General features: G+C 66.1%; 49 protein-coding genes and 1 pseudogene (2 of these 50 running past the window's edge). 22 read left to right on the forward strand and 28 right to left on the reverse strand.

The genetic code is table 11. The features are described from left to right. From yjjX to ACQKIE_RS04045, 3 genes are all read right to left on the reverse strand, one after another. A protein-coding gene (yjjX, locus tag ACQKIE_RS04035) for an inosine/xanthosine triphosphatase (RefSeq protein WP_427456025.1) crosses the window boundary here: on the reverse strand, positions 1 to 234 show its 5' portion. 327 nt of this gene lie to the left of the window's left edge; 234 of the gene's 561 nt are visible here — the first part of the coding sequence; its start codon is at positions 232 to 234; its stop codon lies off the left edge, out of view. 2 nt (positions 235 to 236) lie between these two features. Then, complete coding sequence (gene pgm, locus ACQKIE_RS04040) at positions 237 to 1,883, reverse strand: phosphoglucomutase (alpha-D-glucose-1,6-bisphosphate-dependent) (RefSeq protein ID WP_427456027.1); 1,647 nt, start codon at positions 1,881 to 1,883, stop codon at positions 237 to 239. 121 nt (positions 1,884 to 2,004) lie between these two features. After that, positions 2,005 to 2,643, reverse strand: coding sequence for a response regulator (locus ACQKIE_RS04045; RefSeq protein ID WP_427456029.1), 639 nt, complete (start codon positions 2,641 to 2,643; stop codon positions 2,005 to 2,007). Positions 2,644 to 2,715: 72 nt separating this feature from the next. Between ACQKIE_RS04045 and ACQKIE_RS04050 the strand changes: the two genes are divergently transcribed. Then, on the forward strand, positions 2,716 to 3,573 hold the full coding sequence (locus tag ACQKIE_RS04050) for a hypothetical protein (protein ID WP_427456031.1): 858 nt from the start codon (positions 2,716 to 2,718) through the stop codon (positions 3,571 to 3,573). Between the two features lie 5 nt (positions 3,574 to 3,578). Next, entirely contained in the window at positions 3,579 to 4,427 is an 849-nt protein-coding gene (locus tag ACQKIE_RS04055; RefSeq protein WP_427456798.1) for an NAD-dependent protein deacetylase, read from the forward strand. Here ACQKIE_RS04055 and tadA read toward each other — a convergent pair. Continuing rightward, the gene (gene tadA / locus ACQKIE_RS04060; RefSeq protein ID WP_427456033.1) at positions 4,424 to 4,930 is read right to left on the reverse strand and encodes a tRNA adenosine(34) deaminase TadA; all 507 of its coding nucleotides are present in this window, start codon (positions 4,928 to 4,930) and stop codon (positions 4,424 to 4,426) included. The two genes, ACQKIE_RS04055 and tadA, sit on opposite strands and share 4 nt — an antisense overlap. Positions 4,931 to 5,026: 96 nt before the next feature. Here tadA and ACQKIE_RS04065 point away from each other — a divergent pair, with 96 nt between their 5' ends. The 3 genes and pseudogenes from ACQKIE_RS04065 to ACQKIE_RS04075 all read left to right on the forward strand — a co-directional run bounded on the left by ACQKIE_RS04065 (position 5,027) and on the right by ACQKIE_RS04075 (position 6,600). After that, the gene (locus tag ACQKIE_RS04065) at positions 5,027 to 5,494 is read left to right on the forward strand and encodes a carboxymuconolactone decarboxylase family protein (protein WP_427456035.1); all 468 of its coding nucleotides are present in this window, start codon (positions 5,027 to 5,029) and stop codon (positions 5,492 to 5,494) included. A gap of 256 nt (positions 5,495 to 5,750) precedes the next feature. Then, positions 5,751 to 5,999: pseudogene (locus ACQKIE_RS04070) on the forward strand (SAM-dependent methyltransferase); the annotation flags it as partial. Beyond that, positions 5,902 to 6,600, forward strand: coding sequence for a class I SAM-dependent methyltransferase (locus tag ACQKIE_RS04075; RefSeq protein ID WP_427456037.1), 699 nt, complete (start codon positions 5,902 to 5,904; stop codon positions 6,598 to 6,600). The pseudogene ACQKIE_RS04070 and the gene ACQKIE_RS04075, both read left to right, overlap by 98 nt. Here ACQKIE_RS04075 and ACQKIE_RS04080 read toward each other — a convergent pair. The 3 genes from ACQKIE_RS04080 to ACQKIE_RS04090 form a co-directional block, all read right to left on the reverse strand. After that, entirely contained in the window at positions 6,575 to 7,132 is a 558-nt protein-coding gene (locus ACQKIE_RS04080) for a DNA-3-methyladenine glycosylase I (RefSeq protein ID WP_427456039.1), read from the reverse strand. The genes ACQKIE_RS04075 and ACQKIE_RS04080 overlap by 26 nt on opposite strands. Positions 7,133 to 7,216: 84 nt before the next feature. Beyond that, positions 7,217 to 7,678 (reverse strand): DUF1348 family protein, encoded by a 462-nt coding sequence (locus ACQKIE_RS04085; RefSeq protein ID WP_427456041.1) that lies wholly within the window; start codon positions 7,676 to 7,678, stop codon positions 7,217 to 7,219. Positions 7,679 to 7,770: 92 nt separating this feature from the next. Beyond that, positions 7,771 to 8,931, reverse strand: coding sequence for an NADH:flavin oxidoreductase/NADH oxidase (locus ACQKIE_RS04090; RefSeq protein ID WP_427456043.1), 1,161 nt, complete (start codon positions 8,929 to 8,931; stop codon positions 7,771 to 7,773). A 190-nt stretch (positions 8,932 to 9,121) separates the two neighbouring features. Here ACQKIE_RS04090 and ACQKIE_RS04095 point away from each other — a divergent pair, with 190 nt between their 5' ends. The 3 genes from ACQKIE_RS04095 (at position 9,122) to ACQKIE_RS04105 (ending at position 10,362) form a co-directional block, all read left to right on the forward strand. Continuing rightward, on the forward strand, positions 9,122 to 9,637 hold the full coding sequence (locus ACQKIE_RS04095) for an isoprenylcysteine carboxylmethyltransferase family protein (protein WP_427456045.1): 516 nt from the start codon (positions 9,122 to 9,124) through the stop codon (positions 9,635 to 9,637). Positions 9,638 to 9,743: 106 nt separating this feature from the next. Further along, on the forward strand, positions 9,744 to 9,965 hold the full coding sequence (locus ACQKIE_RS04100) for a hypothetical protein (protein WP_427456047.1): 222 nt from the start codon (positions 9,744 to 9,746) through the stop codon (positions 9,963 to 9,965). Between the two features lie 145 nt (positions 9,966 to 10,110). Then, positions 10,111 to 10,362, forward strand: coding sequence for a type II toxin-antitoxin system death-on-curing family toxin (locus ACQKIE_RS04105; protein ID WP_427456049.1), 252 nt, complete (start codon positions 10,111 to 10,113; stop codon positions 10,360 to 10,362). Positions 10,363 to 10,401: 39 nt separating this feature from the next. Here ACQKIE_RS04105 and ACQKIE_RS04110 read toward each other — a convergent pair whose 3' ends face one another. The 8 genes from ACQKIE_RS04110 to ACQKIE_RS04145 form a co-directional block, all read right to left on the reverse strand. After that, complete coding sequence (locus tag ACQKIE_RS04110) at positions 10,402 to 11,046, reverse strand: dihydrofolate reductase family protein (protein WP_427456051.1); 645 nt, start codon at positions 11,044 to 11,046, stop codon at positions 10,402 to 10,404. A 61-nt stretch (positions 11,047 to 11,107) separates the two neighbouring features. After that, positions 11,108 to 13,246 (reverse strand): HlyD family efflux transporter periplasmic adaptor subunit, encoded by a 2,139-nt coding sequence (locus tag ACQKIE_RS04115; RefSeq protein WP_427456053.1) that lies wholly within the window; start codon positions 13,244 to 13,246, stop codon positions 11,108 to 11,110. Beyond that, positions 13,234 to 14,613 carry an efflux RND transporter periplasmic adaptor subunit gene (locus tag ACQKIE_RS04120; RefSeq protein ID WP_427456055.1) on the reverse strand — a complete coding sequence of 460 codons (1,380 nt, stop codon included), beginning with the start codon at positions 14,611 to 14,613 and terminating at the stop codon, positions 13,234 to 13,236. Before ACQKIE_RS04120 ends, ACQKIE_RS04115 begins: the two co-directional genes overlap by 13 nt. Positions 14,614 to 14,617: 4 nt before the next feature. After that, positions 14,618 to 15,394, reverse strand: coding sequence for an efflux RND transporter periplasmic adaptor subunit (locus tag ACQKIE_RS04125; protein ID WP_427456057.1), 777 nt, complete (start codon positions 15,392 to 15,394; stop codon positions 14,618 to 14,620). A 5-nt stretch (positions 15,395 to 15,399) separates the two neighbouring features. After that, positions 15,400 to 17,319, reverse strand: coding sequence for a TolC family protein (locus ACQKIE_RS04130; protein ID WP_427456059.1), 1,920 nt, complete (start codon positions 17,317 to 17,319; stop codon positions 15,400 to 15,402). A 15-nt stretch (positions 17,320 to 17,334) separates the two neighbouring features. Continuing rightward, positions 17,335 to 28,665, reverse strand: coding sequence for a VCBS domain-containing protein (locus ACQKIE_RS04135; protein WP_427456061.1), 11,331 nt, complete (start codon positions 28,663 to 28,665; stop codon positions 17,335 to 17,337). Positions 28,666 to 29,026: 361 nt separating this feature from the next. Further along, positions 29,027 to 32,488 (reverse strand): ATP-binding protein, encoded by a 3,462-nt coding sequence (locus ACQKIE_RS04140; RefSeq protein WP_427456063.1) that lies wholly within the window; start codon positions 32,486 to 32,488, stop codon positions 29,027 to 29,029. After that, entirely contained in the window at positions 32,478 to 33,257 is a 780-nt protein-coding gene (locus ACQKIE_RS04145; RefSeq protein ID WP_427456065.1) for a response regulator transcription factor, read from the reverse strand. The genes ACQKIE_RS04140 and ACQKIE_RS04145 overlap by 11 nt, the downstream gene beginning before the upstream one ends. 212 nt (positions 33,258 to 33,469) lie before the next feature. Between ACQKIE_RS04145 and ACQKIE_RS04150 the strand changes: the two genes are divergently transcribed. After that, entirely contained in the window at positions 33,470 to 34,393 is a 924-nt protein-coding gene (locus tag ACQKIE_RS04150; protein ID WP_427456068.1) for a LysR substrate-binding domain-containing protein, read from the forward strand. An 11-nt stretch (positions 34,394 to 34,404) separates the two neighbouring features. On the opposite strand, the gene ACQKIE_RS04155 is transcribed toward ACQKIE_RS04150, so the two are convergent. Beyond that, complete coding sequence (locus ACQKIE_RS04155; protein WP_427456070.1) at positions 34,405 to 35,448, reverse strand: NmrA family NAD(P)-binding protein; 1,044 nt, start codon at positions 35,446 to 35,448, stop codon at positions 34,405 to 34,407. Between ACQKIE_RS04155 and ACQKIE_RS04160 the strand changes: the two genes are divergently transcribed. Next, positions 35,414 to 36,307: a LysR family transcriptional regulator gene (locus tag ACQKIE_RS04160; RefSeq protein WP_427456072.1), complete on the forward strand. Its 894-nt coding sequence runs from the start codon at positions 35,414 to 35,416 to the stop codon at positions 36,305 to 36,307. The genes ACQKIE_RS04155 and ACQKIE_RS04160 overlap by 35 nt on opposite strands. Here ACQKIE_RS04160 and ACQKIE_RS04165 read toward each other — a convergent pair. Continuing rightward, positions 36,294 to 36,932 (reverse strand): glutathione S-transferase family protein, encoded by a 639-nt coding sequence (locus ACQKIE_RS04165; RefSeq protein ID WP_427456074.1) that lies wholly within the window; start codon positions 36,930 to 36,932, stop codon positions 36,294 to 36,296. The two genes, ACQKIE_RS04160 and ACQKIE_RS04165, sit on opposite strands and share 14 nt — an antisense overlap. Before the next feature lie 254 nt (positions 36,933 to 37,186). Between ACQKIE_RS04165 and ACQKIE_RS04170 the strand changes: the two genes are divergently transcribed. The 3 genes from ACQKIE_RS04170 to ACQKIE_RS04180 are packed head-to-tail and all read left to right on the forward strand — an operon-like array spanning position 37,187 to position 38,609. Next, positions 37,187 to 37,525, forward strand: a complete 339-nt coding sequence (locus ACQKIE_RS04170; protein WP_427456076.1) for an ArsR/SmtB family transcription factor — start codon at positions 37,187 to 37,189, stop codon at positions 37,523 to 37,525. Beyond that, entirely contained in the window at positions 37,522 to 37,962 is a 441-nt protein-coding gene (locus tag ACQKIE_RS04175; RefSeq protein ID WP_427456078.1) for an SRPBCC family protein, read from the forward strand. The genes ACQKIE_RS04170 and ACQKIE_RS04175 overlap by 4 nt, the downstream gene beginning before the upstream one ends. Then, positions 37,959 to 38,609: a glutathione S-transferase family protein gene (locus ACQKIE_RS04180; RefSeq protein ID WP_427456080.1), complete on the forward strand. Its 651-nt coding sequence runs from the start codon at positions 37,959 to 37,961 to the stop codon at positions 38,607 to 38,609. The genes ACQKIE_RS04175 and ACQKIE_RS04180 overlap by 4 nt, the downstream gene beginning before the upstream one ends. Positions 38,610 to 38,634: 25 nt before the next feature. Here ACQKIE_RS04180 and ACQKIE_RS04185 read toward each other — a convergent pair whose 3' ends face one another. Beyond that, on the reverse strand, positions 38,635 to 39,507 hold the full coding sequence (locus ACQKIE_RS04185; protein ID WP_427456082.1) for an SDR family oxidoreductase: 873 nt from the start codon (positions 39,505 to 39,507) through the stop codon (positions 38,635 to 38,637). 143 nt (positions 39,508 to 39,650) lie between these two features. On the opposite strand from ACQKIE_RS04185, the gene ACQKIE_RS04190 reads away from it, so the two are divergent. Next, on the forward strand, positions 39,651 to 40,532 hold the full coding sequence (locus ACQKIE_RS04190) for a LysR family transcriptional regulator (RefSeq protein ID WP_427456085.1): 882 nt from the start codon (positions 39,651 to 39,653) through the stop codon (positions 40,530 to 40,532). Here ACQKIE_RS04190 and ACQKIE_RS04195 read toward each other — a convergent pair. Next, positions 40,529 to 41,272 carry a DUF72 domain-containing protein gene (locus ACQKIE_RS04195; protein WP_427456087.1) on the reverse strand — a complete coding sequence of 248 codons (744 nt, stop codon included), beginning with the start codon at positions 41,270 to 41,272 and terminating at the stop codon, positions 40,529 to 40,531. The two genes, ACQKIE_RS04190 and ACQKIE_RS04195, sit on opposite strands and share 4 nt — an antisense overlap. Before the next feature lie 101 nt (positions 41,273 to 41,373). Continuing rightward, positions 41,374 to 42,261, reverse strand: a complete 888-nt coding sequence (locus ACQKIE_RS04200; RefSeq protein WP_427456089.1) for an SDR family oxidoreductase — start codon at positions 42,259 to 42,261, stop codon at positions 41,374 to 41,376. Positions 42,262 to 42,362: 101 nt separating this feature from the next. Between ACQKIE_RS04200 and ACQKIE_RS04205 the strand changes: the two genes are divergently transcribed. From ACQKIE_RS04205 to ACQKIE_RS04220, 4 genes are all read left to right on the forward strand, one after another. Continuing rightward, positions 42,363 to 43,184 carry a helix-turn-helix transcriptional regulator gene (locus tag ACQKIE_RS04205; RefSeq protein WP_427456091.1) on the forward strand — a complete coding sequence of 274 codons (822 nt, stop codon included), beginning with the start codon at positions 42,363 to 42,365 and terminating at the stop codon, positions 43,182 to 43,184. Between the two features lie 100 nt (positions 43,185 to 43,284). Further along, positions 43,285 to 43,587: a type II toxin-antitoxin system Phd/YefM family antitoxin gene (locus ACQKIE_RS04210; protein WP_427456093.1), complete on the forward strand. Its 303-nt coding sequence runs from the start codon at positions 43,285 to 43,287 to the stop codon at positions 43,585 to 43,587. Positions 43,588 to 43,597: 10 nt separating this feature from the next. Beyond that, positions 43,598 to 43,984, forward strand: coding sequence for a type II toxin-antitoxin system RelE/ParE family toxin (locus ACQKIE_RS04215; RefSeq protein WP_427456095.1), 387 nt, complete (start codon positions 43,598 to 43,600; stop codon positions 43,982 to 43,984). Positions 43,985 to 44,165: 181 nt separating this feature from the next. Next, positions 44,166 to 44,795, forward strand: coding sequence for a uracil-DNA glycosylase family protein (locus tag ACQKIE_RS04220; protein WP_427456097.1), 630 nt, complete (start codon positions 44,166 to 44,168; stop codon positions 44,793 to 44,795). Between the two features lie 28 nt (positions 44,796 to 44,823). Here the strand turns inward: ACQKIE_RS04220 and ACQKIE_RS04225 are convergent, their stop codons facing one another. Continuing rightward, the gene (locus ACQKIE_RS04225; protein ID WP_427456099.1) at positions 44,824 to 45,549 is read right to left on the reverse strand and encodes a TetR/AcrR family transcriptional regulator; all 726 of its coding nucleotides are present in this window, start codon (positions 45,547 to 45,549) and stop codon (positions 44,824 to 44,826) included. Here ACQKIE_RS04225 and ACQKIE_RS04230 point away from each other — a divergent pair. Together ACQKIE_RS04230 and ACQKIE_RS04235 are read left to right on the forward strand one after the other, a co-directional pair. Then, positions 45,538 to 47,070 (forward strand): FAD-dependent monooxygenase, encoded by a 1,533-nt coding sequence (locus tag ACQKIE_RS04230; protein ID WP_427456101.1) that lies wholly within the window; start codon positions 45,538 to 45,540, stop codon positions 47,068 to 47,070. The genes ACQKIE_RS04225 and ACQKIE_RS04230 overlap by 12 nt on opposite strands. Further along, positions 47,067 to 48,206, forward strand: a complete 1,140-nt coding sequence (locus ACQKIE_RS04235) for an FAD-dependent oxidoreductase (RefSeq protein WP_427456103.1) — start codon at positions 47,067 to 47,069, stop codon at positions 48,204 to 48,206. The genes ACQKIE_RS04230 and ACQKIE_RS04235 overlap by 4 nt, the downstream gene beginning before the upstream one ends. Here the strand turns inward: ACQKIE_RS04235 and ACQKIE_RS04240 are convergent. From ACQKIE_RS04240 to ACQKIE_RS04250, 3 genes are all read right to left on the reverse strand, one after another. Continuing rightward, positions 48,178 to 48,774 carry a hypothetical protein gene (locus tag ACQKIE_RS04240; protein ID WP_427456104.1) on the reverse strand — a complete coding sequence of 199 codons (597 nt, stop codon included), beginning with the start codon at positions 48,772 to 48,774 and terminating at the stop codon, positions 48,178 to 48,180. The two genes, ACQKIE_RS04235 and ACQKIE_RS04240, sit on opposite strands and share 29 nt — an antisense overlap. Before the next feature lie 202 nt (positions 48,775 to 48,976). After that, positions 48,977 to 49,609, reverse strand: a complete 633-nt coding sequence (locus ACQKIE_RS04245; protein WP_427456106.1) for a class I SAM-dependent methyltransferase — start codon at positions 49,607 to 49,609, stop codon at positions 48,977 to 48,979. A gap of 55 nt (positions 49,610 to 49,664) precedes the next feature. Then, entirely contained in the window at positions 49,665 to 50,399 is a 735-nt protein-coding gene (locus ACQKIE_RS04250; protein ID WP_427456108.1) for an SDR family NAD(P)-dependent oxidoreductase, read from the reverse strand. 107 nt (positions 50,400 to 50,506) lie between these two features. Here ACQKIE_RS04250 and ACQKIE_RS04255 point away from each other — a divergent pair, with 107 nt between their 5' ends. After that, the gene (locus tag ACQKIE_RS04255; protein ID WP_427456110.1) at positions 50,507 to 50,869 is read left to right on the forward strand and encodes a winged helix-turn-helix transcriptional regulator; all 363 of its coding nucleotides are present in this window, start codon (positions 50,507 to 50,509) and stop codon (positions 50,867 to 50,869) included. A gap of 417 nt (positions 50,870 to 51,286) precedes the next feature. On the opposite strand, the gene guaA is transcribed toward ACQKIE_RS04255, so the two are convergent. From guaA to folD, 3 genes are all read right to left on the reverse strand, one after another. Then, positions 51,287 to 52,843 carry a glutamine-hydrolyzing GMP synthase gene (gene guaA / locus ACQKIE_RS04260; protein ID WP_427456112.1) on the reverse strand — a complete coding sequence of 519 codons (1,557 nt, stop codon included), beginning with the start codon at positions 52,841 to 52,843 and terminating at the stop codon, positions 51,287 to 51,289. An 89-nt stretch (positions 52,844 to 52,932) separates the two neighbouring features. After that, entirely contained in the window at positions 52,933 to 54,387 is a 1,455-nt protein-coding gene (gene guaB, locus ACQKIE_RS04265; protein ID WP_427456114.1) for an IMP dehydrogenase, read from the reverse strand. Positions 54,388 to 54,465: 78 nt separating this feature from the next. Beyond that, positions 54,466 to 55,332, reverse strand: coding sequence for a bifunctional methylenetetrahydrofolate dehydrogenase/methenyltetrahydrofolate cyclohydrolase FolD (gene folD, locus ACQKIE_RS04270; RefSeq protein ID WP_427456116.1), 867 nt, complete (start codon positions 55,330 to 55,332; stop codon positions 54,466 to 54,468). Positions 55,333 to 55,413: 81 nt separating this feature from the next. On the opposite strand from folD, the gene ACQKIE_RS04275 reads away from it, so the two are divergent. Continuing rightward, positions 55,414 to 55,992, forward strand: a complete 579-nt coding sequence (locus ACQKIE_RS04275) for a GNAT family N-acetyltransferase (RefSeq protein ID WP_427456118.1) — start codon at positions 55,414 to 55,416, stop codon at positions 55,990 to 55,992. Positions 55,993 to 56,010: 18 nt separating this feature from the next. Here the strand turns inward: ACQKIE_RS04275 and moeB are convergent, their stop codons facing one another. Continuing rightward, a protein-coding gene (moeB, locus tag ACQKIE_RS04280) for a molybdopterin-synthase adenylyltransferase MoeB (protein ID WP_427456120.1) crosses the window boundary here: on the reverse strand, positions 56,011 to 57,023 show its 3' portion. 157 nt of this gene lie beyond the right edge of the window; 1,013 of the gene's 1,170 nt are visible here — the last part of the coding sequence; its start codon lies off the right edge, out of view; its stop codon occupies positions 56,011 to 56,013.

The raw sequence follows: 57,023 nt of genomic DNA on the forward strand, positions 1-57,023 counted from the left end.
GACGTAGAAATCCGCTTCGCCGTGCTGTCGGCAGAAATTCAGGCGGTTGACCGCGCCTTCCCGCGTTTCCGCCGCGGTCATGGGCTGGTCTGGCACGCCGGACGGCGCATGCATGCCTTCGCATTCCACCAGCCGGCCGGGAAACAAGGGCGCGAGCGCATTGCGCACCGCGCCGATCTTCACGGGATTGCGCGAGCCGACAAGGACGCGGATGGGCGACGTCTCATGGGTCATCGTCATCCGTCCGCCAGCGCCTTGTCGACCATCGCCTGCGCTTCTTCGAGAATCGTCCGGAGGTGCTCTTCACCGCGGAAGCTCTCGCCGTACACCTTGTAGATGTCCTCGGTACCCGAAGGCCGCGCCGCGAACCAGCCGTTCGCCGAAATCACCTTGATTCCACCGATACCCTGCCCGCCCGCCTTGTTGGTCACTTCGGTCACGGCATCGCCGGCCAGCGTCGACGACGTGACCTGCTCGGGAGCGAGTTTGGACAGCTTCGCCTTCTGCGCGTGGTTCGCCGGTGCGTCGATGCGCGCATTGGCGGGATTGCCCAGCTGCGCCGTGATATCGGCATAGACCTGACCCGGGTCCTTGCCCAGGCGCGCGGTCATCTCGCCCGCGAGCAGCGCGGCGACGATGCCGTCCTTGTCGGTGGACCACGGCGACGCGTCCTTGGCGAGGAACGACGCGCCGGCGCTCTCCTCGCAACCGAAGCCGAGGCTGCCGTCGTAAAGGCCCGACACGAAGTACTTGAAGCCGACCGGCACCTCGCGCAGCGGCCGGCCAAGATGCGCCGCGACGCGATCCAGCAGCGCCGTGCTCACCGCGGTCTTGCCGACCGCGGCGTCTTCTCGCCAGCCGGGACGGTTCTGGAACAGGTACCAGGCGGCCGTGGCGAGGTAGTGGTTCGCCTGCATCAGACCGGCGCTGGGTGCCACGACGCCATGGCGATCGTGGTCGGTATCGCATGCGAACGCGACGTCGAAGCGATCCTTCAGGCCGATCAGGCGCTGCATCGCGTACGCGGAGGAAGGGTCCATGCGGACGCGGCCGTCCCAGTCCAGCGACATGAAGGAAAACGTGGGATCGACCACTTCACTGACGACGGTGAGGTCGATGCCGTAGCGCTCGCCGATGGCGCTCCAGTAATGCACGCCCGCGCCGCCGAGCGGGTCCACGCCCATGCGGACGCCGCTCGCGCGCACGATTTCCAGGTCCAGCACGTCACCGAGGTCGCCGACGTATCGCTGCAGGAAATCGTACTCACGGGTGGTATCCGCCTTGCGCGCCTGGGCGTACGGCATGCGCTTAACCTCGCGCAGCCCGGCCTCGATCAGCGCGTTGGCGCGCGAGGCGATCCAGCCCGTGGCATCGGTATCCGCCGGTCCGCCATGCGGCGGGTTGTACTTGATGCCGCCGCTCTCGGGCGGGTTATGTGAAGGCGTGATGACGATGCCATCGGCCATGCCGCGCTCACGGCCGCGGTTGTAGGCGAGGATCGCATGCGAAACCGCGGGCGTAGGGGTGAACTCCCCGCCGGTCGATACCTGCGTCTCCACGCCGTTCGCCGCGAGGACCTCCAGGGTGCTTTCGAAGGCCGGCCCGGAGAGCGCATGCGTGTCGATGCCGACGAATACGGGGCCGTCGACGCCCACCTGGGCCCGGTAGTCGCAAATGGCCTGGACCACGGCCAGGACGTGCCATTCGTTGAAGGAGCGGTCGAACGACGAACCACGATGGCCGGAGGTGCCGAAGGCCACCCTCTGCTCGGGCACCGACGGGTCGGGCTTCAGGTCGTGATAAGCGGCCAAGAGCGCCGCCACGTCGACAGGCTTGCTCTCCGTGGCGGGTTTGCCCGCAAGCGGACTGATCTTTGCACTCACCGATGGCTCTCCTACGACAGGCAATGTCGCAAGCATACGATGTGTTTTGAGATTTCTTCCATGTCCGCCGACACAGGACACGGTTATCGTGGCGGCGTCACGCCCGCATCACGCCGGTGTGTCACAAGCGCAGTCGCTCGATGTACTCGAAGATCTCGGCATCCGTGTCCAGCCGAAGCTTCCGCATGGCGTTCGACTTTTGCTGGCTGATGGTGGACAGTCCGCGGCCGGTGGCGCGCGCGATATCGGTGACACTGTTGCCGGCGGCGAACATGCGCAGGATCTTGAGCTCCCGTGGGGATAGATCGGCCAATGTTCCGGATTTATCCAACGGTGCACCGGGCGGCGCACCGATCAACTCGCGTACCGAGGCTCCCAGGTAGACATGGTTCGACAGGATTTCCAGCAGTGCCTCGGGAATCTCCCGTGTGTCAGCCGTCTTGCCAATGAGCCCGAGCACGCCCGTACCGATGATTTCCCGATACAGGGCGGGGTTCGCCAGCGTGGTGATCACCATCACCGGAAGGTCCGGATACGTCTGGCGCACCTCGCGCAACAGTGCGAGACCGTCGCGGCCAGGCGCGGGCATGCTGAAGTCGGTGATGAGCGCGTCGCACGGTGTCGTCGCCAGGTGGCCCAGCAATTCGTCGGGCGATTGCGCTTCCGCCACGACGGTGGCGAATCCGTCCTTGGCCAGTGCCAGGCTGAGGCCCTTCAGCACCACGGGGTGATCGTCCGCCAGGATGACGCGGTAGACCATGAGTGATCCGTCCTATCTTGCTTGTCCAGTCACCGACGGACTGGTCTCGGATACCGCCGGTGGAGCGCAGAGTTGAGCATATTGCGCCTCCTGATGCCACTGCGCCGGCGCGTCGCGGCATGGTGTGCCGCTTGCGTCGACGACGGCACGCATCCTCGCAAGTCCGTCGACGGTGACCTGCATGCCGTGCTTGCGCGCGTGTCCACGCGTTGCGCGGCGCGAGCACGATCGCGCGGCATGCGCTTCGAGCTCGAGGTGGATCCCGCCCTGGTTCGTCACCTTGCCGGGCCACTCGATGCGCTGGAACACGTGCTGTGCCTCTTGCTGGAGCGCGCGGTCGAGCACGGTTCGCCCCGTGTGGCGTTGCAGGTGGACGTCGTTGGCGACGACGTCGCCGGCCAGCTCGTGCACTTCACGGTGGTGGACGATCACCGTCCCGGCGAGACGCATTGCGCGCGCTTGCGCGACGCCGCGACGATCGTGGCGGCCGTCGGTGGCGTGGTGCATACCGAACGAGGCACCGATATCGGCGACCGCATCATCGTGGAACTGGCCTTCGACCTGCCGCATACCCCGCCGAGCATCGACGTGGAAGCGCTGCGGACGACGCTCGGCGGTGAAGCCGCCCTGCGCGAGGTCATGGCCGCGCTCGACCGGGCCCTCTGTAGTGACCTCGCCGATCTTGACGTCCTGCTGGCACGTCCCGGCGTGGAACAGCTCCAGGCGTGGCTTCATCGGGTGTCGGGAGCGCTGGGCATGGCCGAGGCCAGCGAGCTGGCCCGGGTCGGGCTCGCGCTGGAACGCGAGCTGCAAAAAGGCCGCCGGCCCCATCTCGACCGCGCCGTGAGGCGCTTCGCGGAGGATGCCGCCCGTGTGCTCGATGTCCTTCGCGAACAGGTGCCATCGATCGGCTATAGTCCCCGTTCGTGAACACCTTGCCCGCCATCGAGGCCACCGCGTCCGATCCGCTAAACGACTTCATCGAGGCGCATCCGCGCCTGTTCGTCGTGACCGGCGCGGGCATCAGCACGGACTCGGGCATTCCCGATTACCGCGACGGCCAGGGCTCGTGGAAACGAAGTCCGCCAATGACCCTGCAGACCTTCATGAGCGGAGTACCCGCCCGTGCCCGTTACTGGGCACGAGGCATGATCGGCTGGCGTCACTTCGCCTCGGTGCAGCCCAACGTGGCGCATCGCGCGCTTGCCTCGCTGGAACATGACGGCCGCATTGAGTTATTGCTCACCCAGAACGTGGACGGCCTGCATGAAGCCGCCGGCAGCCTGAACGTCGTCGACCTGCACGGCCGGCTCGACCGCGTGCGTTGCATGCAGTGCGGCGACATCACCACGCGGGAAGACATGCAGCGGCGCCTGCAGGAGGCGAATCCCGGCTGGATGGACCTCCAGGCGAGCATCGCGCCCGATGGCGACGCCGATCTCGACGGTGTGGATTTTTCCGCGTTCGAGATTCCGCCCTGCGCGGTGTGCGGCGGCATCCTCAAGCCCGACGTCGTCTTCTTCGGCGAGAACGTGCCGCGCGCCCGTGTGGAGACGGCCTGGTCCCACTTGGCGCGCGCCGATGCGATGCTCGTCGTCGGCTCGTCGTTGATGGTGTATTCCGGCTACCGCTTCGTCCTCGAGGCCTTGCGCCGGGGCCTGCCCATCGCCTCCGTGAACCTGGGCGTGACCCGGGCCGACGCGCTCCTCACGCTCAAGCTCGAGCGATCCTGCGCCGAGGCACTGGCACCTTACGTCCGTCGCCGCACGACACCGGCTGCCTAGCGTCGCGACCGGAAGAACTGGCGGAGCAGATCGCCCGCCTCCTCCGACGCCAATCCCCCGACGACGTCCACCCGATGGTTGTGCCGTGGGGAGACGAGTGTGTCGAAGACGCTGCCCGCCGCACCGGTCTTCGGGTCGGTCGCACCGAATACCACGCGCGCCAGGCGGGCATGGACCATCGCCATGGCACACATGACGCACGGCTCGAGGGTCACGTACAACGTCGCGCCCGGAAAACGGTAGTTGGACAGCGTCTGCCCGGCCGCACGCAGGGCCTGGATTTCCGCGTGGGCAGTCGAATCGTTGAGCGTGATATTCCGGTTCCAGCCCTCGCCGACGATCCTTCCGTCGAGTACGAGCACGGCGCCCACCGGCACCTCGCCCTCCGCGTCGCGCGCATGGACCGCGAGCTCGAGCGCGCGGCCCATCCAGGCGCGGTCGGCGTCGCTGAACGATGAGCCGGCGACAGGCGAGGCGGGATCGGTAGTGGACAGGTGGGTCATGCGGCGGATGGTACATCCAAGCCGCCGATTCTTGGCCCTTTCCGCCAGCCCGACATGGCGCGCAAGCTATGACTTTCCCACACGGAATCCCCGAGCATGAGCAAGCGCATCAACTACATGAAAGTAGCTCCCGACAGCGTCAAGGGGCTCCTGGCCGTCCACGGGTACATCGGCCAGAGCGAGCTGAAGCAGAACCTCGTGAACCTCGTCTACCTTCGCGTCTCGCAGATCAACCACTGCGCGTACTGCATCGACATGCACTCGCAGGACCTCGTCAAGCACGGCGTCCCCTTCGAAAAGCTGATCCTCACGTCGGCCTGGCGCGAAGCGGGCGACGTGTTCACGGCACGCGAACAGGCCGCGCTGGCCTGGGCGGAGTCTGTCGCGAACGTCGCCGAGACGGGCGTACCGGACGAGGACTACGCCGCGGCGACCGCGGCATTCAGCGAAAAGGAGCTGGTGGACCTCTCGGTAGCCATCGCGCTGATGAGCGCCTTCAACCGCCTGGGTGTGGCCTTCCGCAATACACCGACCGCCGCGACCAAGCTCGCCCAAGCCGCGTGAGGCCGCACCGCCGGACGGTTTTCGCACGACCTAGCGCGTGGACCGTCCGGCGGATGGCGAAGGCCGCAGGTTCGTACGAGGCTGCACCGAGGCAGGGGGTTGACCACCTGGCATGGCGTCCTTGCAAGACAACGCCCGGAAGAAGGCTGGCTGGGCGAGAAAGCGCCGCCCGGTTCCTACTGATCGTGGCGCAAAGGCTGCCTCTTCGCGTCATGTCGGCGTAGGCTTCGCACATCGTTTCCGGCATGCAGGCCCCATGGACAAGCCAGACAAACCGCGTGGCCTGCTCGGCGACACGTCGGCGCGCGACTATTCGAGGAAGCTCCAATCCTTCAACGCCTTCGCCGAACCGGAGATACGCCGTGCGATGGCTGGGCTGGACCTCCGCCCCGGCATGCGTGTCCTCGATGCCGGTTGCGGCACCGGCGAGGCGATGGGCTGGCTTTCAAGCGACGTGGGGCCCGACGGTATGGTCGTCGGCATCGACCTGGCGGCGCCCCACGTCGCCTCGGCACGGGGCACGGGGCACGGCTCCGGCGGATGCGCTGGTCATGCAAGCCGACCTGCAGGCGTTGCCATTCGCACCCGGCAGCTTCGACCTCATCTGGTCGGTCAATACCGTCAACCACCTTCGCGATCCAGTGGACGGCCTGCGGTTGGCCGCGTCACTGCTGCGACCCGGCGGCCGGATCGCGCTAGGGCAGAGTTCGTTGCTGCCGGACATGTACTTCGCATGGGATTCCCGCCTTGAGCGGCTGGTCAACGAAGCGGTGCGCCAGTATTACCGCGATCGCTACCACCTCGACGAGCGCGACCTGGCGTCGGTACGGTCCATCGTCGGGTTGCTCCGCGCCGCGGGATTGCACGACGTCACGGTGCTGACGCAGGTGATCGAGCGCGTGGCGCCGGTCCGTGCGGAAGACGAGCGGTACCTTGTCGAGACCATCTTCCGGGACTCATGGGGCGAGCGATTGCAGCCCTACCTCTCGCGCGACGACTACGAGGCGCTGGGACGCCTCTGCGACCCGCGGCATCCGGATTTCGCGCTACGGCGGCCGGACTTCCATTTCCTGCAGACCTTCACCCTCGCCATCGGAAACACGTGATCGCGTGGTCGTCGACGATGCCCACCGCCTGCATCCAGGCATAGGTGATCGTCGGCCCCACGAATTTGAACCCGCGCTTCTTCAGGTCCTTCGAAATGGTGACCGACAACGGCGTCTGTGCCTGTACCGTGCGTCCGTCGCCACGGATCACCTTTCCGTCCGTGAAGGACCAGCAGTAGCTGTCGAAATCCTCGCCGCGCTCGCGCATCGCTTCATACAGGCGCGCACCGTTGATGGTGGCCTCGATCTTCGCCCGCGAGCGGATGATCCCCGGGTCGTCGAGTAGGCGCAGGATGTCCTTTTCGCCGAAGCGAGCCACCGTCGCCGGCTCGAATCCCTTGAACGCTTTCCGAAAGTTCTCGCGCTTGCGCAGGATCGTGATCCACGAAAGGCCGGCCTGGAACCCCTCCAGCATGAGCTGCTCCCAGAGCATGCGGGAATCGTGCAGCGGCGTGCCCCACTCCGTATCGTGGTATTCGACATAGAGCGGGTCGGTGCCCGCCCACGCGCAACGCGTCGGTTCTTTGGTCATGCGAGGGTCCCTGGCGGCCGTTGCCGCGGCGAGGCCCATGATGCCGATCCATCGGCACGTCCGCCATCCGCTGCTTGCACGAACTTACAGTCCCAAGTCGGACAGTCCCGGGTGGTCATCGGGGCGGCGGCCGAGCGGCCAGTGGAACTTGCGCTCGCTTTCCTTGATCGGCAGGTCGTTGATGCAGGCGTATCGATGGTGCATTTCACCCGCCTCGTCGAACTCCCAGTTCTCGTTGCCGTAGGAGCGGAACCAGTTTCCGCTGTCGTCGTGCCACTCATAGGCGAATCGCACGGCGATCCGATCGCCGGTGAAGGCCCACAACTCCTTGATCAGCCGGTAGTCGAGCTCCCGTGCCCACTTCCGGGAAAGGAACTCGACGATCGCGGCGCGGCCACGCGCGAATTCCGCGCGATTACGCCACTGGCTGTCCGGCGAATACGCCAGCGAAACCCGCTCGGGATCGCGGCTGTTCCAGCCATCTTCCGCGAGGCGGACCTTCTGGACGGCGGTATCGAGGGTGAAGGGAGGCAAAGGTGCGGCCATGGGAGCGGTTCCTGATCCAGGTACGGCACTTTACCGAGGAATGCGGCACCCAGCTTGCCGCATCCTGCCGCGAGTCCATATCCAACGCTTCCTTACCGATAATGACCGTCCTCGGCGCGCGACCACCTGGGCGACGGATCTGCCGGACCGTCCAGCTTGAACAGGTGCCGATGGATCGAAGGCTGCGAACGCAGGTACTGCTTCGGTGGGCGGATGGTTGCGCCGAGGGTGGCGGCTGCATGCCACGGCCAGCGCGGGTCGTAGAGGATCGCGCGAGCCAGCGCGACGAGATCCGCGTCACCCGTGGCGACGATCGCTTCCGCGTGCTCCGCATCCGTGATAAGGCCAACGGCGACCACCGGCATCGACACCGCCTGCTTCACGCCGCGTGCGAACGGCACCTGGTACCCGGGGCCGACTGCGATCCGCTGCGCCGGGTGCAGCCCGCCCGTGGAAACGTGGATGGCGTCGCAGCCGCGCGCCTCCAGGGCCTTCGCAAACGCGATCGTCTGCTCGAGGTCCCAGCCTCCCTCCACCCAGTCGGTGGCCGAAACGCGCATGGTCACGGGCCGATCGGCGGGGAACGCCGCGCGTACCGCATCGAAGACTTCGAGTGGAAAACGCATGCGGTTTTCCAGCGAACCGCCGTATTCGTCGGTGCGCTGATTGGAAAGCGGCGACAGGAACTGGTGCAGCAGGTAGCCGTGCGCCCCGTGCAACTGGACGAAATCGAGGCCCAGACGGTCCGCACGCCGCGCGGCGGCAGCGAACGCATCGCGCACGCGCTGCAATCCCTCGCGGTCCAACGCGACTGGCGCATTCTCGTCCGGATGGAACGGGATCGCCGATGGCGCGACCGTCTGCCACCCGTGCTCGTCGCCGGGAGGAAGTTGCGCCCCGCCGGCCCACGGCACCTCGGTGGATGCCTTGCGGCCGGCATGGCCCAACTGGATGCCGATGCTCATGTCCGACCATTGCCGGACGCTGTCGAGCGTCTGGCGCATCGCTTCTTCCGTCGCATCGTCGTACAGCCCGACGTCACCCCAGGTGATGCGGCCCTCGGGCAGCACCGCGGTCGCCTCGATTGTCAACAGCGCGGCGCCCGACATGGCGAGTTGGCCCAGGTGGATGCGGTGCCAGTCGTTCATCTTGCCGTCCACGGCCGAGTACTGGCACATCGGGGCAATGACGATTCGGTTGGGTAGTTCGCGATCGCGGATGCGGATCGGCTGGAAGAGCGCGGAATGCGCCATGGTGCAAACTCCGTGATAAGAGGATTCTCATCATGCACATGGTGCCGTTGAAGGAATTGGCAAGCCCAGTTCGAGGGATGCCAACGACATCCCGCTGAGGCATCGTCCCGGGCCCCACGACCTGTTATTCCCGAACTTCCCGCATGGCGGAGTCCATCGCCGGCGACGTTCCTCCCCGGATGTAAGACCGATGACCTTGTTCTTCCTTGCCTTCACCCTCTTCGCCGTCGCTTGCCGCGTCGCGAGCCTCGCCGTGTCGCTGCGCCACGAAGCCGCCTTGAAGCGTGCCGGCGCGGTCGAGTACGGCAAGCTCAACAGCAACGTGCTTGCGCTATGCCATGTCCTCTTCTATGGCGCCGCCCTCTGGGAAGGATGGGCGCGCGGACCCGTGCTCGACATGACGGCGTATGCGGGCATCGCGCTCTACCTCGTCGCGATGCTCCTCCTGCTCCACGTGGTCCGCCTGCTAGGCCGCCTGTGGACGGTCAAGCTCATCATCGCGCCGGACCACGAGCTGGTGACCCACCCCCTGTTCCGGCTGGTGCGCCATCCGAACTACTTCCTCAACATCATCCCCGAGCTCATCGGCCTGACCCTGGCCCTGCACAGCTACAAGACCCTGGCGATCGGCCTGCCGATCTACCTGGTCCCCCTGATCGTGCGCATCGTGCAGGAAGAGCGCGCCATGCGCGCCCGCTTCGGCTGAGCGAGCGTTAAAATCTAGCGGGCGCGACAGGAGGAGGAGCCTTTTGCGATAATCACCCCGACCGCAGCCAGGCGGATCGAAGGTCCCAGGCGACCCGGAGAGTGCCATGAGCAAGACTTATCTTTCCAAGTACAACATTGCCGTCCGACCACGGTCGAAGGTTTCCCGGGACGCGGTCTCGGGCCGCTTCACCTCGGAAGTGATCGTGCACGGCAAGGATGGACGTGTCATGTCGGTTCGGAGTGCCTCTTCCACCACGGTGAAGGAAGTGGCCTCGAAGGTCATCAAAGAGCATCACGACGTCATCAAACGCCTGGCAAAACGGTGACCTCCGCATTCGTTTCGATTTCGGTGGATCAAGTGCGTGAAATCCACGAACTCATCCTCGAGACGGAGCCGGGCCTTGTGGGTGAACACGCGGGTTACCTCGAAGGTGCGCTCAACCGGGTTGAACCGCGCAGTTCTACGAAGGAGTGGACGACCTCTTCGAGCTCGCAGCTCATTATGCCCGTGCGATCGGACAAGGCCACTGCTTCGCCGACGCCAACAAGCGTACCGGTCTCGTCACCTGCCTGACCTTCCTCGAGTTACACGACGTGTCTGTTGCTCGTAGCCCAGATCTCGAAGAGATGATGGTCGACCTGACGACGAAGGAGCTTCCGCTCTCGGATTTCGCTACGTTGCTGTACTCGCTCGCCAACCAGACGGAATTCCAACAGCCGTAGCAGGGGTTGAGCACCGGTCATGCCGTCATATAACGGCAACTACTCCTTCCTGAGAACGACGTGCATCGCTTGTTCGCCCTGGGTCTGCTCGGTCACGGTGTAGCCGAGCGCGAGCAAGTCGATCCCGGCGAACAAGGATTCCCCGCGACCGAGCACCACGGGCGAGATGGCAAGGTGCATCTCGTCGATGGCGCCTGCCTGCAGGTACTGTCTGATCGTCGCGGCGCCGCCGCCGACGCGGACATCCCTACCGGCCGCGGCTTCCTTCGCCCTGGCAAGCGCTTCGTCGGCACCGCCAGTCACGAAATGGAAGACGGTGCCTCCCTTCATTTCCAGCGGTGCGCGTGGATGATGGGTGAGTACGAAGACCGGACAGCCATAGGGTGGCGTGTCGCCCCACCAACCCTTCCAGCTGTCGTCGGGCCAGGCGCCTCGGACAGGGCCGAACATGTTGCGGCCGAGGATCCAGGCGCCCATGCCCGCCATCGAGCGCGCGGCGAAGGTTTCATCGATCCCGGTCGAACCGCCTTCCTTGCCTAACATGGTGTGGAAGGTCTTTGAGTCCCGGAGCCAGCCATGCAAGGCTTCGGCCCCGACACCGAGCGGCTGCTCGAGGCTCTGCTCGGGACCGGCACCGAAACCGTCCACGGAGATAGAAAAACCGTTCACGCGTACGTTTGTCATTACCCGCCCCTTTCTCGGCCACCGTGGCTGGCGGCAAGGCTACCGCAAGCACCGAAAGACATCAGCCTTCCTTGCCCAGCCCCGTCTGCTGCAGGAGGATCAGGAGCGCGCTGTCGATCCAGCGCCGGCCGATGCTTTCACGACGTCCTTCCATGTGCACCGTCGCCAGGTCTTCGGCCGCCACCGGGCCAGGAAGACCATCGCCCTCGACGCGAACGCGATACCAGACCGATGCCGGCTTGAGATCCTTCGCGGGCGCGGTGGGGTTCAGCGGAATCGGCCCACCGTGGTTCTTTGCGAGCATCAGGCTCGGAAGGTGTTCCATCGCGCCATTGTCGACGGCGACGACGCGGCCGCGCAGGGGATTCCAGCGCCCATGACGGTAGACCGTGGCTTCGGTGCCGGGTACGAGGCGAGCGCGATCGGACTCCGATACCAGCACTTCCGCCCGCCAGCGCGTGCCGCCGACAACGGTCGCCATGCGCGAGCCGGGCGAGACCCAGTTCCCCGCCTGCAAGGTCGTGTCGAGATCGCGCACGGTGCCGTCACCGGCGGCGACGAGGCGCAGCCGGTGGAGTTCGGCGGCGCTGGCCCGCAATTGCACGTCGTACTGGTCGGCCATGCGGTCGGCCACCACCTGTTTCGCCACACCGTCACGATCGAGGGCGACGGCGCCGCGCGCCGCGGATTCATAGGCCTCGCGTAACGCTCCGGCCTTGGCGCTATCGTCTTTCGGTGTCGGCGCGGACAGTTCGAACAACACCTGGCCGGCTTTCACGTGCTCGCCTTCACGAACACCCACGCGCTCGAGGCACGCCGCGTAAGGCGTGAACACCGGCTGCTCGAGTCCCGCTTCCACGATGCCATCGGCGGTGATGCTGGACGACCATGGCACCAGGAAGACGATGGCGAGGATGCCAAGCAACAGGAGCCAGCGATTGAGGACGGACCGGCGGATTTCCGCACGACGGGCCCACCAAGTCCTCAGTTCGTAGAGCATTGGCTTCACGACGAATGTCACGATTTCCACCAGGAAGAGAATGAGGCCAAGGGCCTTGAAGAACGCGTGGTAGACGACCACGGCGATGCCCACGAAGAGGGTCAGCCGGTACAGCCAGGTGAGGAACGCGAAGCCGGTGAGGAAACCGGCGAACCGCGGCGACACTGCATCCGGCCGGGGGTCCTCGATGCCCAGAAGCGTGCGCCTCACCCAGCGCTTCGCCCAGCGGCCCGCTCGCTCGTGCAGGCCGGGGTAGTCGAGCGCATCGGCCAGGATGAAATAGCCGTCGAAACGCATGAAGGGACTCGCGTTGACCGCGATGGTGAGCACCCACGCAGTGGTGCCGAGGAAGAACAGCGCATTCTTGAAGTTGCCTTCCGGCGCGAACGACCAGAGCAGCGTGCACCACGCCGCCAGCACCAGTTCCGCCATGACGCCGGCGGACGCGATGGCGAGGCGACGCCTCGATCCTTCCAGCTTCCAACTCTCGCCCGTGTCGGTATACGCCATCGGCCACATCACGAGCAGTGCCACGCCCATGTGCCCCACGCGCACTCCGAAGCGCGTGGCCATGAACGCATGGCCGAATTCGTGCCAGCACTTCGAGAACACCAAGGCGCCCGCGAAGGCGACGAACCCTTCCCAGCTCATCGCACCGCGGAGGTTTGCCTGCACGACGTCCCACTGGCGCGCCGCAAGCAACAACCCCAGGACGGCGGCGACCAACGTGGCGACGAGGAACCTCGCGCCGAACATCCATTGCACGTAAGGGAGCGCGCGACGCAGGAACCGCTCGGGCCGTATGAGTGGAATGCGGATGAAGAGGTAGTTCTGCAGCAACCAGTGCATCGCCGAGCCCTGCCGCTTCGGCATCGCGGCACGGGTGAGCTGCTGCTGCTGGAGGAAACGGGCGAAGTCGACGACGTCGTCCGCTTCGGGAGCCAGCGTCGTGCTCGCCGCCACGGCTTCGGCGATGCGCACCGGATCGCACAGCGCCCAATGTTGCAGGATCTCGAACTCCAGCCAGCCGATGCGGAAGAACTGGTTGCGCACGGGATCGGAGAGGTGCCACGCGGGCGAACCATCGCGATTCCGTCCTGCGGGATGGATCTTCAATTCATCGCGCAACGCCGGCCACGGCGGCGCGGCCGCGGGCATGTCCCCCAGGGCTGCCGCCGCCGCGTTCATCAGATACCGCACCACGCACGCACGGTCGCGAGCGGCCGGCGCAGCATCAGGTAGCCAAGCACGCTCCAGCGGCCGGACACGCGCGCCGTGCCCTGCAAGCCGATGCGCGCGCCCGGCGGCGTGCCGTCGATCGTGCCGCGCAGCACGTAACTGGCCACGCCGTTAGGTGCTTCCACCGGTTGGTAACCCGCATAGTCGAGCCGCGCATCGAGGGGATCGAGCGGCGCCACCTTGAGGAACACGGTCATCGGCGCGCCCGCCGCGAGGTTCGTGGGCTCGCCGACCGGTGCCCAGGCGCGCACGCCGAGTGCGTGCGGGTCGGCGAGCAGGCCAATGCGCTCGCCCGTCTGCACAGGTCGGCCCGCCCAGTCGTCGGGATCGGAATAGACGAAGACGCCATCGGCCGGTGCGCGGATGGCGAGCTTGTCCACCTCGCGCTGCAAGGAGACGACGTCCACCTGCCGCTCCCGCCATTTACCTTCCGCCATGCCCAGGTCGGCCTTGGCATTCTGGCTTTCGATCGCTTGCTGCGCTGCCTGGTGCATCTCGACGTTGGCCGTCGCCAGCTCCGCCTGGGCCACGGCGAGTCGGTTCCGCAGCGTAGTGTCGTCGAGTTCGGCAAGCACCTGCCCCGCCTTCACCACCGTGTTCGGCAGGACCACCATGCGATGGATCACGCCCTCGCGCGGCGAGGCGATGACCTGGCTGCGGGTGGAGATCACCTCCGCGGGCACCAGCGTGTATTCGCGTATCGGCACCAGGAGAACGAGCAGCAGCACCGCCAGGGCGTAACGTAGCCGGCGACCGCTGCTCGCCTTGCGCCACCAGCGCTGCCAGCGCGTCGGCCGCGCGACGAGCGACCACCAGGCGTAGCCATAGAGGCTCGCCAACTGCAGCAGCGCGAACTCCGCGCCATCGGCGACCAGCGTCGTGGGCCACGGCTCGTCGCGGGCGAGGAAGAGCAAGGCCCCGGCGTTATGATCCGGCCCCACCAGCGGCAGCACCCACACGTGCGCCGGCAGCCACTCGCCCCACTCGGAGGCGAGCTCCTCGCCAAGCATATCGGGCGAGAGCGGCAACACGCGGGCCCCGGCGGGAAGTTCCGCGCAGCGCTCGGCGATGCGCCGGGTGACGGCGACCAGCCACAGCGCATAGGGCGTGTTCGGATCGGGATCGGCGAGGCCCGAATGCGCGGTGAGCCGGGGACCGCGGGTTGCCGACAGCGTCATCAGCGCGGCCTGCCGGTAATCCACCAACAGGCGCGTTTCGTTGCAGGCGACGAACCCGAGTTCGGCCGCGGTGGTCGCGGCTTCCACGCGTGCCGCGAGCGCATAGAAGCGCGACGGCGCGTGCGCGCCCCGGGTATCCGGTGCATTCATCGTTTCAGCCCTTCCCGTTGCTCTTCGCGGGCATGGCGCGGCCGCTCATGCCGGGCAACACACGGCTGGTGTCGCCGAGGAAATCGGCCTCGATCTCGATGGTCTGGCTCACGGCATCCACGCGACCGCTCAAGCGGGTCACGGTCAGCACGTAATGCTCGCCCGTCTCGTCGACGCTCGCGTCGAGCTGCGCGCCGGGTCGCAGCCAGGCGATCCAGTTCGACGGCACGTTGAGGCGGGCCTTGGGCGTGCCGGTGCCGACGAGGTCGATGATGGGCGCGCCGGGTGCGACGCCCTGCCCTTCCTTCACGTGTACGCGGGCAACGCGACCGTTGAACGGCGCGACGAAGCGGCACTGCGCCAACTGGGCATCGAAGATGCGCATCTGGCTGCGCGTGCGATTGACGTCCGCCGCGGTCAGCTCCACCTCGAGCGCGGCCGCCGACTGCAGACCCTGCAATTTGGCCTTGGCCTCGTAACGCAGCTGGGCCGCCTTGTACTCCGCATCGGCCGAGGCCCGTTTGGCATCCAGGTCGCTGCAGTCGAGCGACACCAGCACGTTGCCCTTGGCCACGCTGTCGCCCAGCTGCGCGTACACACGGGCAACGCGTCCGCCAGCCACGGCGGACAGCGGTGCTTCCCGGTCCGCCACGACGAGGAAGCGCACCGGGGCTTGCGCCGCGGCAGGAGACGACTGCCCCTGCGCGGTTCCCGTGAGACCGAGGGCGAGCAGACCGGCAACGCCCGTCGCTTTCTTCATGATCTTCTTGATCTTCGACATACCGTTCATGGCTGCGTGGCGGCTGCCGTCTCCGGAGCCGTGACCAGCCGACGTACTTCACCCATCACCGACAGCGTGGCGGCTTCGGCCAGTGCCGCGACCGCGCGCGTGGTGACGTCATCCGGCAGGTAGCTGCGGTAGCTCTGCGTCATGAGGCGCTTGCCCGTGTTGTCCTGCACGATCACGTCCCACTGCGCGCGCGTCGCCGTCTTGTTCGGGGTCGTGCTGAAGTGCAGCTCCACGCCGAGGGCGTCGGCGCCCTGGCCGAGGGACAGCTGGTTACCGGTCATGACCTTGCCGACAGCGGCACGGACGGCACCGGCATCCACACGCGCCGGCAGGCCGGTCACGCTGAGCTGGATCGGACGATCCATCCCGACCGCATCGGCCGATTCCGTGAAGACCTGCTTCTCGCCGCCGGCGAGGCTGGTCTGGATCGCCTTGGAGAGCGACGGCAGGTCGCTGCCCACGACCTCTTCCGGCATCAGGTCGATGCCGACGGAGTTGAGCACGCGGCCGTAGGCCGACTGCGCGGCGGCATAGGACGAGGCTTCCTGGAAACGCGACACCATCGAGCGGGCCTGCGTGCGCAGGGTCTCCAGGTCGCTGGTGAGCTGGTTGTTGGAACCGGCGCGAGCGACGCTGGCGAGCCGCTGGTCCACATGCGCGGACTCCTGGGCCAGCTGGTGGTCGTACACGGCGAGCTTGTAGCGCTCGACCGAAACGCGGACCTGCGTGAGCACGGCCATGCTCAGCGCCATGCGACGGGCGTCGTCGACCTTCATGCGCGCCTCGTTGGTGCGCTTGATCGCCGGGATCCCCGCGAGGCGGAACAGGTTCATCGACATGCTGACGCCGCCCTGGGCCCAGCTCTCGTTGTACAGGTACTTGTTGGAGTCGTACCCACCGCCGCCGAACAGGTTGAGGTTCGGGAACAGCGCGGCGATCTGCTTCTTCGTCTCGATCGCGTCGATGCGCGCCTTGTAATCCTCTTCGCGGAGTTCCGGACGCTGCTCGAGCGCCATCTGCTCGAGCTGGTCGAGGTTGGACGGCACCTGCGAGAGCGTCGTTTCCTTCGCGTCGGCCAGCGTGAAGTCGGTACCCGGCGCCAGGTTCATCAGCGCGGCGAGCTCACGCTTCGCGAACTCCATTTCCTGGCGCTTCTCGTTCACCAGGGTCATGGCGTCTAGCAGCGCGCGCTGGTACTCGAGGCCTTCCACGGGCGGGAGCACGCCGGCACGCTCGGCCTGGCGGGTCTTCTCGAGCGCGGCCTGGATGTTGTCTGCGAGCGTCTGCGTTTCACCGAGCAGACGCTGCGCACCGAGCGCGCGCCAGTACGCGTCGCGCACATCCTGGACGATGTTCTGCAACACCTTGCGACGGCGCTCGTCGGTGGTGTTGACGTCGTCTGCCTGCTGCTTGGCCCGGTAGTAGCTGAGGCCGAAGTCGAGCACGTCCCACGAAAGCGTGGCATCCGCGAGGTAATGCACGCGCTCTTCGGAGGTGGACGGACGCAGGCTGATGACGCGGTCCTCGATGCCGATGCTGGTGCCGCCGGAGTCGTTGCTCCGCCAGCGGTAGCCGGCATCGACCATGAGCTTCGGCAGCATGTCGAGTTCGGAGACGTCGAGGAGTCCGCGCGACAGTGCGGTCTCCATCAGCTTGAGGCGATAGTCCAGGTTGTACTTGAGCGACCGTGCCATCACGTCGGAGAGCGTCAGCGCGCTGGTGATGGGTTCCTGGCCCTTGTACATGGCCTGCTGGTCGTTGCGCACGCGCGTGGCGACTTCATCGTGCGTGAGCGGCTTCGGCTTCACCGCGCCGCAGCCGGTCAGGAAGACGGCAAGGGCGATGGAGGCAACGAGGGGTACGGGACGCAGCGCGGACTTCGGCATGGCGGTCTTCATGGCAGTGGAATGGAGCATCGAGGTGAGTTCCGGTTAATGACGTGACGGGGTGGCGGCTGGCGCGATGGCCAGCGGTACGGCACCGGCCTTGGCCATCGCCGCGATCTGCGCCGTGAAGGACGGTGCGCCGGCCGGCGTGGACGCCGGCGGTGGCACCAGCGTCACGGCAACCGGCTTGTGGGCCGCTGCGGACGCTTCATGGGGTGCGGCTTCACCGCGATGCAGCGCATGCGTCCGCTCGTGGCGCTCGCCGCCGTGCTCGTGGCCCGCTTGCTCGCGCTCCGCGACGTGCTTCAGCGAGAACGGCGAGAAATCGTCCCATAGCGGGCTCGATGCCAAACCGAAATCGTTGAGGGCGACGCGTGAGCGTGCATGGACTTCGGCCAGCAGCTTGTGGGAGAAGCCGACGCCGTCGTTCAACACGAACTGGCCGTCCGCCGGGCCCTGCGCGATCTCACCGATGTCGGCGAAATCCATGCGGCCCGTCACCCACTGGTTTTGCCAGCGCAGCGTCTCGTCCTGCGACTGGTTGACCTCCGGCAGCACGAACAGTCCCGGCTCGTAACCCTGGCGGATCTCGCGGACGGTGAAGTCGTAAGCCACCGGGAAGAACTGGTCGCCCGAGCGTGCCTGCATCGGCGGCGTCGTGCCGTGGATGGTGATGGTCAGCCTTGCCTCGCTGACGTCGCCGTCCGCGTCCGTGATGGTGTAGACGAAGACTTCGGTCAACGTACGGCTGGCGTCGAGCGCGCTGACCTTCGGGTTGCCCGTGTCCAGCTTGTAGCTGTACGTGCCGTCGGCATTGAGGATCAACGTGCCGAACTCGCCTTGGCTACCGGCACCGATCGTGCCTCCCTGCCCCGTGTTCGCCGAGCCCACGCTCGTGACGGGACCGGCCTTGGCGGCGCCGTCGGCACCGATGCGATCCGAGCCATCGTGCGCGCCATCGGTGCCGGTGAAGACGTTGCCGCCGGCCGAGGTCTGGCCGCCGTCCTGCACGATGGTGGCACTGTCGTCACGAGCGACGGGAACGTCGTTGGCGATGTCGACGACCAGCGCGCCGGTCGAGCTGCCGCCGCCGGCGTCACGCACGGTCAGGCCGATGGTATCGACGCTGTCCTTGCCGGCCGGCTGCGAAACAGCGTGGTCCAGCGTGTACGTGTAGGTCAGCGTACCGGCCGTGGGCACACCGCCAACGGTGGCCGTGGGCTTGAAGCCGGTCAGCACCAGGGTGCCGTCCGGCGTGTGGATGGTGACCGGCGAACCCTTCGCCAAGGCGTCCAACTGCGCCGTGGTGAGCGTCGTACCGCCGACCGTGACACTGACCAGGCCGTCGTCGGCCGTGACGTCGATCGAGCCCTTGGTGACCTGCGTGCCGTCATGGTCCGCCAGGCCGCCCTCGTGAACGGTCGCATGGCCGTCGGCGCCGCCGTTGCCGTCACGCGGCGTCACGGTCGGGCCACCGTCCGTACGGCCATGGAGGGTGATGGTCAGCGTGGTGGTGCTGCTGTCGCCGTCCGCGTCCGTGATCGTATAGGTGTACACCTCGGTCAACGTCTCGCCATTCTTCAGGGCGTTGACCGTGGGATTGGCGTTGTCGACGAGGTAGCTGTAGCTGCCGTCGGCATTGAGCGTGAGCGTGCCGAACTTGCCGGCGACGCCGCTACCGACATGACCGTTCGCAGGGCTACCGGTATCGCCTGCCACCACGCCGGTGACCGGCGTGGCAGTGCCGTCCGCGCCGACACGGTCGGCGATGTCGCCGCCCGTGCCGCCAACGACGACGTTGCCGGTCAGCGCCGTCCCGTCCTCGTTCACATCGCCCGTGTCGGCATGGGCCACCGGTGCGTCGTCCACGATGTCGACGACGAGGGTGCCGTCCACCTTGCCACCACCGGCATCGGTCACCGTGAGGGCGATGTCGTCGTGGCTATGGGTGCCGCCCGGCTGCGAAGCCGCGCGGTCCAACGTGTACGTGTAGGTCAACGTACCCGCCGTGGGCACGCCGCCAATCGACGTCGTCGGCTGGAAACCCGTGAGGACGAGCGTACCGTCAGGCGTATGGATGGTGACCGGCGAGCCGCTCGACAGGCCCGTGAGCTGTGCGAGGTCCAGCGTCGTGCCGCCCACGGTGATGCTCGACAGGCCGTCGTCCGCGGTGACGTCGATGCTTCCGTTCGTCACCTGCGAGCCGTCATGGTCGACCAAGCCGGACTCGTGCACGGTGGCGTGGCCATCGGCCCCGCCGTTACCGTCCACCGGTACGACCGTGGGTGCGCCGTCCGTATGGCCATGGATGGTGATGGTCAGCGTGGTGGTGCTGGTGTCTCCATCGGCATCGGTGATGGTGTAGGTGTAGACGTCGGTAATCGTCTGACCGTCGCGCAGGCCGTTCACGGCGGCGTTCGTGTCGTCCACCACATACGTGTAGCTGCCGTCGGCGGCCATGACCAGCGTGCCGTACTGGCCCGCGATGCCCGTGCCCAGGTGACCGGTCACGGTGCCGCCGATGTCGCCAGCCGCCGCACCGCTCACCGTCGTCGCGGTGTCGGCACCGAGGCGGTCCGCCACGTCGCCGGTACCGAGACCGGTGATGACGTTGCCGCCGACCGGTGCGCCGTTCTCATCGGCGTCCGCGCCATCGGCACGCGCGGTCGGCGCATCGTTGACGATGTCGATGACGAGGTCGCCCGTCGCCGTCGTGTGGCCCGCATCGGTGACCGAGAGCGCGAACGTGTCCGTGCTGTTGCCGAGGCCCGCCTGGTCGCGCGCTCCGCCCAGGGTATAGGTGTAGGAAAGCGTACCGTGCGTCGGAACGCCGCCGATGAACTCGGTCGGCGCGAAGCCGGTGAGCACCAGCGTGCTGCCGTCCGGCCGCGTGATGGTCCGGGTCGCCGAAGGGCTCAGGGCGAGCAGATCCGTGAGCGACAGTGTGGTTCCGTCGATGTCGATGCTGACCAGGCCATCGGGCGTCGTGACGTCGATCGTGTCGGAAACGCTCTTGTCGTGGCCGGCGGGGCCGTCTGTCGTCAGGCCTGCCTCCCAGACGGTGGCGTGACCAGTGGTTTCCGGGCCATTGCCGGCGCCGTTACCGTCGTGCGCCACGATCGCAGGACCGCCGTCGGAGTGGCCGTGGATGGTGATGGTCAGCGTCGTCGTGCTGGTGTCGCCATCGCCGTCGGTGATCGTATAGACGTAGGTGTCCTGCAGCGTCTCGCCATCCTTCAGCGCGTTCACCGCCGGATCGTCGTTGTCCACCGCGTAGCTGTAGCTGCCATCGGCATTCAGGACGAGCGTGCCGTAGGTACCTGTCACGCCCGTGCCGACGTTGCCGCTGACCGAGCCGCTCGTGTCGTTACCGGAGACAACGCCGGTCACGGGCGTGGCGTTCGTGTCGGCGCCGATCCGGTCGGGTACGTCGCCCGCACCGGCACCGGCACCGCCAAGCACATTGCCGCCGACGGCGGGGCCGTCTTCGTTCACGTCGGCCGTGTCCGCGTGAGCGGTCGGCGCGTCGTTGACGATGTCCACGGTCAACGTGCCATTCGTCGCTGCGTCGTCGACATCGGTCACCGTGAGCGCGATGTTCTCGACGGTATCCGGGTTACCCGGCTGTGCTACCGCGTGGTCGAGCGTATACGTGTAGCTCAACGTTCCCGCGGTCGGCACACCGCCGACCGAGGCGGTGGTCGTGAAGCCAGTGAGTTCGAGCGTGCCATCGGGTGTATCGACGATGACGTGCGAACCGCCTGCCAGCGCCTGGAGCTGTGCCACCGTCAGCGTGGTGCCGCCGACCGTGACGCTCTTGAGGCCGTCGCCCGCCGTGACGGCGATCGTGCCGGTGGTGGTCTGCGCACCGCCGGCATCGACGAGGCCCGATTCGTGGACCGTCGCATGACCAGCGGCACCGCCATTGCCGTCCGCCGGCGCCACCGTCGGTGCACCGTCCGTGTGGCCATGGATGGTGATGGTCAGCGTCGTGGTGCTGGTGTCGCCGTCGCTATCCGTGATGGTGTAGGTGTACGTATCGGTCAGCGTTCCGCCGGTCTTCAATGCATTGACGGCGGGATCGCTGTCGTCGACGACGTAGGTGTAGCTGCCATCGGCATGGAGCGTGAGGGTGCCGTGGGCTCCGGTGACGCCCGTACCGAGGTTGCCGATGACCGGCGTGCCCGTGTGGTCACCAGCGACGACGCCCGAAACAGGCGTGACCGTCGCATCGGCGCCGACGCGATCCGCGACGTTGCCCGTGGCCCCGCCGGTGACCACGTTGCCCGTGGCGGGTGCTCCGTCCTCGTTGACGTGCCCGATGTCCGCATTCGCGGTCGGCGCGTCGTCGACGATGTCGACTTGCAGCGTGCCCGTCGCCGTGCCACCGCCCGCATCCGTCACGACGAGCGGGATGTCTTCGACGGAGTCGGTCTTGCCCGGCTGGGACTGCTGGCGGTCCAGCGTATACGTGTAGCTGAGCGTGCCCGAGGTGGGAATGCCGCCGATGGACGTACCGGCCGTGAAGCCCGTGAGGACGAGGGTGCCGGCAGGCGTGTCGATGGTCTTCGGCGACGAACCGAGCGCCTGCAGGTCGGCGAGCGAGATCGCGACGCCATTGACCGTGATGCTGTCCAGCCCGTCGGCCGCCGTGATCGCGATGGTCCCGCTGTTCGTTTCCGAGGTATCGGGGTCGCCGAGGCCCGATTCGTGCACCGTCACGTGTCCCGCGGCGGCACCGTTGCCATCGACCGGTGACACGGTGGGGTCGCCGTCGGTATGGCCATGGATGGTGATCGTCAGCGTGTTCGTGCTGGTGTCGCCATCGGCATCGGTGATCGTATAGGTGTAGACATCGGTGATCGTGTCGCCGTCTTTCAGCGCATTGACCACCGCATCGTTATTGTCGACGACGTAGCTATAGCTGCCGTCGGCACTGAGCGTGAGCGTGCCGTGCTGGCCGGTGACGCCGCTGCCGACGTGACCGACGACCGTGCCGCCGCCGGTGCCTGCCGCGACGCCAGTGACCGGGGTGCCGGTGGCGTCGGCGCCCACGTGGTCGTTCCCCACGACGTTGCCCGTCGCAGGCGCACCATTCTCGTTGACGTTACCGGCATCTGCCTGCGTCGTAGGCACATCGTCGACGATATCGACCGTGATGCTGCCGTTGTCGGTGAAACCGACGCTGTCGGTGGTCGAGATCGCGATGGCTTCGCTGCTGCCCGTCGCGCCCGGCTGGCTCACCGGACCGGTCAGTTCGTAGTGGTAGACCAGCGTGCCATGTGCGTCGTCGCTGCCCTGGATGTAGCCGGTCACGACGAGCGTGCCGTGGTCGGTCTGGATCGTCCGGTCAACCAGCGGAACGTTGGCAATGTCCTTCAACTGGGCGAGCGAGAGCGTGATCGAATGGCCGGCGCCATCGGCCGGATTGCCAATCGTTACGCTGGCCAGGTCGTTGAACAGGGCGATGCTCTCGGTGCCGTTCACACCCTGGCTGCCGCTGCTGTCGGCCAAGCCGGCCTCGTGCACCTGCGTGCCGCTGTTGATCGTCACGTCGAAGACGCGGGTGGTGACGAGGGCGCTCGAGGAACCGTCGGCATACCCGTACTGGTCGCCGATCGTGGTCGCGTCGCTGCCTTCGTTCGCCGCCTGGTCGCCGTCGAGCGTGCCCTGGTCCGGCCTGCTGCCGTGGTTGCCGTTGTCGTTGACCGACACCTGCACCTGGAACGTGCCGTTCCAGAACGCATTGTTGTCGCCGGCTGCGGCAGCCGGGAGCTTCACGCCGACCTTGTTGATCGCCGCTTCGACGTTGTCGATGGAGCCGGTGAAGACGATCGAACGGCCATCGCCGGAAATCGTGTAGCTGGCCCCGCCGAAGCTGCCGGTCGAACCCGGCGCGCCATTCACGCCGTTGACGTCGTTCACGAGGAAGCCGTTCGGCAGCGTCACAGTCGCCGTGATGTTGTCGGTACCCGCGTCGGGGTCGGCGAGCGTGATGTTGCCCAAGGTGTAATGGCCCGCGCCGCTCTCGTTGGCCGAGTTGGGCCCGGTGACGCCGATGGCGGTGGGGTTGTTCACCGACGAGGGGAAGACCACGCGATACGCCGAGGCCACGTCCTTGCCCAGGCCCGCGGGAACGGCGGCATACGGATCGACCGCCGTCGTGGGCACGTTGGAGACACCGCCGCTGGCATTGGCGTTCTGCCCGCCATTCGCTGCCGTACCAATGAGCGCGCCGGTCGCCAGGTCGCGCAGGCGATCGTCGGCGATGACTTCCACGCGATAGGACTGGTCCGCATTCGCGAGGGAGCCGCCGATGGACACCTGCAGACCCGCGAGGTACTGGTTGATCTGGTCGCGCGTGCCGCGGATGACGAGCGCGTCACCGCTGCCGTCGAACGTGCCGTCGACCGTCACGCCGGAGGCGCCGTTACTCGAACCCAGCAGGATGTCCGCGTACGCCGAGTGCGCCAGCGCGAGGCCGTTGGCATCGGTGACGCGCACGGTCACCTGCATGAAGTCCGTCTCGCCGGTGGTGATGGCACCGCCGTCGGTGTAATCGACGTCGCCCACCGAGAAACCGCCGACGGGCGTGCTGCCGTTGAGGTAGACCGTACCGGTGCCCTTGCCGACGGTCGGCGCGTCGTTGACCGCCACGATGTCGATGCCGATCTCGACGGGTGCCGGATTGTTGGCAACGCTGCCGCTGCCGGTGTCGTCGCCGATGCGCGAGCCGCCGTCGTCGAAGCTCATGGTGAGCGTCACGTCGCCGGCCTTGCCGCCGTTCATGTCGTGGTTGACGTTGGCGTCACTGAGGTAAGTGAGGCCATTGGTAGCGTCGTTGAGCAGCGCCTGGATATCGCTGGCGCGGCCGGTGAGCACCAGCGAACCCGTGTTGTCGCCAGCGATGGTCACGCCACCGAAGCTCGTCTGGTTGCCGGTGCCACCAATTCCCAGCGTGCCCGAGGGCACGGTGAGCGTGACAGTGACCGGCGTATCGAACGCCGCCGATTCCGGATCGCTCACGACGAACCCGCCACCGATGTGGGTCGGCTGGTCTTCGTACGCCACGGGAACCGTGCCCGGACCGCTGATGACACCCGGTTCGTTCACGCTGGACGCGCGTACCACGACCGCCGCGGCGGCGAGGTTACCGCTGTCCGCGGGTACCGCGTCGTTGTACCAATCGTAGCTCGTGGCATCGACAGGGCTCGTGGCCGCGCCGCTACCGGTGCCCGCGTTCGGCGACTGGTTGACCGCGCCGCCGTTGGCGCCGCCGGCGAGGTTGCCGCTGCCGTCACGCAGGCGATCGTCCGCGATCACCTGCACCTGGTACTTCGCGTCCTGATCGCCGGCGAAGGTCACCGTGAGGCCGGCGAGCGCGGCATTGATCTGCGCGCGGGTGCCGGTCAGCACGAGGTAGTCGCTCGAGCCGTTCTTGTCCGCATCCACCACGACGCCACTGCCGGCGGCGAAGCCGATGGACACGCCGTCGCCCGTGTAATCGCTGGCGTGGAAGGCGGTGCCATCGGCATTCAGCAGGCGGATCGTGACCTGCATATAGTCGGTTTCGCCGCCACCCACCGTCGTGAGGTCGGGATCGGAGACGCTGAAGCCCGGGACTTCGTTGTGCTGCGGGTTGCTGCTGTCCAGATCGATCGGGCCGCTGGGCGCGGTGACCTTCGGCGCGTCGTTCGTCGGGCTCGTGTACACCCAGAACTCGTTGCCGGCCTGCTCCTTATCGCCGTCGGACACGGTGAAGCCGAACTTGTCGTCCGGCGTGCCGGGATAGGCGACGCCAGTCGCCTCCGTGCCGTCGTTGACGTAATAGATGCGGCCGGCGGCCACATCGGCCTGGGTAAAGGACGAGCCGGTACCCAGGAAGTGGAAGGTCACGCCACCGTCGGTCGACATGGCGATCCTGCCGTGCGCGGGGCCGCTCGTGATCGTGTACTGGACCTGCTGGTCGCTGCTATCGGGATCGTAGGCCTGCAGCATGCCCGACGTGATCTGCCCATAACCGCCTTCGGCCACGGTGAGCGGATTGTTGGCCGGCGCGCCACCGATGTTGTTCGGCGAATCGCTGGGCACGCCCGGATCGAGCTGGGTCGGATCCTTCGCGATCTGCGGGGCATCGTTGACGTTGGTGATCTGGATGGTGACATCGGCGTCCGTGGCCGAACGGGCGCCCCAACGGTCCTGCGCCTCGACCGTGAAGGTGGCGCTGCGTACCTCGGAGCCGTTGCTGACGAAGCGCAGTCCGGTGGTGCCCGCGCTGTCGGTGATGAGGGACGCGTCCAGCATCATCCCCGCTGTCACGTCCTGCCAGTTGCTGCCATCGAAATACTGCAGCTTGCCGCCCTGCGGCAGCGACGTGATGATGAACTTCAGCGCCTCGGCGCCGGTGCCATTGTTGTACGCGTAGTTGGTGCCGCCACCCGGCAAGGAGGCCGACCCCTCGAGGTAACCCTGGCTCGCAGCGTCGTCGGGATCCGAGAGGCCAAGCTGGCCCTTGGTGATGTACGCGGTCTCGCCTTCGTTGATCACCGTGTTCGACGAGCCGACGACCGTCGGGAGGTCGTTGGTCGGGTTGATGTAGATGTCGAACGAAGGCGACCAGTTGTCGACCGTCGGCTGGCCGTTCTGGATCGTGACGATGCCGGCGGTGACGGAGAAGTTGGCCTTGACGTGGAAGTTTTCGCTGTCGCCGTCGTGCTGGAAGCGGATGTTCCCCGCGTCGAGGTCGGCCTGCGTGAAGCTGCCGTACGTTGCGACGTTCACCCAGGTGCCGCCGACGAACTTCTGCAGCGTGCCCGCCGCGGTCGTGATACCGGAATCATTGGTGAAGCCGAGGAAGGTATAGACCACCTGCGACGGATCCACGCCCTGCGCCGTGTAGCTGAGCGACGGCACATGGGCGAAGTCGGTCGGATTGTCGTTCGTGGTCGTACCGTGCAGGACGATGCTGCCGCCCTCGTTCACGGAACCGATGGCGTTGCCGCTCGGGTCGACGCCGGCGTACGTGGAATCCTGGTGGGCAGTGGTGGCATTGTGTACGGGGAAGCCGCCGCCATTGCCGTCCGGCGTCTGCGCGAGATGGATCGTGAAGTTGTAGTTGCGCAGCGTGTCCGTCGGCGTACCGCCGGTATAGTCGCCGCCAATGCGCGTAAAGGTGGAACCGTCGGCCTTCCAGCGCAGGGCTTCGGTGTTGTCCACCACCTGGAAATTGAAGGTGTCCTGGCCGTTGGTGTTATCTCCGGTCACCTGCACGTACTGCACGCGTCCCGCGCGAATGTCCGCCATCGTGAAGGTGGCGCCGTCGCCCAGCTGCTGGCCGTTGAGCAGCAGGTAGCCGTGGGTGAGGCCGGCCTGGCGGGTGATGAAGGTGATGTTCTGATCGGGAGAATCGACGTCGGTCGCGCCGATCATGCCCGCCGTCAGCAGCACGGAGTACGCGCCAGCCGGACCGTTGCCGGGTGAGGTCACGGTCGCATCGCGCGTGCTGGCCGGATCCAGGGCCGGATCGTCGTCCACCGCGTGGACGTCGAGCGTGACCGTGCCGTCGGTGGAAGCCGGGGTACCGGTGCCGCCGCCGAGGTCGGTCACGCGCACGCCGAAGGTGTCCTTGTCGACACCGTCGACGCCGTCGTTGCTGTAGGTGAGCAGGTTGCGCTGGGCGTAGTCGAAGGTTTGGCCCAGCGTGACGACCACGCCGTTGAAGTACAGGGTGCCGTGCGTCGGCAGCGCCGTGATGGTGATCTGCAGCGAGGTATCCTGCGGATCGTCGCCGCTGTTGGCAACGATGTACTGGCCGACGTTGCCGGTATCCACCGCGTTGTGCGGCTGGCCTTCGTAAACCACGCCCGCCCCGCCGATGCTCGGGGCCTGGTTCACGGGCACGACGTTGAGCGTGATATGGACCGTGTCCGACTGGCCAAGCGGCGTCGCGCCATCATTCACGCGCGCGGTGAAGCCGTCCGCTGCGTCCTGCTGCGCACCGGTGGCGGTGTGCACGTAGGCGAGCTTGCCGCCAATGACGTCCTGCTGCGTGAAGACGGAGCCGGCGCCGAGACGCTGACCATTGAGCGTGAGATAGCCGTACTGCGGCAGCGCGGTGAGGCTGTAGACGATCTGGTCCGGCGTCTGCGTGTGCGCCAGGTCCACTTCGGTATCGATGGCATTCAGGGTATCGGCACCGATGATCGTGACGCTCGCGTTGCCCGAGCTGTCCACTTCCTGCACGTTCTTCGTGGCGTCGGCCACGGAGACCGGATCGTTCGACGGCGTGATCGTCACATCGAGCGAATGCGTCGCCGAAAGCCCTTCGGCATCCTTGACGGTGACGTCGATGGACGTCTTCGCGGCGGTGTTGCCGAGCTCCACGTCGGCGGCGACGAAGGTCAGCTGGTTCAGCCAGTTGTTGGCCTGCGCGCGCGTACCGGTGAAGGTATACGTGACGCCGCCGTCGCTCGTGGTGCCGCCGCCGGCCGAGGCCAACGTGCCCCTGCCCTGGTCGTGTACCTTCGCCGTCACGGTAATCGAATCCCCGCCGACCGCGTCGTCGACGATATTCCAGCCGCTGAGCTGGGCGCGGTCAGCGCCGGGCGCGTTGATCGAGCTGGGCTCGGACACGGTGATGCCCTTGCTGCTCGTCGTCACGGTGGGCGCGACGAGCAGGCCGTCGTAGTCCAGCGCGAGGGAACGCGTCTCGATGTGGCCTACGGAACTCTCGAGCACCCAATCGCCGCCAAGGGCGGCCGCGCCCGTGGCGTCAGTAGACGAGGCCACGTCGGCCTGGGTCAGGCGACCCAACTGGGTCACCAGCGCCGTGTCGTTATGCGAGACGTCGCAGCCGTAAAGCAGGATGTCGCCCTTGGCGGAGAGCGAAGCGCCGATCTCGCCGAGCTGGGTCTTGAACGCGTCGATGTTCGCCGCGGTCACGGTGTCGGTGCCGAGCGAGATGGAATCGCTCGCGCCATGGCTGATGATGTGGATGGCACCGATGTCATGCTCGTCGCGCAGCGCGTTCGCAATCTGCGACAAGCCCGAGGACTTGCCATCGAGCACGACGACCTGGCTACCCTGCGGCAGCTGCGAAACCAGCGATTGCCAGTTGGCCACGCTCTGGTCGACGACATACACCTGGGCCGGCGCGGGCACGCTGGGCGCGGGCGCGGTCGCCGCAGGCGCCATGGCGCGATGACCCGGCTGCTCGGCGGCGGGACTCTGGAACTTCCCGGCGTCATGCGCCGCATCCGCGGGATCGACGTGATGGGCCGCCTCGACGAGTGCGGCGCCGTCGTACATCTGTCGCGGTTCCAGCGCATAGCGGTGGGCACGCGGGCGGAAGGGGTTCGATGACTTGGTCCCTGACATGGGTCGCCTTGCAGAGTTGTCTGGCTGATGCGGGCCAACAGACGCCGTCCCGACAGCCGCGAGGCTTCGGGAGACGATGTCGGCGTTCAGGCTGTGATACAGGTCACAGCAGCAGCGGCGATGCTATGTGCCAGCGATGAAACGGAAAAGGCGTTAGCGCATGACCTTGCGTCACGCGCGGCATGACGGATGTACTTTGCGGCAAAGATGTTTTGGCACGCGTCAAAAATCCGCCGCGCGAAAAACGGCGCCACGGCGCGACGCGTGCCCGTTCGTCAGTGCATTGACCTTTGCCAGAGGGGAAGTCGGGCTCCCGACGAGAACGTGAAGACCCTTCGATCGCTGCCGCGCAACCGCCTCGTCAGTCGTCGACGAGCGTAGTGACGAGGCGCATAACGCACGTCATGAGTTCGGCCGCAGTCGCCGGTTTGAGCAGCACGCCGTCGAAGTGGAGCGCGTCATTCGGTGGACGACGCGGAGGCATCGAGGCATAGAGCAGCACCGGCAGGACGGAGTCGATGGATCGTATCGCTTGCAACAGTCGCCAACCGTCGCCGACGGGCAGGCGCTGCTCGGTGATCACGAGGGCCGGTACGTCACGGCGCAAGGCTTCCAGCGCCGATGCGGCGTCGCCCACGGCAATGCTCTGGAAGCCATAGCCGTCGAGCAGGTCGCTAACCACCTCACGCCGCGACGCATTCGGCTCGACGACAAGGATCGTCCTGCCCTCCCCGTCCACATCGCCGATGTCCCCTCCCGTTTCCAACTCGGCCTCGAGCTGGTCCTCGTCGGACAGTTCGAGGTCGAGGCCGAACATGAAGCGGCTGCCGCCCGATGGCTCCGATTCGACGTCCAGCTTGCCGCCCATGTGCTGGAGCAATTGCACCACGATGGAAAGACCGAGGCCGCTGCCCTCGTGCTGCGCGGCATTGCCACCGCGCGTGAAGGGCTGTTGCAACGACTCGAGTGCCGCGGGGTCGATACCGATGCCTGTGTCTTCCACCGAGAACACCAGTCGCACGTGCCCGGCACGATCCGGCACCGCATCGGCGCGGAACACGACCAGGCCATCGTGCGTGAACTTGGCCGCGTTGCCCAGCAGGTTCAGCAGCACCTGGCGCAAGCGGCGGAAGTCGGCCACGACGACGGCCGGCAGCCGGTCGTCGAAGCGACATTCGAAGCGATTGCCGTGCCGCTCGATGAGCAGCACCGCCTGCTCCGCCACCTCGTGGAGGAACCCGTGCAGGTAGCCTGGGACCGGTTCGAGCTGCAACCCCGTCAACTCGCCGCGCGAGAATTCGAGCAGGTCGTCGATCAGGTCCATCTGCTGGCGCACGTGGCGCTCGATGATCAAGGGGTGATCGCGCGACGTGTTGCCGACGCGCCACTGCCGGACCGCGCTCATGATCGCGCCAAGCGGTGCGCGCAGGTCGTGGCCCACGTGGGCCAGAAGCATCCGACGGGCCTGCAGCGACTGGCGCAGTTCCGACGTGCGCTCCTGCACGAGGCCCTCCAGTCGCTGCGCATGCGCGATGAGCAGCCGGGTGCGCCAGCGCCAGGCGACGGCGACGAGAAGGATCAGGAGGACCGCGGCGGCCACGTACGCCCAGGGCGTCAGCCACCACGGTGGCGACACCGTCAGCTCGAGGACGACCGGTTCCGACTCCGCGCGCCGGTTCACGTCGACCGCTTTCAGTTCGAAGCGGTAGTTGCCTGGTGGCAGCGACGCGTAACGGACCTCGCGCTGCGCGGTGTCCACCCATCCATCGTCCACCCCAGAGAGGCGGTAGCGGAAGCGAACGGGATGGCCCGCGCTATTACCCGAGACGCCGAAGCGCAGCACGAGCGCCGCGGCATGACGGAACGCCAGCACCGAACCCGCTGCGACGTCGCGCTTGCCGTAGCTTGCCGCCAGCAGGAGCGGTCGGATCTCGCGCGGTGCGAGCAGTTGTCCCGGATCGAGCACGTGGGTCAGGCCGATCGGGGCGCCGATCCATACGGTGCCATCGGTGTCGGCAAAGAACGCGCCGTGGTTGGTTTCATCCCAGAGCAGGCCGTCGCGCATCGACAGGCGCACCCAACCCTTGCCGTCGAGCACGTCGACGCCGTTGCCGCCACCCGCCCACAACCGCCCGCTGCGATCGGACCGCAGGAAGTAGAAACGGGTGTCGGCCAACAGCGGATCGGCGACCGGTGCCACGGTGACGTCCGCGTCGTCGCCCACGTGCCCCACCAGCAGACCGGGCTGCAGTGAACTGAGCCAAAGCCTGCCGTCCGGCGTGACAGCCACGTTCTCGTAGCCACCCGATGCCTCCTCGGGCAAGACGCTAACGCGCGACCAGCCGGCGGCGTTGTGCCGGTACAGACCGGAACTGCAGGCGACCCAGAGACGGCCTTCCGCATCCTCGGCGACGTCGGAGCACATGGTGGACGGGATCAGCGTCGGCGCCGCGGGCGTCGCCTTTCGCGCGACGGGGTCCACCTCGTAGAGGCCGCCCAGGGTATATGCCCAGAAATGACCGCCGCGATCGAGGTACGCGCCGCGCACGAGGTAAGGCAGCGTCGCGATATCCGTGCTGTGTCCCGTCGTCGGATCGAGGCGCAACACGCGGCCGTCGAAGAGGAAGTACCAGATCGCTCCGTCGGCGCCGGCGATCACCGCGTGCGCCTGGTTAGGCGGGGCGACCGCGATCGGCCATCGATGCGCACGGCCTTCGCCGGGCACGATCACTTCGCCGCCGGACTCGCCCGCCACCCACACGGACCGGCCGTCGCCCCGGGCGATCGACCAGACCAGGCTGCCGCTCAATCCTTGCGCCGCCGTCCAGTTCTCCACTGCGTCGGCATTGCTCCAATAGAAGACGCCCCGTCCGTAGGTGCCCATCCAGATCATGCCGTCCTGGTCGGCGGCCATCGACGAGATACCGACATCGGGCACGCCATTCCCCGTGTCGAACAGTTCCCAATGGCCGCCGTCCCAGCGTGCGACGCCCACGTCGGTGCGGGTAAGGATGCGGCCGGCGCGGTCCTCGACGATATCGATGCTGGATGCCGCCACTTCGGTATGGCCGCCGGGAATTTCATGCTCCTGGAACGTATCGGTGCCGGCAGGCAGGCGGATGACGTGGCGGATGCCGCGCACCCAGAGGCTGCCGTCGCGCGCGAGCAGGATGCCGAGCCACTTGTCCCCGGGGACGCCGCGGCTCGTGCCGTAACGGGTGAAGACGCCGTTGCGCAACCGGCACAGTTCGCTGCCGCACCCGAACCAGGTGGTGCCGCTGCGATGGAGCACCGCGCTCACATCCACCTGTCCGGTCGCGCCGCCGAACACCGGCACGGCGGTCCACTCGCCGGAAGCGGTCTCGCTGAGACGAACGAGCCGATGGCCGCTCACGACCAGCATGCTCCCGCGATCGTCGGCGGCCAGCGTCTGCCCGCGATCGGCGAACATCGCCTTGCCGCCCGGATTCACCCAGGCGAAGTTGCCGTCGGCGCCACGTCGTTGCAGGCCGGCACGCGAACCGACCCACAGATGGCCCTCGGAATCCTCGGCGAGGGCGACCACTTCCGACGTCTGGAACCCGCGCTCCTTGCCCAGCGGGTTGAAGCCCAGCCCGTCGAACCGGTATAGCCCCTTCTCGGTGCCGACCCAGAGGAAGCCGTCGTGGTCAGAGAATGTCCTGACCACCGACAGGCTGGTGAGGCCGCTTTCCTGCGCGTAGACCGTCAGCGGCAACTGCACCGCGGACGCGCGCGCGAGCGCATGCCAGCCCCCGAGGCACAAAAGCAGCAGTGCGGCGGCGAAGAAGCGTTTAACCGGCACGACGACCCATGTCGACGGTTCCCTGCCGCGCCGCCTTCCGGTATTCGCTGGGCGTGACGCCAAGGCGCTCACGGAACGCGGTGGTGAAGTTGCAGGCGCTGCGGAAGCCGATGTTCTCCGCGATCTCCTGCATGCCCAGCGTCGTGTCGGTCAGGAGTTCACGGCTTTTGCGCAGGCGCTCCTCGCGGATCCACGCGAATACCGTCATGCCCAGTTGCTGGCGGAAGATGGAAGACAGGCGCTTGTCGTACGTACCGACGCCCGCGGCGATCTCCTCGAGCGTGAAGGCGTTCGACAACTGCCGGCTGATCAACCGCATGGCCGCCCGCAACATGGCTTCGTCGCGCGTCGGCGCGGCCTCCGCGGCGACTTCGGGTGCTTCGGTCCGACGCGCAAGGCGAAGGTGGATCTGGATCCTCGCGATGATCTCCGCCGGATCGCACGATTTCAGGATGTAGTCGACGGCGCCATGGTTGAGACCTTCCAGGCGTTCCTCCGCGCTCGAGGCAGAGGTAAGGAAGAGGATCGGCGTCGCCCGGGCCCGCGGCAGCTCCTGGAAGAGGCGACAGAGCGCGAAGCCGTCCATGCCCGGCATGCGTACGTCCAACAGGATGAGGTCCGGCACCAGCGATTGCGCGCGGTGGTAACCCTGCTCGGCGGTGGTGGCAAGGGTAATGCGCCAGGGGTGTGTCCGCAGGGCCTGCAGCAGGTCGCGGATGTTCTCCGGCGCATCGTCGATGACCAGGATGTGGGAATCCTGAATGGACATGTGTAGCCCCCTGCCTGCTGCCCGTACCCGTGGTCAGATACGTTTTCGGCCAGAGTATACGTCGATCGGATGAGAATTTTCCCCTCCGGCAAAGGAATTTCACGCGGGCGCAAAGGTGGCGCCTGTAACATTTGCCTAGACTGACATTGGCACGTAGGGGTGCCATCGCAGAGCGGGGTTCAACGTCGCGGCTCGCGCCCGGCGTGCAGGCAATGGAACGAATAAACAATCTTGACGACCTGTTCCTGTTGGTACAGGTGATCGAAGCGGGCGGTTTTTCTGCTGCGGCGGCACGGCTCGGCACAACACGTTCTCTGTTGAGCCGGCGCATCATTGCGCTCGAAGATCGCCTCGGCGCACGCCTGCTCCACCGCAATGCGCGGCAATTCGCGGTGACCGCCACCGGGGAACGCGTATACAGGCATGCGGCCGCCATGTGCGAAGCCGCGACGGCGGCCGAACAGGCCGCGGCCACGCCCGGCATGCCTAACACCCTGGTACGGATCGAGGCGCACGGCTTGCTGTCGCCCCTCGTGGCCGAGCTCGTTCCGGGCTTCGCCGCCATCCATCCGAAGATCCGCCTGGCCCTGAGCACGGGCGTGTATAACGTCGATTCGCTGCTTCGCCAGCAGGCCGATGTGATCTTCAGCCTGCGCGAAACACTTCCCGACAGCGGCGACATCGTCGCCCGATCGCTCGGCAGCGTGCGCCTCGTCACCGTCGGCAGCCCCGACCTCGTTCGCCGCCTCGGTGCCCCGGAACACCCGGCACAACTGGACGAATCGCATTGCCTCAGCTATGCGAGCGAGGCGTCGGGTTACTGGATGTTCCGCGGGCTGGCGCCGCGCCGCCGTAACGGGCGCATGGCCTCGGCCGACCTCGGCGCCCTCCTCTCGGCGGCGCGTGCCGGCGTCGGCTTCGCCCAGTTTCCGCTCTACATGGTGGCCGACGACCTCGGCAACGGCCGGCTGCGCACCGTCCTCGAAACCTTCGAGCCGGCGCCCCTGCCCTTGCACGCGCTCACCATGTCCGGCCGTGTCGTGAGCGACGTGACCTTGAACTTCGTGCGCTTCGTGCAGAAGAGCGTGGCGGCCATGAGCGAGCGCTGGCAGCAGCTGGTGCCTGACGCGACCTGAGCGATGCGAGCCTAAGCGCTGGCCTGAACCACGTCGCGCAGCACGGCCTCGAGGCGGATGTGGCCCTTGTGCACGCTGTCGGCCGGTCCCTCGAACGCGATCCATCCTTCATTGAATCCATCCAGCATCCGCATCCGCGGCTCCGGGTGGGACATCCCCTGGGAGCGGAATAGCCCCTCCCAGGTTCCGCGCGGAACGACCTCGACGTGCACCGGACGCCCCAGCACCCTGTCGAACGCCGCCGCGATGTCCTTCGGTGCCACCCGCTCCGGCCCTTCCAGCTCCACGACCCGCGGGCCCTCCCCGTCCTGCTGGAGTAGCTCGGCGGCGACCCGCCCGACGTCGGCGGTGGCCACCATGGGGATCGCCTTGTCGAGCGGCTGCAGGAAACTCATGACCACGCCCTGATCCCGCGCCGACGGAACGTCCCACATCGCGTTCTCCATGAACCAGCCAGGCCGCAGGAACGTCACCGGCATGGGCAGGTCGCCGAGGGCACGTTCCATGCGCTGGAGCTGCGTCAGCAGGTTTTCCTGCGTCGCCTGCGCGCCGATGGTCGACAGGCAGACCACCTTGCCGGGACGCGCCGCCAGCAAGGCCGAGCGCAGCGCGGCGATGACGGCGTCCGATTCGGGGAACCCGGGCGCCGGGTCGAACACGGGAGGCAGGAGGACGAAAACGCCTTCCATTCCGGCAAAGGCCGCCGCCAGCGTCGCCGCATCCTGCATGTCCGCAAGCGCGATGTCGCAACCGCGCCCCGCCCATCCGCTCACCTTTTCGCGATCCCGCGCGACGGCTCGCACCGATCGGCCTGCTGCCAATAACGTGCGCGCGACGGCGCCCCCGACCTTGCCCGTGATGCCTGTGATGGCGTACATGCGTTGCTCCTTCGTGGATGACGAGGGCACATGGTTGCCAAGGCTCGAGGCAAACAAAATGATATAAATGTCACTACTTTCATGCCGCAGGGTCACCAATCCCATGAGAACCAGCGGAGAGAACCTGTCGAGCGGGATCAGCGTGTTCGCCGCCGTCGTCGACGCCGGCAGTTTCACGGGGGCATCCGACCTCCTGGACATGTCCGCGCCGGGCGTCAGCCGGGCCATCGCCCGCCTCGAACGACGACTCAAGATCCGGCTCTTCAACCGGACGACACGTACCGTCGCGCTCACCGAGGAGGGGCGGCGATTCTACGACCAAGTGATGCCGCACCTGTGGGGCATGGAAGAAGCCGCGGCGACGGCATCGGGGGGCGTGGCCGCCGTGCGGGGGAAACTGCGCATCAACCTCGATCCGGTCGTTTCCGGCTTCCTGCTGGATGCCCCGCTCTCCGGTTTCATGGAGACGCATCCGGAGCTGTCGCTGGAGTTGATCGCCAGGGACCATCTCGGCGACCTGGTGACGGAAGGCTTCGACATGGCGTTGCGCTTCGGCGAACCGAGATCGTCGAGCCTGGTCGCCCGGAAGGTGCTCGACACCGCGGTGGTGACCGTGGCCGCGCCGTCATACCTGGACCGGCACGGACGGCCAAGCCAACCGCAGGAACTCCGAAGCGGCAAACACACGTGCCTCGACTTCCGCGACCCGGAAACGGGCCGGCCGTTCCCCTGGGAATTCCACCGCAAGCGCAAAACACTCGCGGTGGAAACCGACGGAAGGCTCACGGTCAACGACCCGGGAGCGCTGGTCCATGCCTGCGTCTCGGGCATCGGCATCGCGCAGATGCTGTTGCTGGCGGCGGAGCCGCTGATCCGCGCGGGCCGCCTGGTCAACCTCTTCCCCGACTGGATGGACGAGCGGTTCCCGCTTCACGCCTACCTGCCGTCGCGACACCATGTGCCCGCGAAGGCGCGGGCGTTCCTGGATTTCGTGATCGCGCTAGGCAGCACCAGCGATGTGGTCAGGCCGCGTTGACCGCCAGCTGCGCCGCGAACGCGCGCTGGTAGGCAGGTCGTGCCTCGCCGCGAGCGACGTAAGCATCCAACGTGGGGAACTCGGCGAGGATGCCCGACGGCTTCGCCCGGAGTAACACCGAGACCATCAGCAGGTCGCCCGCACTGAACGCCCCGTCTAGCCACTCGCTATCGCCCAGGCGTGCCGAAAGCTGCTGGAAGCGCGCACGGATGCGATCCACCACGATGGGAAGACGGTCCGCGGCCCACGGCTGCTGGCCCTCCTGGAACTTCGCGACGGACAAGTCGAGGATCGGTGGCTCCACCGTGTTGAGTGCCGCGAACATCCACGTGATGGCGCGAGCCCGGGCATTCGCGTCGGTCGGCAGCAACGTACCGTGGCGTTCGGCGAGGTGGAAGATGATCGAACCCGACTCGAACAGGCAGAGGCCGTTGTCCTCGAACGTCGGTATCTGTCCGAACGGATGGCGACACAGATGGTCGGACTGCTTCATCCCCTGGAACGACACATAGCGTACGTCGTACGGTTGGCCCACTTCCTCCAGCGCCCAGCGAACGCGCGTATCGCGCGCCAGTCCCTTGCCACCGTCCGGCGACTTCTCGAAGGCGGTGATGACGATGCTCATGATGAAACTCCCTTGGTAGGCGTGATCACGAAAAAGCAGGTCCGGAGTGTCGGCTCCCGCAAGAGGATGGCCAGCACCGTCAGCGCCCAGCCGCAGAGTTTCATAAGTCCGTCGCTCATGCCCAGTCACCTCGGTGGATTGGCGTCTCGATACAGATACGACGCACGAAGGATTCGAGAATCGACATCCGCCCGGAATTTTTTTTCGTCGGCCGGCTATTGACCCGCACCCTCGTCGCCGCAATACTTCGCCAAATGGTGAAGTATCAATCGTCAACGATCGACCGGACGTTCGCCGCGCTCGCCGACCCCACCCGGCGCGCCATCCTCCTGCGGCTCGAGAAGGAGCCCGGCCTTTCGGTGAGCGAGCTCGCGCGCCCGCTATCCCAGAAGCTTCCAGGAATGATGAAGCACCTGGACGTCCTGGCCGATGCGGGTCTCATCACCCGCACCAAGACCGGCCGCACCGTGTCGGTCGACCTCGCCGTCGAACCGATGCGCGAGGCCATGGAGTGGCTCAGGCGGTACGAACGCTTCTGGACCGTGAGCCTCGATCGACTTGTCGCCTTCGTGGAAAAGGATGAAACGCCGTGACCGAACACCTTCCGAGCGTGACCCTCGTGCGCAAGATCAAGGCGTCCCCCGCCAAGGTCTATGCGGCGCTGACCCAGCCCGAACAGATGATCCAGTGGTGGGGACCTGACGCGGGACCCACGCTGCGTGCCGAAGCCGATGTCCGCACGGGTGGCCGCTTCCGCATCGCGTTCCGGCTCACCAGCGGTGACGAGCATGAAGCCACCGGTGTCTATCGCGAAGTCGTTCCCGACAGGAAGCTCGTCCTGACATGGGAATGGTCGGGATCGACGCAACCGCCCTCGCTGGTGACGTTCCACCTCGAACCGCGCGATGGCGGCACCGAACTGACGCTCGTGCACGAACAGCTGCCCGACGAAGCGACGCGCAACAGCCATGAGGCGGGCTGGACCGGCCTGCTCGACAAACTCTCGCGTTACCTTGGAGACCGTCCATGACCGACCTGACCCTCGTCACCTACGACTGGGTACCCGAGCCGCCGCGTGGCCACGTACGTGACATCCGCGTGCGCTGGGCGCTGGAGGAAGCTGGCCTGCCCTACCGCGTCCAGAGCGTGCCGTTCCACGACAGGGGCGCTGAACATTTCGCGCACCAACCTTTCGGACAGGTGCCCTGGCTTGTCGACGGCGACCTCTCGATATTCGAGAGCGGCGCGATCCTGCTCTACCTGGCCGAGCGCAGCGACGCGTTGATGCCTGCCGATCCGCGGGGCCGCAGCCAGGTCCTCGAATGGACCTTCGCCGCGCTCAATTCGTTCGAGATGGCGAGCGTGCCATGGACGATCCTGCAGTTCTCGGGCGACACCGAGATGACGCCGAGCCGCAAGCAGCTGGAGGACTTCCTGAAGATGCGCGTCCAGCAGATGGAGACGGTGCTCGCCGGTCGCGAATGGCTGGCCGGCCCCTTCTCCGTGGCGGACATCCTCATGTCGGACGTGCTGCGCATCGTCGAGCGCCTCGGCGGCGTGACGGACGAACATCCCGCTGCCCGTGCCTACATCGCACGCGCCACCGATCGGCCCGCTTTCAAGAAAGCCCATGCCGATCAGATGGCGCATTTCGCCGCGGCGGACCGCGCCGCCTGACGATCCCACGGACGGCCGCTGCCGTTTACCGGTCGCGGCCGAGCAGCTCCTGCACGTATGCCCGGTAGCTCCGCAGCGGGCGTCCCAGGATGGCCTGCAGGTCCTCGACGCTCCCGCCGGCGCCATGCATGCCGTGCTCCTGGATGCGCTCCATCATCAAGCGCATGTCGTACGCCAGCCAATCCGGGCCATAGTCGGCCAGTTGCCGCTCGAACCCTTCGAGGTCGTCACCCGCGTAACGGATCTCGCGCTGCAAGGCGTCGCTCCAGACGCGCGCGGCCGATTCGCCGGTCATCGCGTCGGGACCCACCACATCGATCGTGCGGCCCGGCAACGGCTCGGGAGAGCGATGACGCGCGAGCAGTTCCGTGACGGCGATGTCCGCGATATCGCGAATGTCCACCATGCTCACGCCGGCCTTGCCGATCGCCGACGGGTACACGCCATGCGCTTCGATGACGGCTTGCAGCCGCTCGTCGTTCTGCATGAAGTAGGCGGGGCGCAGGATCGTCGTCGGCATGCCGAGGCTCTCGATCATGCGTTCCACCGTGTACTTGCCGGTGAAATGCGGCACGTTGGTATAGAGGTCCGCATGGATCACGGAGAGGTAGACGATGCGCTCGATGCCCGCTTCCCTGGCCAGGTTCAACGCGACGAGTGCCTGCGTTACCTCCTCGGCCGACACGACGTTCAGGAGGAACAGGGTCCGCACCGACGACAGCGCGGCGCGGATGCTGTTTGCCTGGTTCATGTCGCCGACGACCTCCGTCACGCCCGGTGGCAATGTCACCTTGCCTGGTGTGCGAACGAGGGCTTTGACCTCGACGCCGCTCGCGGCGAGGCGCTGCACGATCTGCGAACCGACGGTGCCCGATGCACCGGTAACGAGAATGCTCATGTCCTGGTCCTTTCTCTGGAGTGGTTGAAGGAGAAATCCGGCGATCCGCCCTTGCGTGATCGCCTTGACCGGAAACATAGGTGGTTCCATATTCGAAACGAAGACTCTAAAGTCAGGACATCCTGTACCGAAATCGAGACACCATGGACCTCAACGCGCTCGAGGACTTGCAGCTGGTCGCCACGCACGGCGGCCTCGGTAAGGCCAGCCGTGCCAGCGGCCGATCGAAGGCCACCCTGTCACGCCGTGTGGCGGACCTCGAGGAAGCCCTTGGCATCCGGCTCATCGAGCGAAGCGCGCAGGGCCTTGCCCTGACCGAAGTCGGGCAGCTGCTTATCAGCCGGACCGAAGGACCGATGCGGGAAGTCGCCGATGCGGTGGCAGCCGCGCGCGATGGGCTCGCGGCACCGAGGGGCCGGCTGCGCATCGCCGCGCCGCTTCTTTTCTCGCAGTTGGCGCTGGGCAGGATTGCCGCGGCCTTCGTGTCCGCTTACCCGGACGTGCAGATCGAGGCCGTGGCGGAAGACCGTGCGGTGGACCTCGTCGAGGAGCAGTTCGATGTCGCCATACGGATCAATCCGAGCAAGGACAGCACGCTGGTCGGCCGGTGCTTCGCCCGGGACAGGCTCGTGCTTGCGGCGGCGCCGTCGATTCCCATGCCTGGCATTGACCATGACCGCGAGGCGCCTTTCCCGGTGCCCGCCGTCGTCATGCCGAACTACCGCGACGGCGATACCTGGTCGCTCCGCGATGGCCGTTTTACCGTCCAACCCCGTCCGGTACTGCGCGTGTCGTCGCTCTTGATGGTCCGCGACGCCGTTGCCGCCGGCGCCGGGGTAGCCATGCTGCCGCAGTCCATCATCGGGAGCCTCGTCGAAAAGGGCGAACTGGTCAGCTGGGGCGTGGCCGGCGCCGATGTCGAACTGTGGGTCCTGCATACGTCGCGGCGTCTGCAGAGTCCGAAGGTGCGCGCGTTCGTGGAGTTCATGGGCGCGCAGTATCCGGGTGGGTCTTTCGTCGGCTAAGACAACCGCTCCATCAACGCCATGGCATTCGGCACGGCCGCGCCCCGCGCCGTGTTGTCGAAGATGCACCAGACGTCCTGCTTCTTCGCGTAAGCACGGCGAATGCGGGCGGCCATGCCGTCGAGAAAGGCGTCGTCATACGACGAGTAGTAAACGTCGGGCGTGCCGTGCAGGCGGAGATAAAGAAGCGAGGAGTCGCCTTCGCAATCCGCATCGGCGACAGGCGACGGATCGGCTTTCACACAGGTGACACCCGCGTCTCTCAGGATGGCACCGCCCAAGGGGGTGAACCATGTCGCGTGGCGTGGCTCGCAAGCGACGGGCACCGCCGTGCGCTCGCGCAGTAGCGAGAAGAATGCGCGGGCCTCCTCCTCGTCCAGTGCGAGGCTCGGCGGCAGCTGAACGAGGATGCAGCCCAGGCTGTTCCCAAGCGATGCGATCTCTTCGAGGAAACCTTGTAGGGGCGCCTCGCATTGCCGCAAGCGCAACTCGTGGGTGATCGTGCGCGGCATTTTTACACTGAAGCGAAACGACTCGGGCACGCTCTGGGCCCAGCGCAGGTAGGTCTTTGGCTGGTGCGACCGATAGAAAGAGGTGTTGATCTCAGCGCATGGAAACAGTTGCGCGTAGCGCTGCAGGTGGCTGCCTTGCGTGGCGAAGAGGCCGGCCACCTTGGAGGGGATCGACCAGCCGGCACAGCCTACGTGGATTCGGCGATTATCGGCTTCGGTCGATGCCACTGTTTTCATGGAGGACTCCCGACAGGCAGATAAAAAGTCTACCCACCCTATCGGTGCATCGGAAGCCGAATCCCACGTAACTCGGCCACATATGGAAACAGCTACACGTAGCGCGCCTCGTCCAGATCGGCGATGAGCGTCGGTCCCGTCGGCACCCACCCGAGGCGCGCCTGCGTCAGGGCGCTGGATGCCGGCATGTCGAGCACGGCGAACATCGCCATCCAACCGAAGTGCGCCTGCGCTTCCTCGCTCGTGATCGACACGGCCGGCAGGTTCAGTCCACGCGCCAGCGACTCCGCGATGTCCCTTGCGCTTACCCCTTCTTCGCCCACCGCGTGGTACCTGGCACCGCGCTCGCCCTTCTCTATCGCAAGCCGGTACAACCGCACCACGTCCGACAGGTGTCCGGCGGCCCAGCGTTGCCGTCCCTCATCCACGTACGCGCACACGCCCTTCTCCCGCGCAACCTGGATGAGAGGGCTGATGAGGCCCTGCCTGTATGGGTTGTGTACCTGAGGCAGGCGCATCACCGACACGTTGATGCCCTCGTCGAGCAGTGCGTATGCGGCACGTTCGGAGGCAATGCGAGGATTGGGATGCGAGGTGTTGAAGACATCCTCGCTGGCGGGTTGGCCATCGCCGCGACTACCCATGCCCGTTCCCGACGTGACGAGGAGTGGTCGATCGGATCCCTGGAGCGCCGAGCCGAGCGCCGCGATGGCGCGGGCGTCCTTTTCGCAATTCTCCGCGAAGCGCGAGAAGTCGTGATCGAACGCGACGTGGATCACGGCATCCGCATGGGCGGCCCCGCGGCGCAGGCTATCGGTCTCTTCAAGCGTACCTCGATGTGCTTTCGCGCCTGCCGCCGTTAGTGCCTCTGCGCCCGCATCGGACCGCGTCATTCCGATCACGTCGTGACCGGCCTGTATCAATTCGGGCACCAGCGCCGAGCCGATGAAGCCGGTCGCGCCCGTCAAAAAGATTCGCATCGTGGGGGTCTCCTCAGTCGTCACTAGGGTTACCATCCGACCTTTGATTATCCTGTTGAAGTAGTGACGTTATCCTATTAAACGGACTAACAGGCTTTCCGATGCCATCCAGCGCGATCCAGACACTCGGGGATTTCCTGCGCAGCCGCCGCACGCGGCTCGATCCGGCGAGCTTCGGCTTCGCGGGTCGCCGGCGTACGGCGGGATTGCGTCGCGAGGAAGTGGCGCAGCGCGCCAACATCAGTGCCACCTGGTACACGTGGCTCGAACAAGGCCGGGGCGGCGCGCCGTCGTCCGAGGTGCTGGAACGGTTATCCACCGCCCTCATGCTCACCGACGCCGAACGCGAGCACCTCTTCATCCTCGGTTTGGGCCGACCGCGCGAACGCCGCTACCGCGCCGTCGATGGCGTGAGTCCACGCCTGCAGCGCGTGCTGGATTCGTTCGAAGCCAGCCCGGCGATCGTGAAAACCGCCACCTGGGACGTCGTGGCCTGGAATCGGGCCGCCGCCGTCGTGCTCACCGATTACGGCGCGCTGCCACCCGACCGGCGCAACATCCTCCGCTTCCTGTTCGGCGACCCGGCGATACGCGCAAAACAGCACGATTGGGAAAGCGTCGCGCGCTTCGTCGTGGGAACGTTCCGTGCCGACGTGGCGCGTACCGGCACCGCTTCGGAGGTGAGCGGCCTCGTCGACGACCTCTGTCGCGCCAGTCCCGATTTCGAACGCATGTGGCGCGAGAACGAGATCCTCGGCCATCACGAGGGCGAGAGCGTGAAGCGCCTGCTGCATCCCACGTTCGGCCCGATCGAGATGGAGTATTCGCTGTTCGCCGTGGATGGTCGGCCGGATCTGGGGATGATCGTCTATACGCCGCTGGACGCGGAAGTCATGCGGCGGATTCGGGAAGCGACGGTGTAAGCCGCGACCCTTCCGGCAGTCGCGACGCACGCGCGGGAGCGGCAGGCACCTACATCTGTATAATGTACGAAACTTTGTACAATTACGAGATGGACAACCCGTGGCAATCTCTTCTGGCGATGTAATCCCACTCTCACAGGCAAGGGCAAACCTGTCCGAGCTCGCGGATCAGGTAAAAGCGGGCGCCGAGAAAATCGTCACTAAGAATGGCGAAAGCTATGTGGCCATCATCGACGCCAAGCGGCTGGACTATTACCACCAGCTCGAACGCGAGCGCATACATCTGCTATTGATCGACGAAGCCAGCAAGGGCCTGGCCGACGTTGCCGCGGGCAACGTGGAAGACGCGCGTGCCGTCCTGACCGCCATCAAACGACGCCGCTCACCCCGGCATACGGACTGACCTGCGTCCCGTGGCAGCCCTCCAAAGCGTCAAGCTCTCGGCCCATTTCAAGCACTGCCTGGAATCGATTGAACACTTCCTTCCAGATGCCGATATCCCGCATACATTCGATGCCCTTTTGGACGAGTTGATGGACAAGGTCATCCCGAACCTGGAACGTTTTCCCGACATGGGGCGGGTGCTTCTTGAGCGGCCGATTCGATCGGTGGAAGTGTCCAATGGTGCCATTCGCCTGGAGCAACAACTGGACGGCATTGCCGGCAGGAATGAATTGCGCGAGTACGTACTGGCGAACTACGTGCTGCTCTATGCTCATCACGGAACCAGCGTCTACCTGCTTTCGATCCGACACCACCGACAGTTGTCGTTCGATCTGGCTAGCCATTGGCCCCCGTAACAACGCAGGGAGGCAAGGTCGCCCTACAGTATTCCTTCCTGCGCGGCCTGATATACCGTCCTCACGGCTGGCCGGAAACCAAGACTCCGCGCGAGCGATGCGTCGAAGCCTGGCCCATGATTTGGAAGCGCTACGGCACTAAACGGCATAATGTCGCTTCAAAACGTCCCGACCGTCACGTATGAAAGCAATGGAAAATGCGCACCATGGAGACGCCCTTTCTCTATCAGACCGGGTCAGTGCCTTGTTGCGCGAAATCAGCGCGTGCCGTGTGTGCGAAGCGTTCCTGCCGCTAGGGCCACGGCCGGTCATTCGTATGTCCCCGTTTGCGCGCATCCTGTTGGTGGGGCAAGCGCCAGGCTTGAAGGTTCACGAGAGCGGCGTGCCCTGGAACGACGCCAGCGGCAGGCGTTTGCGTGAATGGCTGGGAGTGGACGAGGCCACGTTCTACGACGTCAGTAAGTTCGCCCTCGTCCCCATGGGGATGTGCTATCCCGGACGCGGTGGCGGCGGTGATCTTCCGCCGAGACCGGAGTGCGCTCCGCTGTGGCATGACAGGATCTTCTCGTTGATGCCACGCATCGAACTGACGATCTTGATCGGGCAATACGCGCAGGCAAACTTCCTGAGCACGCGCCGCGGTCCCACGCTCACCGATACGGTCAGGAACTGGAAGGACTATGCGCCCCAATTCTTTGCCTTGCCCCACCCTTCTCCGCGCAACCAGGGCTGGTTGAAACGCAATCCGTGGTTCGAGCAGGACGTTTTGCCGAGCCTCAAGGAGCATACCGCCAGAGCACTGGGAGCTTGAACACTCCAGGCACCACGCCGCCGGCTCGTCAGTGCCCGCCTCGTGACGCGATGCCGCCCAGAATGAGATCGACTCCCGCGAGGAAATCGGCGCGGTCGTCGTGGTCGCGCATGTGGCTGGCGACACTGCGCGCAAACGGATACTTCTCCGGGTCGAGCTGCGACCAGACCGTTGCGATCGCTCCAAGGAAATCGGCGCGGTCGATGTCGTGCGTGCGGGCGAACCGCGAGTTGGCGGCGTTCTGCCCGGCGACACCGAGAATGTAGTGCAACAATGCCGACGCCGCCGTCCACTGTCCTTCAACCGGCAGGCCGAGCGCGCGGACCTGCTGGCCCAGGCATTCGACGATCCTCAGCATGGGCGCCTGCCCCGCCGCGCGCGTAAGTGTCGAGCCGACCCAGGGATGGGCATCTATCGCGTCGAACAGGCCGAGGGCCAAGGCGCGGATGCTGTCTTCGGGCGAGGCTCCGCCCGCGCACGGTGCCATCGTGCGCGCGACGATCGCATCGCAAGCTGCGGTCAGCAACTCGCCCTTGTTCTCCACGTGCCAGTAAATCGCGCCGGCACCGGTCGCCAGCCGCTCGGATAGCGCGCGGAAAGTCAGCCCGTCCTCTCCGCCACTGTCCAGCAGGGCGATCGAGGCCTCTATGATGCGGTCTCGCGATAGCGATGCTTCTCGTCGTACATGTTTGACCATGAGCCATATATTGACATAACTGGAACACCGTTCCAACATAGTGGAATGACGTTCCATAACGACGAAAGCTACGACGCGATCATTTCCGGCGCCGGTCCGGTGGGTCTGTTCCTCGCCTGCGAATTGGCCTTGGCTAAGTGCTCCGTGCTGGTGCTGGAAAGGACGGAAGATCCCTCCTCGCCATTGAAACGGGTGCCCTTCGGACTACGCGGGCTTTCTAAGCCTACGATCGAGGCCCTTCACCGGCGCGGGCTGCTGCATGAACTGCAGATCCACAAACGCATCCAGAACCCGCATCGAGATGCTGGGCAGGGACCGCGCCGGCAGGTGGGGCATTTTGCCGGCATCCCCTTTCACGACGGCGACATCGACACCGAGCGATGGCCTTGTCGACTGACGGCCTCGACACCCACCCATTTGCTATCTGAAATGGAAGAACTCGAATCCGTGCTGGTTCGACGTGCGGGAGCCCTTGGCGTCCGCATCCTGCGCGGGCATGCCGTGACGGGCTTCGATCAGGCTGGGCACGGGGTTGTCGTCCATTCCCACGCGCGAGCATTCGAAGGTCGATGGCTCATCGGTTGCGATGGGAGCCGCAGCGCGATACGCAAGCTGGGCGGCCTCGCGTTCGACGGCACTGAGCCGGAATTCACCGGCTACACCGCGAAGGTCGACATCGCCGATCCGGAGAAGCTGAGACCTGGCCGGAACGTGACGCCCCTGGGCATGTACGTGCAGTCGCAGCCGAATCACCTGTTGATACAGGATTTCGACGGCGGCGCGTTTCATGCTGCAGGAACGCCGATCACCCGGGAACACGTGCAGGAGGTTCTACGGCGCATTTCGGGCACCGATGTGACTATCGACGCCTTGCACATCGCTACCACGTGGACCGATCGCGCACGACAGGCGACAGCCTATCGCAACGGACGTGTCTTTCTCGCAGGCGATGCCGCGCATATCCATTCACCACTTGGCGGCCAGGGACTGAATCTGGGACTGGGCGACGCCATGAACCTCGGCTGGAAACTGGCCGCGACCATCAAGGAGCACGCACCCGATGGCCTTTTGGACAGCTATCACGCGGAACGGCATCCGGTGGGCGCACGCGTGTTGGACTGGTCACGCGCTCAGGTCGCCATCATGCGGCCCGAGCCGCAAGCCCGCGCGCTGAACGCGATCGTCCGCGATCTCATGAAGACGCGCGATGGTGCGACCTACTTCGCTGAAAAAGTGTGGGGGATCTCCACTAGCTACCCCTTCGGCGATGGCCATCCCTGGCTCGGCCACAGCGCTCCCGAGTTCGAGTTCGACGACGGAAGGACGCTGGGTGAACTAATGCACGACGGTCGCGGTGTCCTCCTCGATGTCGAGGGAAACGCCTCGCTCGACGAGTTCGCCAGTGGATATGGCGGCCGTATCGCCTATATGGCGGGCCGCCCGAAGGAAACCTTCGGACTGACCGCCCTGTTGATACGCCCGGACGGATTCGTCGCATGGGTTTCGGAAGGCGCTCCAGACATGGGCCGCCTGGACCAAGCAGCTGTCCGCTGGTTCGTGCGCGGAGCATCCTCATGAACGCACCTGTCGCCATCGTCGGTGCGGGCCTGGGTGGGCTGACGCTTGCGAGGGTGCTTCACGTCCATGGCATTGCAGCGATCGTCTATGAAGCGGAAGCCTCGGCGGACGCACGGATGCAAGGAGGCTTGCTCGATATCCATGAGGACAACGGCCAGCGCGCGCTAAAGGACGCGCAGCTATTCGACGCGTTCCGGGGGATCATCCAGCCGGGTGCCGACGCCCAGAGGGTGCTCGACAAGCACGGCAACGTGCTGTTCGACGAATTCGATGAGGGCAACGGCAGCCGACCCGAGGTGCACCGCCGCGACCTTCGCCGCATCCTGCTCGACTCGCTTCCACTTGGCACGGTTCAGTGGGGCCACAAGCTCATCGCCGTAAGTCCGGTGGACGGCGGTCGGCATGCGCTCGCCTTCGCCCATGGCGCCACGCAGACCGCCGATCTTCTTGTGGGTGCCGATGGCGCCTGGTCGAAAGTTCATCCTCTTCTCTCCGACGCCGCACCCGCTTATGTCGGCACCTCGTTTGTCGAGACGTACCTGTTCGACAGCGATACTCGCCATAAGGACACCGCGAAAGCGGTGGGTAGTGGTTCGCTGCTGGCGATTGCGCAGGGCAAAGGCATCCTCGCGCACCGGGAGGCCAACGCCACGCTGCATGCTTACATAGCCTTGAACGAGCCGGAGGAATGGTTCGCCAGCATCGACTTCTCCGACCCGCGAGTCGCCCTGGCACGCGTCGCGGATGAATTCGACGGCTGGGCGCCCGAGTTGACCGCGCTCATCCGGCACAGCGAAACCGCTCCCGTGCCACGTCCTGTCCATGCACTGCCCGTCCATCATCGCTGGGAACGGACGCCCGGCGTGACGCTGTTAGGCGATGCGGCGCACTTGATGTCCCCCTTCGCGGGGGAAGGCGCGAACCTCGCCATGTTCGACGGCGCGGAACTGGCAAAGGCCATCGTCGCGCATCCAGGAGACATCGAAGCCGCGCTCGCCGCCTATGAAGAGGAGCTGTTTCCGCGCAGCGCCGCCATGGCAGCGGAGTCCGACCGTAACCTTAGGCTGTTTTTCAACGACCACGCGCCATGGAGCGTAGTGGAGTTTTTCACCGAGGCGAGCCACTCGCGAGCGTGACATCTCGCTTCGGTAGCCGCCACGCTGCAACAAGCGCCCACGCTGCCGCGACCGTGACTGCGATGCTGCGCACCAGGTGCGACGCCTGAAGTTGACGATAGGCCTCCGCGCTGTACCCGTGAGCCTGCATCGTGTCCTGCGCCCCCGCGGCCCAAGGCGTGCTGGCGATAGAGACGATCAGCAGCGTCGCGATGATCCACAGCGCCCGGCGAGACATGCGTACGGGCGTGCTCCATAGCGCGAGGACCCATACCAGACAAGTCGCCGCGTAGGGCAGCACGACGATCGGCAACCGCCGCGTGTAGCCCCTGCTGAAGGCCTGGAAGGCCGCGTCACCGTACGCACTCATGTCCACATGAATGCGGTACACGTTGAAGTACAAGAGCCAACCGACGCCGACGGAGGACCATAGCAAGGCGAGCCCGATGGCCTCCAGGGGACTCGCGGCGATCCTGGGGACGAAACGTGGCGGCGAACGCCGCGTGATGGCCGCCGTCGCGACGGCTCCGAGGAAAAGGAGCACCGACGCGGCCAGCATGGAAAGGAAGACGATGAAATAGAGCGGCATATGCATTCCCCTTGGCGTAAGAACGTAGCCTGCACCGCTGCATTTCTCCCTGCGGTAGCGCGAAGGCGGCCCGGTTACGGAGCGCTGGCTGGCCCTGACACGATCGTAACCGGCTCCCGTACCGCCGGCGATAGCCAATCGGGACTAAGCCGCCAGCGTCTCGATCCTTCCCAGTGCGCGCTACCGCGTGCCGACGCCGACGTCAGGGCTTCACGAACCGATAGGCGAAGCGGTCGGTCTCGCCCTTGATCGACGGATCGAATACCTTGATCGAGTACGGATCGTCCTTGTTCGAGAGCATGGCGCTTTCCGCGTCCAGCACGAAGCCGGCCGCCTCCACCTCCTCGCGAACGGATGCGGGCTCGATCCGATGCAGCGACTGGGCGTCGCTCGTTCCCGCCCCGGCGGCGGCAGCGTGATCGATGATGACGTAGTACCCGCCGGGCTTGAGCTGCTCATAGACCACTCGGTTGAAGTGGGCAGCCATCGCGCCCCGCGCCTGCATCAGCGCCGTGTGGAGGTCGTGGTAGAACAGATGCAGCCAGAGGACATCCGCTTGTTGTGTGACCTCCGGCATCGCTACGAGGTCCGCCGAGACGGCTTCCACGTTCTCTCGACCCGGCTCCGTCGCAAGCGTCCGCATGCGGCCGACCGGATCGTTAGTGAAGTGGGCGACTTCGGCAGGTACGAAGCTGAAGACCCGTCCCGCGGGTCCAACGACGTCGGAGAAGCGACGGGTCCAGTCGCCCTCGCCCGGGTAAACGTCGATGACCGTGGAGCCCGCATCGACGTGTGCGAACCGGATCAACTCGGATAGTTTGGATGGGTCGTACATAGGGATCTCCTTTGCGGTTTTCCGCGTTGACCGCTTCGTCGTGGAGCGTAACGCCTCAGAGTTGCGCCAGTCCGCCGTCAACGGCGACCTCGCTGGCGGTCATGAAACTGCTGTCCGGTGACGCGAGAAAGGCAGCCACCGCCCCGATTTCCGCCGGATCGGCCATGCGCTGGAGCGGAGTCATTGCACCGTAGGCTTTCTGACCTTCCTCACCCAGCGCCTCCTTGGCGAGTTCGGTCGCCGTGGCCCCGGGCGACAGCACATTTACCCGGATGCCGGTGCCCTTCAAGTCCTCTGCCCAGGTCCGCGCGAGGTTGCGCACGGCTGCCTTGCTCGCGCTGTAGGCAGTAAATCCCGGTGCGCCCGTGGTGCCGGCGCTCGATCCGGTCAGGATGATCGAACCACCCGCGCCCATGAGCGGCAGTGCCTTCTGGATCGTGAAGATCGTCCCCTTCACGTTGGTGTCGAAGGTTTCGTCGATGTGTTTGGCGGTGATCTCGCCGAGCGGAAGCGGGCTGCCCGCGCCGGCATTGGCGAAGACGATGTCGAGGGTCCCACGTTCGGTCTTCACCGCCGCATAGAGTCGGTCGAGGTCAGCCTCATCCGAGACCGAACCCTTCACCGCGCGAGCATTCGGGCCGAGGTCGGCAACGGCGGCGTCGAGCGCTGCCTGTCGGCGGCCGAAGATGAAGACGAAGGCACCCTCCTCGATGAAACGCTTCGCCGCGGCGCGGCCGATGCCGGTAGCGCCGCCGGTGATCACGGCGGTCTTTCCCTTCAATCTGGTCATGTCATAGGTCCTCGTTAAGTTGCAAGGAAGCAGGAACTCCCTGCTTGAGGACGAGTATGACGACTGATAACCTAAGGACAAGTATGCACTTTTTGGTAAGTACAAAAATGACGACGCCTCCTGAAATCTGCGATACCGGTTGCGGGCTCAACGCCACGCTTCGCATCATCTCGGGCAAGTGGAAACCATTGGTCCTGTTCTTCCTGCGCGACGGGCCCAAGCGCTACGGCGAGCTCAAGCGCCTTATCGACGGTGTCGCCGATAAGGTGTTGATCCAGCAATTGAAGGATCTGGAGGCGGATCGCGTGTTGGCGAGGACCGACTATAAGGAGGTGCCGCCGCGCGTCGACTACTCGCTGACCCCGCTCGGTCGCAGCCTGGCCGAAGCGATCGTCCCGCTATGCACCTGGGGAACCGAGAACGCGGCGGAAATGGCTAGCATCTTCGCCGAGCGGGATGCTTTGCCCTAGGCCGCTCGTGCTCATCCAGCCGTGCTGGAGTTCGCGCACCATGCGTTCCCGCGCAGCGAGCTGTGCATCGAGCGGCACCGGCTCGGCCGTCATGCCCTGGAAGTTGTGCTCGTAGTCGTACTGGACGTCCCGCAGTGGCGGGAACAGCACTTCGTGGATCGGCCGGTTGCTGCTGGCGAGGGTCAATTTGATATAACGTCTCCCGTCGTAGTCAGGATACGACAACGAGAATATCTTCAAACTCTCACCCTCTCGGCACAGCCGCACGGGAAGGCTCAGGGCTGCCCTCTCCCTGCCCGCCTGAACCCCTGATCCCCGCGCTGAAGAACCCGATTTTTACCGTCAGCTCTGTCCTTACAAATCAACACGTTAAGAGTCCCTTTCGATAACTGGCGACAGTCCCCAAAGGACGTAAACTCATTCCCACTCAATGGTCGCCGGCGGCTTCCCGGAAATGTCATAAACAACACGAGAAATACCGCGCAACTCATTGATAATACGCGTCGAGCACTTGTCCAAGAAGTCGTAAGGCAGGTGCGCCCAATGCGCCGTCATGAAGTCAATCGTCTCCACGGCACGCAGCGCGATCACCCACTCGTAGGCACGGCCATCGCCGACGACACCCACCGAACGCACCGGCAGGAACACGGCGAACGCCTGGCTGACGCGATCGTAGAGACCATGGTTGCGCAGCTCTTCGATGAAGATCGCATCCGCGCGCTGGAGCAGATCGACGTACTCCGGCGTCACCTCGCCCAGCACGCGCACGCCCAGGCCCGGACCCGGGAACGGATGGCGGTAGACCATCTCGCGCGGCAGGCCGAGTTCGACGCCGATACGGCGGACCTCGTCCTTGAACAGCTCGCGCAGCGGCTCGACCAGCTTGAGCTTCATGTGCTCCGGCAGGCCGCCGACGTTGTGGTGGCTCTTGATGACGTGGGCCTTGCCCGTCTTGCTGCCGGCGGACTCGATCACGTCGGGGTAGATCGTGCCTTGGGCCAGCCACTTCACGCCTTCGAGTTTGGCGGATTCCTCGTCGAACACCTCGACGAACAACCGGCCGATGACCTTGCGCTTGGCCTCCGGATCTTCCACGCCAGCGAGCGCGTCGAAGAACCGCTGTTTCGCGTCGACGCGAATGACGTGCACGCCCATGTGCTCGGCCATGGTCGCCATGACCTGGTCGCCTTCCTGGTAACGCAACAGGCCGGTGTCGACGAAGACGCACGTGAGCTGGTCGCCGATCGCCTTCTCGAGCAGCGCGGCTACCACCGACGAATCGACGCCCCCGCTGAGGCCCAGCAACACGCGATCGCTGCCGACCTGCGCGCGTACGCGCTCGACGGCGTCGTCGATGATGTGCGCGGCATCCCACAGCGTGGCGGAGCCGCAGATGTCGACGGCAAAGCGGCGGAGCAACTCCATGCCTCGCTTCGTGTGGGTGACTTCCGGATGGAACTGCAGCCCGTAGAAGCGGCGCTTCTCGTCGGCCATGCCGGCCAGCGGCAGGCTAGGCGTGGAGGCCGTGACGGTGAAGCCCTCGGGGATAGCGGTGACGCGGTCGCCATGCGACATCCAGACGCCGAGCGATTCGCCGTCCTGCACGACCGTTTCGAATAGCGAGCAGCCGGTGAAGGTCACCGTGGCGGGACCGAATTCCCGATGGTGATCGGCCTCGACCTTACCGCCCAGCTGGGCGGCCATGGTCTGCATGCCGTAGCAGATGCCGAGCACCGGCACGCCCAGCTCGAACACGACCTGCGGCGCGCGCGGGGACGCATCCTCGGTGACCGACTCGGGGCCGCCCGACAGGATGACGCCGCGTGGCGAGAAACCGCGGATGTCTTCCGGCGCATGATCCCAGGCCCACACTTCGCAATAGACGCCGATCTCGCGGATGCGGCGGGCGATCAGCTGCGTGTACTGCGAACCGAAGTCGAGGATGAGGATCTTGTCGCTGTGGATGTCGGTCATCGTGGCGGCTTGCCTTTGATCATGCTGAAAAAGCAGAACGCCCACTTGCGGCGGGCGTCCTGGGTACCTGGAGCGAGCGCCCGGGGGCGTCAGTCCAGGCGGTAGTTCGGTGCTTCCTTCGTGATCTGGATATCGTGCGGGTGTGCTTCGCGCACGCCGGCACCGGTCACCTTCACGAACTGGGCCTTCTGGTGGATTTCCTCGATGTTGGCCGCGCCCATGTACCCCATGGAGGCACGCAGGCCGCCCATCATCTGGTGGATGATGTTGCGCAGCGGACCGCGGTACGGGACGCGACCTTCGATACCTTCCGGCACCAGCTTGTCGGCGTCGGCTTCATCCTGGAAGTAGCGGTCCTTCGAACCGAGCTGCATGGCACCGATGGAACCCATGCCGCGGTAGCTCTTGTATGAGCGGCCCTGGAACAGCTCGACTTCGCCCGGTGCTTCTTCGGTACCGGCGAACATCGAACCGAGCATCACCGAGGATGCGCCGGCGGCGAGTGCCTTGGGGATGTCGCCCGAGTAACGGATGCCGCCGTCGGCGATGAGCGGGATCTCGCCCTTCAATGCCGTGGCGACGAGGTCGATCGACGTGATCTGCGGTACGCCGATACCGGTGACGATGCGGGTCGTGCAGATGGAGCCGGGACCGACGCCGACCTTGACCGCATCGGCGCCGGCATCGAGCAGCGCGCGCGCCGCCTCGCCCGTGACGATGTTGCCGGCGATCACCTGGACCTGCGGATAGCGCTTCTTGACCCAGCCGGCGCGGTCGATCACGGCTTGCGAATGGCCATGCGCGGTGTCGACCACGATCACGTCGACGCCGGCATCGACCAGCGCTTCGATACGCTGCTCGGTGTCGCCACCCACGCCGACCGCGGCGCCGACGACCAGGCGCTCGTGCGAGTCCTTGGCGGCGTTCGGGTTGTCGCGGGCCTTCTGGATGTCCTTCACCGTGATGAGGCCACGAAGCTGGAAGCCGTCGTTGACGACGAGCACCTTCTCGATGCGGTTGCGGTGCAGCAGTTCCAGCACTTCGTCGTGCGACGCGCCTTCCTTGACGGTGACCAGACGGTCTTCCCGGGTCATGATGTTGCGAACCGGGTCGTCGTGCTTGCGCTCGAAGCGCAGGTCGCGGCTGGTGACGATGCCGACGAGCTTTTCGCCGTCGACCACGGGCACGCCGGAGATGTTGTGTGCGCGGGTGAGCGCCATGACTTCGCCGATCGACGTGTCCGGGCGGACGGTGATCGGGCTGCGGATCACGCCCGCCTCGAACTTCTTCACCAGGCGCACTTCGGCGGCCTGCAGGGCGGGGGTCAGGTTCTTGTGGATGATGCCGATGCCACCGTTCTGCGCCATGGTGATGGCCAGGCGGGCCTCGGTGACGGTGTCCATGGCGGCGGACACGATGGGGATGTTGAGGCGGAGACCGCGCGTGAAGCGCGTCGAGGTATCCACATCACGCGGCATGACCGTGGAGTGGCCGGGAACCAGAAACACGTCGTCGTAAGTGAGTGCCTCGGCAAGGATGCGCATAGCATTAGTCCCGCGAGTAAATCGCGGCATTATAGCGTGCGTTGCAGCAAAACGACAGAGCGCGACGAGTTAGGCTGCTTACGACTGCAGCGCGCGGTCGATCGCTTCCGCGGCTTCGAAGGTGTTTTCCATCAGGGTCGCGACGGTCATCGGGCCAACGCCGCCGGGCACCGGCGTGATCCACGAGGCACGCTCGGCCGCTTGCGCGAATTCGACGTCACCGACCAGGCGCCCGTCCTCCAGGCGATTGATGCCCACGTCCACGACCACCGCGCCGGGCTTCACCCATTCGCCCTTCACCAGCCCCGGCTTGCCCGCCGCCACGACCAGGATGTCGGCCTGGCCGACAAAACCAGCGAGATCCTGGGTGAACTTGTGGCAACAAGTCACTGTGCTGCCAGCGATAAGTAACTCGAGAGCCAGGGGACGGCCGACGTGGTTGGACACGCCGACGATCACGGCGTGGCGCCCACGGACGGGCCGGTCGGTATGGCCGAGCAAGGTCATCACACCCTTCGGCGTGCACGGACGCAGGCCGAACCGGCGCAGAGCGAGGCGGCCCACGTTGACGGCCTGGAAACCATCCACGTCCTTGCCCGGGTCGATACGGTCGACCAGCGCGTCTTCGTCGATGTGCGCCGGCAGCGGCGACTGCACGAGGATGCCGTGCACCGCGGGGTCGGCGTTGAGTTGGTCGATCAGGGCGAAGAGCTCGTCCTGCGTCGTCGATGCCGGAAGGTCGTAGCCGAACGACTCGAAACCCACCTGCTGACAGGCGCGACGTTTGTTCTTGACGTAAACCGCGGAGGCCGGGTCTTCGCCGACCAGCACGACCGCCAGACCGGGGGCGCGGCGACCTTCGGCCACACGCTTCCTGACGCGGCGCGCGATGTGCTCGAGCAGTTCATGGGCGATGCGCTTGCCGTCGAGGATGCGTGCGGTCATGGGAGGTCGCCCTGCGGAAACGGCGCATTATCGCCGAATCGCCGTGGAAACATACAGCGCAGAGCGTGCCTACAATGACGTATGGCCATCGATACCCTGCCCTATCCCACCCATCTCAGCGACGGCGTCGTCGCGCTACGCGTACATCGGGACGCAGATGCCGAACCGCTCGCCGAGGCGGTACGCGAATCCGTGGCCACCGTGGGTCGCTGGCAGGACTGGTGCCATGCGGGCTACGACGCGTCCGACGCGAAGACCTGGTTGGAAGCCTGCAGGAAGGACTGGTTGCTTGGCGACGGGTACGAGATGTTGATCGTGGACGCGTCGAGCGGCAGGTTGCTCGGCGGCATGGGCGTCAACCAGCGGAACAGAGAGCAGCGGTTTGCCAATCTGGGATATTGGGTGCGCCAGTCGGAACAACGGCGCGGCATCGCGACGCGAGCCGGCAGACTCGCCATCCGGTTCGCCTTCCACGCCGTGCAGGTATCTCGCCTGGAAGTCGTCGTCGCAGAGCGCAATTTCCCCAGCCGACGAACGGCTGAACGACTTGGAGGTACTTTCGAAGGAGTACTTCGTAAGCGCTTGGTTGTTCAGGGTGAATCGCTCGATGCCGCCATGTATTCGGTGGTGTTGGGGGATGCGGCGAGCACGGCCTCGTAGGGTTCCCGCGCAAGCGCCTCAACGTGCCGCGGCGCACATCCGTTCGAGATCCACGTACCCATCGAACCCGGCCTCGTCCCCGCAGCCTGGGCAGCGCGGATCGCGGCGCAGGATCAGCTCGCGGAAGCGCATGCCCAGCGCGTCGTACGTCAGCAGCCGCCCCACCAACGGCTGCCCGATGCCAAGGGCGAGCTTCAACGCTTCGGTGGCCTGCACGAGGCCGAGCAGTCCCGGCAGCACACCAAGCACCCCGGCCTCGCTGCAGTTCGGCGCATCGGCGGCCGACGGCGGCTCTGGATAGAGGCAGCGGTAACAGGGCGATTCGTCACGCCGCGGGTCGAACACGCTGGCTTGCCCGGTGAACCGCTCGATGGCGGCGTAGACCATGGGCATGCCCAGTCGCCGTGTGGCAGCCGCAAGGAGGTATCGCGTGGCGAAGTTGTCCGCGCCGTCGATCACGACATCATGGTCGCGGATCAGGGCCTCCACGTTCTCCGCCCGCAGGCGATCGGGAATGACCTCGACCCGCACACGCGGATTAAGGGCCGTGAGTGTCATCCGGGCGGACTCGGCCTTCCCGAGCCCCACGCGCGCGTCGGCGTGGATCACTTGGCGATGCAGGTTCGAGCGCTCGACGCGATCGTCGTCGATGAGGGTAATGTGCCCGACGCCGGCGGCGGCGAGATAGAGCAGCGCCGGTGCACCGAGCCCGCCCGCACCGATGACGACCATGCGCGCCTGGCCGAGCTTTGCCTGCCCTGCCTCGCCCACCTGCGGCAACAGCACCTGCCGCGCGTAGCGTTCCGCCGCGTCCGCATCGAGCGCGCCCGCGCTCACCGGCAAGCCGGCAGCCTTCCAGGCGCCCATGCCGCCCGCCACCGACGACACCCGTGAATAACCCATCCGCTGCAATGCCTCGGCGGCCAACAGCGAGCGCTGGCCGCTACCGCACAGCACCAGGATCTCGCGCTGCCGGTCGGGCTCGGCTTCTTCGATGCGTAGTTCGAGGAAGCCCCGCGACAAGCCCAGCG

Source organism: Luteibacter sp. NPDC031894, from assembly GCF_050273135.1.
Classification (GTDB): domain Bacteria; phylum Pseudomonadota; class Gammaproteobacteria; order Xanthomonadales; family Rhodanobacteraceae; genus Luteibacter.

What these genes read in the sequence shown, in the direction of transcription:
- ACQKIE_RS04110 (WP_427456051.1), bottom strand. Translation starts at nt 11,046, where the DNA reads ATGACAAACGTACGCGTGAACGGTTTTTCTATCTCCGTGGACGGTTTC.
- ACQKIE_RS04165 (WP_427456074.1), bottom strand. Translation starts at nt 36,932, where the DNA reads ATGAGCATCGTCATCACCGCCTTCGAGAAGTCGCCGGACGGTGGCAAG.
- ACQKIE_RS04235 (WP_427456103.1), top strand. Translation starts at nt 47,067, where the DNA reads ATGAACGCACCTGTCGCCATCGTCGGTGCGGGCCTGGGTGGGCTGACG.
- ACQKIE_RS04130 (WP_427456059.1), bottom strand. Translation starts at nt 17,319, where the DNA reads ATGCTCCATTCCACTGCCATGAAGACCGCCATGCCGAAGTCCGCGCTG.
- ACQKIE_RS04125 (WP_427456057.1), bottom strand. Translation starts at nt 15,394, where the DNA reads ATGTCGAAGATCAAGAAGATCATGAAGAAAGCGACGGGCGTTGCCGGT.
- ACQKIE_RS04275 (WP_427456118.1), top strand. Translation starts at nt 55,414, where the DNA reads ATGGCCATCGATACCCTGCCCTATCCCACCCATCTCAGCGACGGCGTC.
- ACQKIE_RS04145 (WP_427456065.1), bottom strand. Translation starts at nt 33,257, where the DNA reads ATGTCCATTCAGGATTCCCACATCCTGGTCATCGACGATGCGCCGGAG.
- ACQKIE_RS04200 (WP_427456089.1), bottom strand. Translation starts at nt 42,261, where the DNA reads ATGCGAATCTTTTTGACGGGCGCGACCGGCTTCATCGGCTCGGCGCTG.
- ACQKIE_RS04255 (WP_427456110.1), top strand. Translation starts at nt 50,507, where the DNA reads ATGACGACGCCTCCTGAAATCTGCGATACCGGTTGCGGGCTCAACGCC.
- ACQKIE_RS04090 (WP_427456043.1), bottom strand. Translation starts at nt 8,931, where the DNA reads ATGGCGCATTCCGCGCTCTTCCAGCCGATCCGCATCCGCGATCGCGAA.
- ACQKIE_RS04045 (WP_427456029.1), bottom strand. Translation starts at nt 2,643, where the DNA reads ATGGTCTACCGCGTCATCCTGGCGGACGATCACCCCGTGGTGCTGAAG.
- ACQKIE_RS04135 (WP_427456061.1), bottom strand. Translation starts at nt 28,665, where the DNA reads ATGTCAGGGACCAAGTCATCGAACCCCTTCCGCCCGCGTGCCCACCGC.
- guaA (WP_427456112.1), bottom strand. Translation starts at nt 52,843, where the DNA reads ATGACCGACATCCACAGCGACAAGATCCTCATCCTCGACTTCGGTTCG.
- ACQKIE_RS04190 (WP_427456085.1), top strand. Translation starts at nt 39,651, where the DNA reads ATGGACCTCAACGCGCTCGAGGACTTGCAGCTGGTCGCCACGCACGGC.
- ACQKIE_RS04245 (WP_427456106.1), bottom strand. Translation starts at nt 49,609, where the DNA reads ATGTACGACCCATCCAAACTATCCGAGTTGATCCGGTTCGCACACGTC.
- ACQKIE_RS04085 (WP_427456041.1), bottom strand. Translation starts at nt 7,678, where the DNA reads ATGGCCGCACCTTTGCCTCCCTTCACCCTCGATACCGCCGTCCAGAAG.
- ACQKIE_RS04220 (WP_427456097.1), top strand. Translation starts at nt 44,166, where the DNA reads ATGAAAGCAATGGAAAATGCGCACCATGGAGACGCCCTTTCTCTATCA.
- ACQKIE_RS04170 (WP_427456076.1), top strand. Translation starts at nt 37,187, where the DNA reads ATGGTGAAGTATCAATCGTCAACGATCGACCGGACGTTCGCCGCGCTC.
- folD (WP_427456116.1), bottom strand. Translation starts at nt 55,332, where the DNA reads ATGACCGCACGCATCCTCGACGGCAAGCGCATCGCCCATGAACTGCTC.
- ACQKIE_RS04230 (WP_427456101.1), top strand. Translation starts at nt 45,538, where the DNA reads ATGACGTTCCATAACGACGAAAGCTACGACGCGATCATTTCCGGCGCC.
- ACQKIE_RS04205 (WP_427456091.1), top strand. Translation starts at nt 42,363, where the DNA reads ATGCCATCCAGCGCGATCCAGACACTCGGGGATTTCCTGCGCAGCCGC.
- ACQKIE_RS04080 (WP_427456039.1), bottom strand. Translation starts at nt 7,132, where the DNA reads ATGACCAAAGAACCGACGCGTTGCGCGTGGGCGGGCACCGACCCGCTC.
- ACQKIE_RS04095 (WP_427456045.1), top strand. Translation starts at nt 9,122, where the DNA reads ATGACCTTGTTCTTCCTTGCCTTCACCCTCTTCGCCGTCGCTTGCCGC.
- ACQKIE_RS04120 (WP_427456055.1), bottom strand. Translation starts at nt 14,613, where the DNA reads ATGAATGCACCGGATACCCGGGGCGCGCACGCGCCGTCGCGCTTCTAT.
- ACQKIE_RS04150 (WP_427456068.1), top strand. Translation starts at nt 33,470, where the DNA reads ATGGAACGAATAAACAATCTTGACGACCTGTTCCTGTTGGTACAGGTG.
- ACQKIE_RS04225 (WP_427456099.1), bottom strand. Translation starts at nt 45,549, where the DNA reads ATGGAACGTCATTCCACTATGTTGGAACGGTGTTCCAGTTATGTCAAT.
- ACQKIE_RS04065 (WP_427456035.1), top strand. Translation starts at nt 5,027, where the DNA reads ATGAGCAAGCGCATCAACTACATGAAAGTAGCTCCCGACAGCGTCAAG.
- ACQKIE_RS04240 (WP_427456104.1), bottom strand. Translation starts at nt 48,774, where the DNA reads ATGCCGCTCTATTTCATCGTCTTCCTTTCCATGCTGGCCGCGTCGGTG.
- ACQKIE_RS04185 (WP_427456082.1), bottom strand. Translation starts at nt 39,507, where the DNA reads ATGAGCATTCTCGTTACCGGTGCATCGGGCACCGTCGGTTCGCAGATC.
- ACQKIE_RS04180 (WP_427456080.1), top strand. Translation starts at nt 37,959, where the DNA reads ATGACCGACCTGACCCTCGTCACCTACGACTGGGTACCCGAGCCGCCG.
- ACQKIE_RS04075 (WP_427456037.1), top strand. Translation starts at nt 5,902, where the DNA reads ATGCCGGTTGCGGCACCGGCGAGGCGATGGGCTGGCTTTCAAGCGACG.
- ACQKIE_RS04250 (WP_427456108.1), bottom strand. Translation starts at nt 50,399, where the DNA reads ATGACCAGATTGAAGGGAAAGACCGCCGTGATCACCGGCGGCGCTACC.
- ACQKIE_RS04100 (WP_427456047.1), top strand. Translation starts at nt 9,744, where the DNA reads ATGAGCAAGACTTATCTTTCCAAGTACAACATTGCCGTCCGACCACGG.
- tadA (WP_427456033.1), bottom strand. Translation starts at nt 4,930, where the DNA reads ATGACCCACCTGTCCACTACCGATCCCGCCTCGCCTGTCGCCGGCTCA.
- guaB (WP_427456114.1), bottom strand. Translation starts at nt 54,387, where the DNA reads ATGCGCATCCTTGCCGAGGCACTCACTTACGACGACGTGTTTCTGGTT.